Source organism: Pseudoalteromonas sp. S327 (assembly GCF_005886415.1).
GTDB classification, from domain to species: domain Bacteria; phylum Pseudomonadota; class Gammaproteobacteria; order Enterobacterales; family Alteromonadaceae; genus Pseudoalteromonas; species Pseudoalteromonas atlantica.
Map to the genome: position 1 here is coordinate 1 of NZ_PNDP01000016.1, position 57,671 is coordinate 57,671.

The 57,671-nt window shown below is 39.3% G+C and carries 55 protein-coding genes and 1 pseudogene (1 of these 56 running past the window's edge); 40 read left to right on the plus strand and 16 right to left on the minus strand.

Going from position 1 to position 57,671, the window contains the following annotated elements; genetic code table 11:
• From CWB60_RS06065 to CWB60_RS06100, 8 genes are all read left to right on the plus strand, one after another.
• A partial coding sequence (locus CWB60_RS06065) for a hypothetical protein (protein ID WP_212746870.1) occupies positions 1 to 460 on the plus strand: 460 nt, incomplete at its 5' end.
• 86 nt (positions 461 to 546) lie between these two features.
• Positions 547 to 1,521 (plus strand): transposase, encoded by a 975-nt coding sequence (locus tag CWB60_RS06070; RefSeq protein ID WP_138577320.1) that lies wholly within the window; start codon positions 547 to 549, stop codon positions 1,519 to 1,521.
• Between the two features lie 451 nt (positions 1,522 to 1,972).
• Entirely contained in the window at positions 1,973 to 2,932 is a 960-nt protein-coding gene (locus CWB60_RS06075; protein WP_138577318.1) for a phosphotransferase, read from the plus strand.
• Between the two features lie 144 nt (positions 2,933 to 3,076).
• Complete coding sequence (gene upp / locus CWB60_RS06080; RefSeq protein WP_004586497.1) at positions 3,077 to 3,709, plus strand: uracil phosphoribosyltransferase; 633 nt, start codon at positions 3,077 to 3,079, stop codon at positions 3,707 to 3,709.
• Positions 3,710 to 3,718: 9 nt separating this feature from the next.
• A complete protein-coding gene (locus CWB60_RS06085; protein WP_054981874.1) occupies positions 3,719 to 4,957 on the plus strand; it encodes a uracil-xanthine permease family protein in 1,239 nt (412 codons plus the stop codon).
• Between the two features lie 136 nt (positions 4,958 to 5,093).
• On the plus strand, positions 5,094 to 6,839 hold the full coding sequence (locus tag CWB60_RS06090; protein ID WP_138577316.1) for an HAD-IIB family hydrolase: 1,746 nt from the start codon (positions 5,094 to 5,096) through the stop codon (positions 6,837 to 6,839).
• A complete protein-coding gene (locus CWB60_RS06095; RefSeq protein ID WP_029771978.1) occupies positions 6,832 to 8,055 on the plus strand; it encodes a glycosyltransferase family protein in 1,224 nt (407 codons plus the stop codon). The genes CWB60_RS06090 and CWB60_RS06095 overlap by 8 nt, the downstream gene beginning before the upstream one ends.
• Before the next feature lie 24 nt (positions 8,056 to 8,079).
• Positions 8,080 to 9,858, plus strand: a complete 1,779-nt coding sequence (locus CWB60_RS06100) for a sugar phosphorylase (protein ID WP_004586493.1) — start codon at positions 8,080 to 8,082, stop codon at positions 9,856 to 9,858.
• Between the two features lie 105 nt (positions 9,859 to 9,963).
• On the opposite strand, the gene CWB60_RS06105 is transcribed toward CWB60_RS06100, so the two are convergent.
• Entirely contained in the window at positions 9,964 to 12,810 is a 2,847-nt protein-coding gene (locus CWB60_RS06105) for a TonB-dependent receptor domain-containing protein (protein WP_138577314.1), read from the minus strand.
• A gap of 615 nt (positions 12,811 to 13,425) precedes the next feature.
• On the opposite strand from CWB60_RS06105, the gene CWB60_RS06110 reads away from it, so the two are divergent.
• Both CWB60_RS06110 and CWB60_RS06115 read left to right on the plus strand, forming a co-directional pair.
• Complete coding sequence (locus CWB60_RS06110; protein WP_024031804.1) at positions 13,426 to 13,815, plus strand: cytochrome b562; 390 nt, start codon at positions 13,426 to 13,428, stop codon at positions 13,813 to 13,815.
• 199 nt (positions 13,816 to 14,014) lie between these two features.
• On the plus strand, positions 14,015 to 14,401 hold the full coding sequence (locus CWB60_RS06115) for an OsmC family protein (protein ID WP_004586490.1): 387 nt from the start codon (positions 14,015 to 14,017) through the stop codon (positions 14,399 to 14,401).
• A 51-nt stretch (positions 14,402 to 14,452) separates the two neighbouring features.
• Here CWB60_RS06115 and ykgO read toward each other — a convergent pair.
• Together ykgO and CWB60_RS06125 are read right to left on the minus strand one after the other, a co-directional pair.
• Positions 14,453 to 14,587, minus strand: a pseudogene (gene ykgO / locus CWB60_RS06120) (type B 50S ribosomal protein L36).
• The gene (locus tag CWB60_RS06125; protein WP_004586488.1) at positions 14,587 to 14,850 is read right to left on the minus strand and encodes a type B 50S ribosomal protein L31; all 264 of its coding nucleotides are present in this window, start codon (positions 14,848 to 14,850) and stop codon (positions 14,587 to 14,589) included. The pseudogene ykgO and the gene CWB60_RS06125 overlap by 1 nt, the downstream one beginning before the upstream one ends.
• Positions 14,851 to 15,074: 224 nt before the next feature.
• On the opposite strand from CWB60_RS06125, the gene CWB60_RS06130 reads away from it, so the two are divergent.
• Positions 15,075 to 15,341 carry a hypothetical protein gene (locus CWB60_RS06130; RefSeq protein ID WP_024031803.1) on the plus strand — a complete coding sequence of 89 codons (267 nt, stop codon included), beginning with the start codon at positions 15,075 to 15,077 and terminating at the stop codon, positions 15,339 to 15,341.
• A 187-nt stretch (positions 15,342 to 15,528) separates the two neighbouring features.
• On the opposite strand, the gene CWB60_RS06135 is transcribed toward CWB60_RS06130, so the two are convergent.
• Both CWB60_RS06135 and CWB60_RS06140 read right to left on the minus strand, forming a co-directional pair.
• The gene (locus tag CWB60_RS06135) at positions 15,529 to 16,572 is read right to left on the minus strand and encodes a metal-dependent hydrolase (protein ID WP_138577312.1); all 1,044 of its coding nucleotides are present in this window, start codon (positions 16,570 to 16,572) and stop codon (positions 15,529 to 15,531) included.
• Positions 16,573 to 16,820: 248 nt separating this feature from the next.
• Positions 16,821 to 17,708: a LysR family transcriptional regulator gene (locus tag CWB60_RS06140; protein ID WP_138577310.1), complete on the minus strand. Its 888-nt coding sequence runs from the start codon at positions 17,706 to 17,708 to the stop codon at positions 16,821 to 16,823.
• 114 nt (positions 17,709 to 17,822) lie between these two features.
• On the opposite strand from CWB60_RS06140, the gene CWB60_RS06145 reads away from it, so the two are divergent.
• The 3 genes from CWB60_RS06145 to CWB60_RS06155 all read left to right on the plus strand — a co-directional run bounded on the left by CWB60_RS06145 (position 17,823) and on the right by CWB60_RS06155 (position 20,319).
• A complete protein-coding gene (locus CWB60_RS06145) occupies positions 17,823 to 18,995 on the plus strand; it encodes an MFS transporter (protein ID WP_004586485.1) in 1,173 nt (390 codons plus the stop codon).
• Positions 18,996 to 19,150: 155 nt separating this feature from the next.
• Positions 19,151 to 19,966 (plus strand): 2,5-didehydrogluconate reductase DkgB, encoded by an 816-nt coding sequence (gene dkgB / locus CWB60_RS06150; protein ID WP_004586484.1) that lies wholly within the window; start codon positions 19,151 to 19,153, stop codon positions 19,964 to 19,966.
• Positions 19,967 to 20,031: 65 nt separating this feature from the next.
• Positions 20,032 to 20,319, plus strand: coding sequence for a putative quinol monooxygenase (locus CWB60_RS06155; RefSeq protein ID WP_126008963.1), 288 nt, complete (start codon positions 20,032 to 20,034; stop codon positions 20,317 to 20,319).
• Positions 20,320 to 20,436: 117 nt separating this feature from the next.
• Here CWB60_RS06155 and CWB60_RS06160 read toward each other — a convergent pair whose 3' ends face one another.
• Positions 20,437 to 21,090 (minus strand): DUF6058 family natural product biosynthesis protein, encoded by a 654-nt coding sequence (locus CWB60_RS06160; RefSeq protein WP_126008961.1) that lies wholly within the window; start codon positions 21,088 to 21,090, stop codon positions 20,437 to 20,439.
• Positions 21,091 to 21,262: 172 nt separating this feature from the next.
• Here CWB60_RS06160 and dapA point away from each other — a divergent pair, with 172 nt between their 5' ends.
• From dapA to CWB60_RS06265, 21 genes are all read left to right on the plus strand, one after another.
• A complete protein-coding gene (gene dapA, locus CWB60_RS06165) occupies positions 21,263 to 22,180 on the plus strand; it encodes a 4-hydroxy-tetrahydrodipicolinate synthase (protein WP_138577308.1) in 918 nt (305 codons plus the stop codon).
• A gap of 119 nt (positions 22,181 to 22,299) precedes the next feature.
• Positions 22,300 to 22,995, plus strand: coding sequence for a beta-ketoacyl synthase chain length factor (locus CWB60_RS06170; RefSeq protein WP_138577306.1), 696 nt, complete (start codon positions 22,300 to 22,302; stop codon positions 22,993 to 22,995).
• On the plus strand, positions 22,988 to 23,773 hold the full coding sequence (locus CWB60_RS06175) for a lysophospholipid acyltransferase family protein (protein ID WP_029771989.1): 786 nt from the start codon (positions 22,988 to 22,990) through the stop codon (positions 23,771 to 23,773). The genes CWB60_RS06170 and CWB60_RS06175 overlap by 8 nt, the downstream gene beginning before the upstream one ends.
• Positions 23,770 to 24,027 (plus strand): phosphopantetheine-binding protein, encoded by a 258-nt coding sequence (locus CWB60_RS06180; protein WP_004586478.1) that lies wholly within the window; start codon positions 23,770 to 23,772, stop codon positions 24,025 to 24,027. The genes CWB60_RS06175 and CWB60_RS06180 overlap by 4 nt, the downstream gene beginning before the upstream one ends.
• Positions 24,028 to 24,049: 22 nt before the next feature.
• Positions 24,050 to 24,295, plus strand: a complete 246-nt coding sequence (locus CWB60_RS06185) for an acyl carrier protein (RefSeq protein ID WP_004586477.1) — start codon at positions 24,050 to 24,052, stop codon at positions 24,293 to 24,295.
• Between the two features lie 32 nt (positions 24,296 to 24,327).
• Positions 24,328 to 24,864 (plus strand): COG4648 family protein, encoded by a 537-nt coding sequence (locus tag CWB60_RS06190; RefSeq protein ID WP_249318345.1) that lies wholly within the window; start codon positions 24,328 to 24,330, stop codon positions 24,862 to 24,864.
• Positions 24,851 to 26,221 (plus strand): AMP-binding protein, encoded by a 1,371-nt coding sequence (locus CWB60_RS06195; protein ID WP_138577302.1) that lies wholly within the window; start codon positions 24,851 to 24,853, stop codon positions 26,219 to 26,221. The genes CWB60_RS06190 and CWB60_RS06195 overlap by 14 nt, the downstream gene beginning before the upstream one ends.
• The gene (locus CWB60_RS06200; protein WP_138577300.1) at positions 26,205 to 26,570 is read left to right on the plus strand and encodes an ApeI family dehydratase; all 366 of its coding nucleotides are present in this window, start codon (positions 26,205 to 26,207) and stop codon (positions 26,568 to 26,570) included. Before CWB60_RS06195 ends, CWB60_RS06200 begins: the two co-directional genes overlap by 17 nt.
• Entirely contained in the window at positions 26,563 to 27,312 is a 750-nt protein-coding gene (locus tag CWB60_RS06205) for a glycosyltransferase family 2 protein (RefSeq protein WP_004586473.1), read from the plus strand. The genes CWB60_RS06200 and CWB60_RS06205 overlap by 8 nt, the downstream gene beginning before the upstream one ends.
• On the plus strand, positions 27,302 to 28,261 hold the full coding sequence (locus tag CWB60_RS06210) for a lysophospholipid acyltransferase family protein (protein ID WP_138577298.1): 960 nt from the start codon (positions 27,302 to 27,304) through the stop codon (positions 28,259 to 28,261). Before CWB60_RS06205 ends, CWB60_RS06210 begins: the two co-directional genes overlap by 11 nt.
• Positions 28,245 to 29,807, plus strand: a complete 1,563-nt coding sequence (locus CWB60_RS06215; protein ID WP_052242883.1) for an HAL/PAL/TAL family ammonia-lyase — start codon at positions 28,245 to 28,247, stop codon at positions 29,805 to 29,807. Before CWB60_RS06210 ends, CWB60_RS06215 begins: the two co-directional genes overlap by 17 nt.
• Positions 29,800 to 30,228: an acyl-CoA thioesterase gene (locus CWB60_RS06220; protein WP_054981885.1), complete on the plus strand. Its 429-nt coding sequence runs from the start codon at positions 29,800 to 29,802 to the stop codon at positions 30,226 to 30,228. Before CWB60_RS06215 ends, CWB60_RS06220 begins: the two co-directional genes overlap by 8 nt.
• 14 nt (positions 30,229 to 30,242) lie before the next feature.
• Positions 30,243 to 30,764, plus strand: coding sequence for an outer membrane lipoprotein carrier protein LolA (locus tag CWB60_RS06225; RefSeq protein WP_138577296.1), 522 nt, complete (start codon positions 30,243 to 30,245; stop codon positions 30,762 to 30,764).
• Between the two features lie 29 nt (positions 30,765 to 30,793).
• The gene (locus tag CWB60_RS06230; RefSeq protein ID WP_138577294.1) at positions 30,794 to 33,040 is read left to right on the plus strand and encodes an MMPL family transporter; all 2,247 of its coding nucleotides are present in this window, start codon (positions 30,794 to 30,796) and stop codon (positions 33,038 to 33,040) included.
• Positions 33,041 to 33,044: 4 nt separating this feature from the next.
• The gene (locus CWB60_RS06235; RefSeq protein ID WP_138577292.1) at positions 33,045 to 34,283 is read left to right on the plus strand and encodes an NAD(P)/FAD-dependent oxidoreductase; all 1,239 of its coding nucleotides are present in this window, start codon (positions 33,045 to 33,047) and stop codon (positions 34,281 to 34,283) included.
• On the plus strand, positions 34,271 to 34,858 hold the full coding sequence (locus CWB60_RS06240; protein WP_064387204.1) for a DUF3261 domain-containing protein: 588 nt from the start codon (positions 34,271 to 34,273) through the stop codon (positions 34,856 to 34,858). Before CWB60_RS06235 ends, CWB60_RS06240 begins: the two co-directional genes overlap by 13 nt.
• Complete coding sequence (locus tag CWB60_RS06245) at positions 34,858 to 36,027, plus strand: beta-ketoacyl-ACP synthase (RefSeq protein WP_138577290.1); 1,170 nt, start codon at positions 34,858 to 34,860, stop codon at positions 36,025 to 36,027. The genes CWB60_RS06240 and CWB60_RS06245 overlap by 1 nt, the downstream gene beginning before the upstream one ends.
• The gene (locus CWB60_RS06250) at positions 36,020 to 36,475 is read left to right on the plus strand and encodes a hotdog family protein (RefSeq protein WP_138577288.1); all 456 of its coding nucleotides are present in this window, start codon (positions 36,020 to 36,022) and stop codon (positions 36,473 to 36,475) included. Before CWB60_RS06245 ends, CWB60_RS06250 begins: the two co-directional genes overlap by 8 nt.
• On the plus strand, positions 36,472 to 37,197 hold the full coding sequence (gene fabG / locus CWB60_RS06255) for a 3-oxoacyl-ACP reductase FabG (RefSeq protein ID WP_138577286.1): 726 nt from the start codon (positions 36,472 to 36,474) through the stop codon (positions 37,195 to 37,197). The genes CWB60_RS06250 and fabG overlap by 4 nt, the downstream gene beginning before the upstream one ends.
• The gene (locus tag CWB60_RS06260) at positions 37,197 to 38,426 is read left to right on the plus strand and encodes a beta-ketoacyl-ACP synthase (protein ID WP_138577284.1); all 1,230 of its coding nucleotides are present in this window, start codon (positions 37,197 to 37,199) and stop codon (positions 38,424 to 38,426) included. Before fabG ends, CWB60_RS06260 begins: the two co-directional genes overlap by 1 nt.
• Positions 38,427 to 38,516: 90 nt before the next feature.
• Positions 38,517 to 39,818, plus strand: a complete 1,302-nt coding sequence (locus tag CWB60_RS06265) for a DEAD/DEAH box helicase (RefSeq protein WP_004586461.1) — start codon at positions 38,517 to 38,519, stop codon at positions 39,816 to 39,818.
• A 125-nt stretch (positions 39,819 to 39,943) separates the two neighbouring features.
• Here the strand turns inward: CWB60_RS06265 and CWB60_RS06270 are convergent, their stop codons facing one another.
• Positions 39,944 to 41,551: an NAD(P)/FAD-dependent oxidoreductase gene (locus CWB60_RS06270; RefSeq protein WP_138577282.1), complete on the minus strand. Its 1,608-nt coding sequence runs from the start codon at positions 41,549 to 41,551 to the stop codon at positions 39,944 to 39,946.
• A 192-nt stretch (positions 41,552 to 41,743) separates the two neighbouring features.
• On the opposite strand from CWB60_RS06270, the gene fdxA reads away from it, so the two are divergent.
• From fdxA to CWB60_RS06290, 4 genes are all read left to right on the plus strand, one after another.
• Complete coding sequence (fdxA, locus tag CWB60_RS06275) at positions 41,744 to 42,067, plus strand: ferredoxin FdxA (RefSeq protein WP_029774458.1); 324 nt, start codon at positions 41,744 to 41,746, stop codon at positions 42,065 to 42,067.
• Positions 42,068 to 42,207: 140 nt separating this feature from the next.
• Entirely contained in the window at positions 42,208 to 44,454 is a 2,247-nt protein-coding gene (locus tag CWB60_RS06280; RefSeq protein WP_138577280.1) for a carbohydrate binding family 9 domain-containing protein, read from the plus strand.
• A 21-nt stretch (positions 44,455 to 44,475) separates the two neighbouring features.
• Positions 44,476 to 44,934, plus strand: a complete 459-nt coding sequence (locus CWB60_RS06285) for an Sbal_3080 family lipoprotein (protein WP_004586456.1) — start codon at positions 44,476 to 44,478, stop codon at positions 44,932 to 44,934.
• Positions 44,935 to 45,163: 229 nt separating this feature from the next.
• The gene (locus CWB60_RS06290) at positions 45,164 to 47,071 is read left to right on the plus strand and encodes a putative bifunctional diguanylate cyclase/phosphodiesterase (RefSeq protein WP_024031793.1); all 1,908 of its coding nucleotides are present in this window, start codon (positions 45,164 to 45,166) and stop codon (positions 47,069 to 47,071) included.
• A gap of 260 nt (positions 47,072 to 47,331) precedes the next feature.
• On the opposite strand, the gene CWB60_RS06295 is transcribed toward CWB60_RS06290, so the two are convergent.
• From CWB60_RS06295 to CWB60_RS06325, 7 genes are all read right to left on the minus strand, one after another.
• Positions 47,332 to 48,033, minus strand: coding sequence for a TorF family putative porin (locus CWB60_RS06295; RefSeq protein ID WP_138577278.1), 702 nt, complete (start codon positions 48,031 to 48,033; stop codon positions 47,332 to 47,334).
• Positions 48,034 to 48,042: 9 nt separating this feature from the next.
• Positions 48,043 to 49,260: a BCCT family transporter gene (locus CWB60_RS06300; RefSeq protein ID WP_138577276.1), complete on the minus strand. Its 1,218-nt coding sequence runs from the start codon at positions 49,258 to 49,260 to the stop codon at positions 48,043 to 48,045.
• 146 nt (positions 49,261 to 49,406) lie between these two features.
• Entirely contained in the window at positions 49,407 to 51,074 is a 1,668-nt protein-coding gene (betA, locus tag CWB60_RS06305) for a choline dehydrogenase (protein ID WP_138577274.1), read from the minus strand.
• A gap of 10 nt (positions 51,075 to 51,084) precedes the next feature.
• Positions 51,085 to 52,548, minus strand: a complete 1,464-nt coding sequence (betB, locus tag CWB60_RS06310; RefSeq protein ID WP_138577272.1) for a betaine-aldehyde dehydrogenase — start codon at positions 52,546 to 52,548, stop codon at positions 51,085 to 51,087.
• A gap of 1 nt (position 52,549) precedes the next feature.
• Positions 52,550 to 53,125 carry a transcriptional regulator BetI gene (betI, locus tag CWB60_RS06315; protein ID WP_024031790.1) on the minus strand — a complete coding sequence of 192 codons (576 nt, stop codon included), beginning with the start codon at positions 53,123 to 53,125 and terminating at the stop codon, positions 52,550 to 52,552.
• Between the two features lie 414 nt (positions 53,126 to 53,539).
• Positions 53,540 to 53,845 (minus strand): hypothetical protein, encoded by a 306-nt coding sequence (locus tag CWB60_RS06320; RefSeq protein ID WP_138577270.1) that lies wholly within the window; start codon positions 53,843 to 53,845, stop codon positions 53,540 to 53,542.
• Positions 53,845 to 54,102, minus strand: a complete 258-nt coding sequence (locus tag CWB60_RS06325) for a DUF3081 domain-containing protein (RefSeq protein WP_024031788.1) — start codon at positions 54,100 to 54,102, stop codon at positions 53,845 to 53,847. The genes CWB60_RS06320 and CWB60_RS06325 overlap by 1 nt, the downstream gene beginning before the upstream one ends.
• Positions 54,103 to 54,248: 146 nt before the next feature.
• On the opposite strand from CWB60_RS06325, the gene CWB60_RS06330 reads away from it, so the two are divergent.
• On the plus strand, positions 54,249 to 55,529 hold the full coding sequence (locus tag CWB60_RS06330; protein ID WP_138577268.1) for a flavohemoglobin expression-modulating QEGLA motif protein: 1,281 nt from the start codon (positions 54,249 to 54,251) through the stop codon (positions 55,527 to 55,529).
• 159 nt (positions 55,530 to 55,688) lie between these two features.
• On the opposite strand, the gene CWB60_RS06335 is transcribed toward CWB60_RS06330, so the two are convergent.
• Together CWB60_RS06335 and CWB60_RS06340 are read right to left on the minus strand one after the other, a co-directional pair.
• Positions 55,689 to 56,912 carry a type III PLP-dependent enzyme gene (locus CWB60_RS06335; RefSeq protein ID WP_138577266.1) on the minus strand — a complete coding sequence of 408 codons (1,224 nt, stop codon included), beginning with the start codon at positions 56,910 to 56,912 and terminating at the stop codon, positions 55,689 to 55,691.
• Between the two features lie 293 nt (positions 56,913 to 57,205).
• Positions 57,206 to 57,671, minus strand: the 3' portion of a protein-coding gene (locus tag CWB60_RS06340) for a transporter substrate-binding domain-containing protein (RefSeq protein ID WP_138577264.1). It continues 389 nt past the right edge of the window; the window shows 466 of its 855 coding nt (coding positions 390-855); its start codon lies off the right edge, out of view; the stop codon is at positions 57,206 to 57,208.

Sequence of the window (57,671 nt, forward strand, 5' to 3'; positions counted from 1 at the left end):
TGTGGGAGTCATTATGTCTATAAGCCACAAGGATAGTATGAAGATTATTTTAAAGTTTATTGGATTAATTTGGGCTGTTTCATTTTTTTCATTTTTCATCCTTTCTTTCTACTCAGGCACTGGTGGTGAAATACCTCCTATCGCTCAAGAGTATGTAACCAATTTTCAGGACTTATTAGAATCTTTTTTAACCTCCCACTGGTTTGTTATCGTTTTTATAGCTGGTTGGTTTGGTGTCTCTTATACGTTAGGAAAAGAAAGTGGCTGGCAAAATTTAGCTAAAAAGTATGGAAATAATAAATACGATAATCCAGACGAAAATTTCCAAACTGGAAATGGGTATATCGGCAAAACAAGACATAATGGTATTTTGAAAGTTGCAGCAAACAGCAAAGGAGTTTATTTAAGAGTACTTTTTCCTTTTAAGTTTGGTCATAAAAACTTGTTTATTCCTTCGTAAATAAACAAGACACCCATCTTAAATTTTGCACTTAACGCAATTAGAGGCTAGCTTTTGTTTAGTGCAAAAAACAGGCAGAGTGTCTTATGGCAATTGCAAGAAAGCGACAAGTAAGTTTGGTTGATACAAAATACTATCACTGTATTTCACGGTGTGTTCGTCGTGCATTTTTATGTGGCGAAGACCGTTTCACTGGTCAATCTTACGAGCATCGACGAGGATGGGTTGAAGATAAGCTGGGTGAATTAGCTAAGGTATTTTGTATTGATGTGTGCGCTTATGCCGTAATGAGCAATCATACCCATTTAGTACTGTATGTAGATGATAAAAAAGCAAATAGGCTGAATGATAAAGCGATTGTTATTCGCTGGCATAAACTTTGTAAGGGCACATTGTTAACGCAAAAATACATACAAGGCGAGAAGCTAAGTAAAGTTGAACTCATCTTTTTCAATCAAACGGTAAAACAATACCGAGAACGTTTAGCAAGTATCAGCTGGTTTATGCGCCTGTTAAATGAAGATATAGCGCGAAGAGCAAATAAAGAAGATAATTGCACAGGGAGGTTCTGGGAGGGTAGATTCAAATCGCAAGCTTTACTTGATGAAGCCGCAATTGCAGCGTGTATGGCCTATGTAGATTTAAACCCCATTAGAGCCAAGATGGCTAACACGCCAGAAGAGTCAGACCATACCAGCGCTCAAGTACGCTTAATATGCGCAAAAGAAGGCAAGCAGCCAAAACAACTACTTCGCTTTGCAGGTTTGCCACGTCAAATTATGTCTAAAGGGCTGCCGTTTGAGCTTAAATCGTACCTTGAACTTGTTGAGCTAACAGGGCGAGTAATGCGAGAGGGTAAGCACGGGCATATAGATAATATGACCCTTCCTTTGCTAGAAAGGCTTAATATATCATCAGAAAACTGGTTAAAACTCACCACACAATTTACACGCGTATTTCATGGTGCAGTGGGCAGGCCAGCCTCACAAGACGGGTATTGCGAAAACTTAAACCGAAAGCGGCGAGCGAATATCAGTAACTGCGCAAAGTTATTCGCTTAGAGCCTAATCACTTTTGAGCACTCCAACTACATAATGTAGGTTTTTTTGTGGCAGCCATTTGAGCTTTATTTAGCAATACTTCTATTTTAAAACTCAAATTTTTTTGGACAGTTAAAAACATAAATTCATTAGTTAACTTTAACCTTTTGTAATTTAGAAATTAAGGTGGGTGTCACGCTAAAAATTGTGCTATTGAGCACTCCCACTACATAATGTAGGGATTTTTGTGGCTGGCATTTATGCTTTAACTAGTAATACCTCTATTTTAAAACTCAAAATATTTTTGGACAGTTAAAAAACATAAATTCATTAGTTAACTTTAACTTTTTGTAATTCACTTTGTAGAAATTAGGTGGGTGTCAGACTAAGTAAGGGGCTTATGAATGCTATCGTTTTATTAAAAATACCTTCTAATGTTAAACTATAAAAAACTTAATGACTTAATATAGCAATGGCATTTTATCTTCCTCTTTTACAGCCTCATTTTAAACACATTGAAATTGGTAATACGCTAACATCGCTTTGGAGCGGGTGTGGCAGTATTGTCGAGTGCACGCTTGATGCCGAGCCATGTGTTATCAAAGCGATTAAAATACCAAGCTACATAAACCATCCAAAAATTAAACAAAGCGAATTTGCATTAAAGAGAAAGCAGCAGTCTTATAAAGTTGAATATAATTTTTATAGGTTATACAGCGCGTACTTACCGACAAGCGCTAAAAGTATTACCTGTATTAATGCAATTAATGATGGTGACGATTATGCGTTAGTATTTAAAAACTTTACTCAATATGGTTTTGCTCAAGCAAGCTCACAGCATATAAAGGCAATACTAAACTGGTTAGCATTTTTTCATGCCTTTAATTTAAATAAGCCAGCAAAGGGCTTATGGCAACAAGGGAACTATTGGCATTTGAGCACACGGCCAGATGAGTTTAATAAGTTAAAACAAAGCGCTGACAAAAAGTCCGATATTAAAAATGCGGCTCATAAAATTGATAAAACACTGCAAGCATCACCCTACAAAACCTTGATACATGGCGATGCTAAACTTGCCAATTTTGCTGCAAATGAGCAAAGTGAAATACTCGCTTATGACTTTCAGTATGTTGGGGCTGGGGTAGGGATTTGCGATGTAATGTATTTTATGACCAGCTGCTTAAACGACGAGCAATTACATACCTGCGCCGATGAGTATTTACATTACTATTTTAGCCAATTAAAAAATGCGCTTTTAGTGTTTCAACCGCAAATAAATGCCGATGACGTAATTGCAAAGTGGCATGCATTATGGCCATTAGCTTGGGCCGATTTTTATCGTTTTTTAGCGGGTTGGAGCCCAACTCATTTTAAAATAAATAGCTACATGTTGGCGCAAGTAAATTTAACGTTATCAGATAACAACTTATAAACATAAAGCAGTGTGTCGCTTGCATAAATATCAAGCAAATCAATGCATTTTGGCACGATCTATGAAAACTTATTTAAAATTGCAGGTCAAATGACCTTTTTTAATATAAAATACCGCCAATTCTTGTATCAGTAGGTTTTTATCATGTCAATTCACGTAATTTCACACCCTCTAGTTCAACACAAATTAGGCTTAATGCGCGCTCACGGTATAAGTACTAAAAGCTTTCGTGAATTATGCTCTGAGGTAGGTACTTTATTAACCTACGAAGCAACTAAAAACCTACAGTTAGAAGATAACGAAATTACTGGCTGGGACGGCAACAAATTAAAAGTAGAGCACATTAAAGGCAAAAAAATTACTGTTGTGCCTATTTTACGCGCAGGCCTTGGCATGATGGATGGCGTAATGTCATTACTCCCAGCGGCTAAGGTAAGTGTAGTGGGCCTTGAGCGTAACGAAGAAACGCTTGAGCCAGTACCTTACTTTGAAAAGTTAGTAGGCAATATTGATGAGCGCTTAAGCTTAGTTATAGACCCAATGCTTGCAACTGGCGGCTCAATGATTGCTACTATCGATATGCTTAAAAAAGCAGGCTGTAAAGACATTAAAGTAATTGTACTGGTTGCTGCACCTGAGGGCGTTGAAAAAACATTAGCCGCTCACCCTGATATTGAGATTTTTACTGCCTCAGTTGATAGCCATTTAAATGAAAAGGGTTACATTATCCCAGGGCTTGGCGATGCAGGTGACAAAATTTTCGGTACGGTTTACTAAGGTTTAACAGTGCAAAATAATTCTACATTTTCTATAAAAACCATTTTAACCGGCGCCCAAATGTTGTTTGTAGCATTTGGTGCGTTAGTGTTAGTGCCTTTATTAACGGGGCTTGACCCAAGTGTCGCTTTGTTTACAGCGGGTATAGGTACTTTATTATTTCAGGTAGTGACGAAAGGCAAGGTGCCTATATTTTTAGCGTCATCATTTGCGTTTATTGCGCCTATTATTGCCTCAGTACAAATGTGGGGCGTACCAGCCACCATGGGTGGTTTAATGGCAGCGGGCTGTGCTTATATGCTGTTAGCGCTATTGGTTAAATTTAAAGGGGTGGCAACTCTTCATAAAATTTTGCCGCCTGTGGTCGTCGGCCCCGTTATTATGGTGATTGGTTTAGCCCTTGCACCGGTTGCGGTAAATATGGCAATGGGTAAAAGTGGCGACGGCAGTATTGAACTTATTGCTTACGATAAAGCCATTATTATTTCGCTGTTTTCTCTTGTTGTAACACTTATTTTTGCAGTGTGGGGCAAAGGTGTATATAAGCTGATCCCTATATTAGCGGGTGTTATATCGGGTTATGTTTTATCACTGGTAATGGGTGTGGTTGAATTTGGTAGCGTAAATGAAGCGAGCTGGTTGGCTGTACCAAACTTCACATGGCCCGAATTTAAGTGGCAAGCCATTCTCTTTATGGTGCCTGTTGCCATTGCACCTGCTATTGAGCATATTGGCGATATGATGGCTATTAGCCAAGTAACCAATAAAGACTTTTTAAAAAAACCAGGCTTACATCGCACCTTATTTGGTGATGGCTTAGCCACTGCCGCTGCCTCTTTATTTGGTGGTCCGCCAAACACTACTTACTCTGAAGTAACTGGCGCAGTGATGCTGACCAAAAACTTTAACCCTAAAGTAATGATGTGGACTGCTATAATTGCTGTGGTACTGGCCTTTGTGGCAAAAATGGGCGCTGGTTTACAAACAATTCCTGTACCTGTGATGGGCGGCATAATGATTTTGTTATTTGGCTCAATTGCGGTAGTGGGCTTAAATACGTTGGTTAAATCTGGTGATGACTTAACTGCACCCCGTAATTTAAGTATTGTGGCACTTATATTAGTATGCGGTATTGGCGGTATGCACATTGGGGGTAGCCAATTTAGCTTAGAAGGCGTTAGCTTGTGCGCCATTTTAGGTATTGTGCTTAACTTAGTATTGCCAAAAGCCGAACCAGAAACTGATTAATTTTGCACTGTATGTAAAATTTACGCACCAAAATAGCGCATACTAATTGCGCTATTTTTGTAAGTTACTAATAATTAAATAAAAATAATAGTGGTCTAGTACCTGCATTTGTTACTTCATAATATAAGGAGTTACTATGTCAGAGGCCAGTATTGTGGATATAACCCCATTTTTAGCAAAGCACCAATTGCCTTTAAAGTATCAGTACCTTAGTGAGCAATTTTTTATCCCGCTTGCACACGATATTCTAGAATCAAAAAAAAATAACACCCCTATTTTTGTCGCCATAAATGGATGCCAAGGTTCAGGAAAAACCACCCTCGCAGATTTTTTAGTTACTTGGTTTAGTAACAACACGCCGTTTACCAGTGTCGCGCTTTCTATTGATGATTTTTACTTATCTAAAGCACACCGCCAAGGACTTGCCAAAGACGTACACCCATTATTTGCCACCCGTGGTGTGCCTGGCACCCACGATGTAGGGTTAATGAATACCACCATAAGCCGGTTACTTGCAAAGGAGGTTGGCGTGCCTTTGCCTAAATTTGACAAGCATCACGACGATTGCAGCCCCGAGCAAACATGGCAATGTAACAATAAACCCATTGATATTATTATTTTAGAAGGCTGGTGCGTAGGTAGTGAGCCACAACCGTTATTTTCTTTAAGTGAGCCTATAAACGAGTTAGAAACACAGCACGATAAAGAAGGCGTGTGGCGTCGTTGTGTAAACAGTTGCCTAGCAAATGAATACAAAAGTGTGTTTAGTAAAATAGATTACACGGTGATGCTCAAAGCGCCGAGCTTTGAAGATGTATTTAAGTGGCGACAAGAGCAAGAGCAAAAGCTTATTGCCGCTAAGGGCGAGGGCGATGGCACCATGAGTGATGAGCAACTGGTGCACTTTATTTCTCATTTTGAGCGTATTACTCGCGAAAACTTAAACACCCTAAGTGCTAAAGCTAACGCCCTTATAGAGCTTGATAGTAATCGCGATATTAGTGCTATGCACTTAACCAGCGACGATACGCTGCAACCTATTATATTTACCGACTTAGATGGCACGTTACTCGATCACGCCGATTACAACACTAAAAATATCAGTAGCTTGCTGCAAGACTTACAAGCAGCCCACATTCCTGTGGTGTTTAATACGAGTAAAACATTTTGCGAAGTGGTTGAACTTAAAAACGAGCTTAATATTCAACAGCCTTTTATTGTTGAAAATGGCGCGGCTGCTTATTTACCCGTAGATTATTTTGAGCTTAAACCCATTGGCTGCTCGCAAGTAGGGGCGTATTGGTGTTATGCATTTGCATCACCCTTATCTAATTTACTTAGTGATTTAGGCTCCTTAAGCAGCGAATATAAATCGCATTATAAGTTATTTAGTGATTTGTCGAGCGAGCAAATATCATCCCTCACCGGGCTTGATGAAGCGCATGCAAGGCGCGCTCAAACACGCGATTTTTCAGACCCACTTTATTGGCACGGAAGCGATGAATTACTTAATGCGTTTGTAAACGATGTTAAAGCTCTCGGCTACGAAATAAAAATAGGCGGGCGGTTTATACATATTGCTAAAAACACCGATAAAAGCGCTGCACAGCAGTGGTTAGTTAAACAAATTTCACAACATTTTAGAAAGCCTCTCACGGTAATTGCACTAGGTGATAGTGACAACGATAAGCAGATGCTAGAGCAAGCTGATATCGCCATTATCATACATAACCCAAGCAGTAAAAAGCCGGTTAAGTTAACACATAACAAGGCGCGTTATTCCCAATCGCCCGCTCCACTGGGTTGGATTGAAGAAATAACCACATTGCCTTGTATTAGCAGCATTTTAAATACTATTGAGGAGCGAAAATCACATGGCTGATTTTTATCAAAATGGCATCATCACAACCTTACATAACATCGCCGATAGACCGGTAGAAGCGCTTGAAGAAGAGCTAATTAGTTTTAGTAAGCAACGGCCAATGGGGTTAATACTCCCTTCGTTGTTTAGTGAGCTTGAAGGCCCAGCGCTGCAAAACATTGTAAAAGAACTCAGAGAGGTTCCTTATTTATCGCAAATTACCATAGGTTTAGACAGGGCAGACGAGTCACAATACCGCCATGCTTTAGGCTTTTTTAAAGAGCTTAACCAAAACCACAAAGTGCTTTGGAACGATGGTCCTCGTTTGCAAGCGCTTGATAAAGAATTACAAGAGCTAGGCGTTGCACCGCGTGAGCTTGGTAAAGGCAGAAACGTGTGGTATTGCATGGGTTATAAATTGGCCACCTCAGAGGTAGAGTCGATAGCCCTGCACGATTGCGATATTTTAACTTACGACAGAGGTTTGTTAGCGCGCTTAATTTACCCTGTAGCACACCCTCGTTTTAATTATGAATTCTGTAAAGGCTTTTACCCACGTACTGCAAACGGCAAAATTAATGGCCGAGTATCGCGCTTATTAGTAACGCCGTTATTACGCTCGTTCAAAACTATTTTAGGCAATACCGACTACCTTGAGTACATGGATACCTTTAGATACCCGTTAGCAGGGGAGTTTTCGTTTAGACGTGATGTGCTAAACGATATTCGTATTCCGAGTGATTGGGGCCTTGAAATTGGCGTACTAAGTGAAATGTACCGTAATTATTCGCATAATCGCTTATGCCAAGTGGATATTGCTGATAACTACGATCATAAGCATCAGGAACTTTCTCTTGATGACCAAAACGCCGGTTTATCTAAAATGTCGATAGACATAACCAAGGCACTATTTAGAAAATTAGCCACTCAAGGGGTTACTTTTACCAGCGAAACAATTCGTTCTTTAAAAGCAACTTACTACCGTATTGGTTTAGACTTTATAGAAACGTATCATAACGATGCACTGATGAATGGTTTAACCTTAGATGTGCACCAAGAGGAAAAGGCCGTAGAAATGTTTGCCAAAAATGTTATGGAAGCAGGTCAGCACTTTTTAGATAACCCAATGGAAGCGCCATTTGTGCCAAGTTGGAACCGTGTTGTATCGGCCATGCCAGATGTTTTTGAGCGCTTAAGAGAAGCGGTTGATCTTGATAATAAAGAATTTAGTGAATAAATAAAACAATAATAAGGGGCGCGTGTGAATACAGTAAGCGAATTATTTTTACAGCGGGTAGAGCAACATCTACATATTATTTATAAAGATGTTGAACTGCCCTTAAGTATTACAGAGCTGGCTGAGCAGCTTATAACTATAATTTTAGGCGACAGCCCGCTGCGCGACCCTACACCCCATACTAACCGTTGGGACGAGCAAGATATTATATTAATAGCCTATGGCGACTCTATTATTAAGCACGATGAGGGAGACCAAGCTGTTGCAAAACCGGTAGAAGCACCGCTTAAAACCTTGCACCGGTTTATAAAAGAGCAGTGCGATATGCAGCTTAATGCTTTGCATATATTGCCATTTTACCCGTATAGCTCTGATGAAGGCTTTGCGGTAATGAACTACGTGCAAGTAAATGAATCGCTAGGAGATTGGCAAGATATAAAAAATATCGCCAAAGATGTAAAGCTAATGGCAGATTTAGTGATTAATCATTGTTCTAGCCGAAGTGTATGGTTTGAAAACTTTTTAAACGATTTGGACCCCGGCAAAGATTACTTTAAAACGGCAAGTTTAACCGATGATTTATCTAATGTAGTACGCCCGCGTACGTCACCACTATTAAATACGGTAACCACACCAAGCGGCGAAAAACATGTATGGTGTACGTTTAGCCACGACCAAGTTGATTTTGATTTTGGTAACCCGGAAGTTTTAAAAGAATTTATAAGCATTATTCGCCATTATTTAGATAACGGCGTACGTTTGTTTAGGCTAGATGCGGTTGCATTTTTATGGAAGCAGCTCAATACAAATTGCATTAATTTACCGCAAACGCATGAAGCAGTTAGGCTTATTCGCACCCTTATAGAGCATACTGAGCCAAGCGTTGTCATAATTACCGAAACAAACATACCAAACCAAGAAAACCTCTCTTACTTTGGTAACGCCAACGAAGCCCACAGTATTTATAACTTTGCTTTACCGCCCTTATTACTGCATACATTACTCAGTGGAGATAGCACAGCCATTAAGCATTGGATGATGAGTATGCCGCCTGCGCAAAACGGCACCACTTACTTTAACTTTATTGCCTCGCACGATGGCATTGGACTTAGGCCAATAGAAGGCTTGTTACAACCAAGCGAAGTAGCGTCATTGGTGAGTACGTCTATGCAGTTTGGCGGGCGTGTATCAATGCGCACCAGTAACGATGGTACGCACACACCGTATGAACTAAATATTGCACTTTTTGATGCATTACAAGGCACGCATAATGGGCAAGATAAGTTTGGCCTTGAGCGATTTATGTGTGCACACGCCATTATGTTTGCGCTTGAAGGGATCCCTGGGCTTTATATTCATAGCTTGCTTGGCACAACGAACGATTACGAACGCTTTGAAAACTCACAGCATAACCGTGCTATTAACCGTCATCGTTGGCAAGAGTCAAAACTATTATCGGCTTTAGGTGATAAATATAGCCATCATCACAAAGTGTTTAATGGTATTAAGCATTTATTAGGTATTCGAAAAAAACAAAGTGCATTTCATCCTAATGCCACGCAATTTACGCTGCACTTAGCGGGGGGATTATTTGGTTTTTGGCGGCAAAGTATAGACAGGCGCCAAAGTATATTTTGCGTTTATAACATAAGTGATAAACCACAAGTACTTACCCTTGCAGATTTAAACTTAATTAACACCCAGCAGTGGTTTGATTTAGTGGCTAATGAAACAATTACCGAGGATCAACTCACTATAGAGCTAGAGCCATATCAAAGTGTATGGTTAAGTAATATTAAATGAAGTGCAGTAATACCAATTTGCAAAATAGATCACTTAATTAAGCGCATTGGTATAAAAAGGCTCGCAGTGCGAGCCTTTAACTTAATTAATAAACGTTGTTACTAATTATAAGCTGTAGCTTAAGTTAATGTAGCCAAAGCGGCCAATGTTATCGTAACTTGCGCTGTTTTCGCCGGTCCCGCGTGTACCGTACGGAAGTTTACGATTAAATAGGTTATCAACACCTACTTTAACGCCTAAGCCGCTATCGAAGTTGTAACCCACTGTCATATCGGTAATAAAGTATTTACCGTAAGACATTTGGTTACTTGGGTTCGAGTTACTCGCAAGCTCTACATTTGTGTATAAATCAACTTCGCTGATAAAGCGTGTTTCAACCGTTGAATAAAAGTTATCCATTACGTAGCTTACAGATAGGTTAGTCTGCCATTTCGCTTCGCCGGTTGTACCTGCATACTCAATATATGAACTAGGATCATCCTGGAACGGGTAATCTTTGCGTTCAATAAGGTAAGTACCAATTAAACGTGTTTTAAAGCTACCTTCTAGCGCATCAAAGTCATAGCCTAGTTCAAAATCAACACCAGACGCCTTTTGACCAGCTACGTTAAGCACTGAGTTTTGAATCAGCGAAATTTCACCACTGGCATTACGTGTAATTAAATTACAGTACTGATTGTCTATACCTGTTGTGCTATCAACACAGCGGTCAAGTATTTCTTGCGCGTCGATTGTGTCAATTGCATTTTCTAGATCAATTTCCCAGTAATCTATAGTAAGCACAGCGTTTTCTAAAAACTCTGGTTGATAAACAATACCTACCGTTGTACTTGTAGACTCTTCACCTTTAACATCACGGTTACCGCTTGTTAAGCCATCTAAAGAGGCTGAGTCGTAACCTGAGTTAAAGTCACTTGCAACACCTAATGCAGCACAGTTTGCGGTGCGTGTTGCTGCATTTGATAAATTAGCTATGTTTTCAGCGCGGCACGGGTCTTCTACATTGTAGAAAGTTTGGCTTGCTGCACCAAATACTTCACTTATGTTAGGCGCACGAAGTGCTGCAGATTGCGTTACACGCACACGTAGTTCATCGTTAACAGTCCAATCAAGGCCTAGTTTCCAGCTAGTTGCTTCGCCAATTGTGCTGTAATCAGCATGACGTACTGCGGTATCAAATACTAAATCTTGAATAAGCGGTAAGTCAGTTAAAATAGGCATAGTTGCTTCAAAAAATACTTCACGCACATTAAACGAGCCTTTATCTTCGCCTAAAGCGTTAAAAAATGTACCTTCTGCGTTATCAGGCTCTTTTGTTTCGCTTTCTTCTTTACGGTATTCAGCACCAAACGCAACACCTACATAACCTGCTGGTAATTCAAATATAGCGCCATTGGCAAGTGAACCAGAAACCACGGTTTGCTTAATAGTTGACGTACCTACAGAGACCGTATTTATGTAATCAATCGCTTGCTGAGATGGTGCGCCAAAACCCATAATGTTTACCGGTACACAGCCATCAGCTTGTGCAGCAGCGCTGCGACATACGATGTTGCCATCTGCATCTTCAACGGCATCAAGGGCATTAAAGTAGTTGGCTAAAATCATATTAGCGCCATTTTCGCGCTCTAAGTCAGTTTGACCATACACAACTGATGTATCTAATTCCCAGTCTTCAAACACAGTCCCTTTTAAGCCTGTAACAAAACGCGTTGTTTCACGTGTATTATTTTCAACGCGGCGGCCAAGGTCACTCATCATGCGGTTAACCATGATTGAATCAACGCCTTCCTCTTGCATACGCGCTTTGATATCTGGGTCTAGGTAAGGGTTATCAATTTTAATGCTGTTGTCGCTGTCAAAAAAGAAAAACGCAGGTTGACCTATGCTTTCGCCTTGGCTATTTACGTATTTTGCATCAAAGTAGACGTTTAAATCGTCGGTAACATCGTAGTTAACTTTAAAGTTTACGTTGTAACGCTCAAACTCAGGTTGTATTTCTTCAAATTGGCCTAGGTTAAAAAAGTCACATTCTGCACATGAATATGGATCTGCGTTATTGCCTATGTATAAGTCACGAGCACTGCTATCCGGGTTAAAGCTATTAATAAATTTACTTGGATCTTCAAGTGCATAAACACCTGCATCATTGATGGCGAAATAACCCGCATTAGGTGTTAAAATTTTATCAGGAAAGTCAGCACTATTTTTGTTCTCATCCGTTTGGGCTTGGTTAGGTAAGCTGCTAAAAGATGTGCTAGTCCAAGGGTGGTCAAGTGCATTTAATGAATCTTGGCCTGAGTACTCAATAGCAAAAGCGGCATTACCACGGTCGTTATCAAAATTAGAGCCGTACGAGAACGTTGCTTTTTCGTTGTTGTAGCTGTTTAAATCGGCAAAACCACGGGTAACGCTAAAATCCATACCTTCAATGTTGTCTTTTAATATAAAGTTGACAACACCTGTAACCGCATCAGCACCGTATACAGCTGATGCACCACCAGTAATAATTTCTACTCGCTCAACCCAGACGCTCGGAATAGTATTTGTATCAACAGCTTGAGAGCCCGCTGAGCTAGATACGTGGCGCTTACCGTTTACAAGTACTAAGGTACGGTCGGTACCCATGTTACGTAAATCAAGAATGTTTAAACCAGCAGTACCAATAAAGCGGCCTGAGTTAGCCATTGAATATGTATTGCCAAGTGCTGGTAAGTTGTTTAGTGCTTCACCAATGTTTACAGCGCCAGTATTAATTAGCTGCTCGCCGCTTATAACTGTTACTGGTGCCGGTGCAATAGCGCCTTCACGTAAAATACGCGAACCCGTTACTTCAACGCGTTCAATTTTTGTCGCTTGCTCATCTTGTGCAAGTACAGAATTACTCGCTGTTGCAGCAGCAGTAATCAATGCACATTTAATGCTAGTAGAAAGTAAATTATGACGTTTCATGTGTTTCCCAAAGGAGATTTTATAATAATTAAATACATTATCTTTTAGCTAAATACACAGTGCATTTAGCCTAAGCCCTATAACTTTTGTTATAGGGCCGGCGATTATTGCATGCGTATTATTTTATTAAAAGCAACTAAAATAAGCCTAAATCACTAACATGAAATAAGTTACAGGTGAGTTGTTGTTAAATTAACAACAAAGCGAGGTGATGTTAGGAGTATAAGTTTTATGGGTGTTTACGGTTTGTTTATTAATTGCTGTCAATTAATTTACATTGGAATTGTATTGGTAATATTAAAGAGTTTATTTTGAGCGCCATTGATTTGATAATGGCTTAAATATAACCATTGAGTGTATTTTAACCTTTAAATGGGGTGCTCTAATTATAGGCGAATTTGTAAGGTTTATGTATTTAATTTAACTTGTTAAATGAGTCAACTTTTGAGAAATAGTAAGAATAAAAATTAAATTTGAAAATTTTTCACTATAAAACTTGCAGTATCACAATTTTTGTAAAGCCCCTTTACAGTTATCTAGCATCCTATGCACCTTGAGTTACTTTATTACGTAAACTTGATACACTTATACTGTTTTTTATAAATAGGTTTTACCATGAAGTTTTTAGTTTTAATTTTTACTTTTGTATTTAGTACTGCGGCCATTTCAGAGCAAGAAGTTGATCTCGAAGTTAATATGAAAAATACAGGCCTTGCTTATAAAAATGCGGTGCAAGCAGTAGGTATAGGTGGCTTTAATACCGCCATAGATAAGTTTATTACTTTGGTTGAAACCAGTAAAAAAGCGACCTTTCATAAAGAAGCACAAATGTCGCTACAAGGGCTAGATAAAGTTATTGCGCAAGCAAAGTTGGCAAAAAAATTAGCGAATGAGCGCGGGCTTGATGCAGCAAAGCCAGCCCTTAAAAATATAGATGATTTACGCAAGAAGTATCATGAGTTGCACGAGCCTCCGGGTTTTTTTGACTTATTGTTTGGTAATTAACCTCAGCTTTTTTGTAAATTAATGTCGAGCAGTTATTTCAGCGCTACATATGCTAACTTTTTCGCAGTAGCGCATTATTGATGCGCAGATTTGTGATGTTTTAATAAAATGTATAGCTGCAGATTAAGTAGTTTGAATGCTCATTTTTCAATATTTAGTAAAGCTCTTATTTAGGGTGCAGATTAATTAAGGAATAGTAATGGAAATTTCAGTGTCATTGTTAGAGGGTCAAAAACAAAGTGCAAAATTTGGCGACCTTGAAGTAATAAGCGATCAAAGTATTAATGCTGGTGGCGGTGCCGAGCACCCAGAACCGTTTGACTACTTTTTAGTAAGCATGGTGCTATGTGCTGGGTTTTATGCACGTAAATTTTGTGAGCAACGCGATATCTCTACACAAGGGATGACGCTTACGCAAAATAATGAAAACGTAGATGAAGAAGGTAAAAAATTATTTTCTATCGAAATTAATTTACCAGATGGCTTTCCTCAAAAATATAAAAAAGCACTTATTGCTGCGGTTAATACGTGTACTGTTAAAAAAGTGATTCAGGCCCAACCTGAGTTTTCTGTAGTTGTTAAATAAAAAATACGGGTAAACATGGTTCGTTTACCCGTATACTTCACGGAATTAGTGTTATTTTTTCTTCATTCCTTGTACTGCTTTAAAACGTGGATTGTCTTTACATATTACAAAAACACGTCCTTTTCGCTTCACTATTTGACATCCTGGTCATTGCTTAGCGCTTTTAAGCGAGCTTAATACTTTCATTACTCACCTTTTTTGGCAGTAGATAAGTTTTTAAAGCGACGGTTAAACTGCGCGACACGGCCGTCACTAGCCACCGTTTTTTGCTTACCAGTGTAAAATGGGTGCGAGTCGCTAGACACATCAATAGGCACATACGGATACGTTTTCCCTTCAAGCTCAATAGTGCGGTCTGTTTTAATGGTTGAGCCAATAATGAAGTAGCTATCGGCAGCTGTATCGTGAAAAGCAACCACGTTGTAATCTGGATGGATATTAGGTTTCATAATACGCCTCAAGTTGTTATGTGATAATATAACTATAGGTTATCGCGTTTACGGCATTTGTGCAAATGATTTTTACTCTCATTTACTGGTATTTTTGCTGGCTAATTGCGCAAACAATTCAAAAAATAACCACTTAAACCAAAAATACTGGCTATTAGTTTTTAGGCTGTTATAACTATATAAAAAGTGTTAACAAGAAAATTTTTACGGTTTAGAGGTAAGCTATGAGCGACGCAGCACAACAAGAACAAATAGACCAAGGGGTGATGGAAACCCTTAGAGAGCGCGATCACACAGTCTTATCTGAGCAAATTAATCCAATAGACTGTACACACAACGATATTATTGAGCTATTAGCACAATATATGGCGTTAAGTGAGCAAGATAACGACGAACTATTTGACGATTGGTTTGATAATCTAAATAAAGAACAGCACACTGTTTTAAAAGTGTTTGAGGTATACCGAGGCCAATACGAGCACCAAAATTAATACTTAGGCGCAGGTGAAACGCTCACTTAGCTGCGCCTTATTAATTAACCACCAACCTGAGCTTTGGATAATAAATCTATTTCAAGCTGCTAATTTGTTTTGTTTCACTTAAAATTTTAGCTAGCGAAAGCAAACTTAAATATTTTAACGCCAGCTCAGATTAATGAATGCAATTATAATCAGAGTGTTAAGGCATTTTCATACAGTTTTTGTCTGCATAGGACGGGGCTAAACTGACATCAGGGTTCCAAATTCTACCCCACACTTTACTTAGGCTACTTAAATTTGAGCGCTGATTTAGTTTTTCAAAGTTGCTTACCTGCACTCCTTTGTTAGTTTTTTCTCCAACTGCAAAATTAAATACGTAATAACACTCCATGCCCATACGTAAGTCGGATAAAACAATTTTATTTTGCTGCTCTTTCACGCTATAAAAACCTTTAGTAAACCACTGCAAACGTTTTATGCCCCATTCATTTTTAATATCGTTTAGCAAAGCGGGGCTTGTGTTATAGCGGTTTATTGTAACCTCTTCAGGGGAGTCAAATACCGAGGCATAACTTATGTAATATTGCCCATCAGACATCGCTACAACTCGCCATAGCAAGGTCGTAAGTGGGGCGGGGGTGCTTACATAGTTATTAATGTGTATGTGTTTATGTGCAAACGCGGCGTCTATTTTATTGTTAATTATTACTTTTAAAATAAGAGAGCTACATAAATAAAGGCTACTGAGCACAAGCATAGCGGCGTTAATTTTATAAATGCGCGGTGTATGTATTTTAGGTATTAAAGTGCACAGAAAGGCCAACAATAACGGCAGGGTGTACAGGGGATCAATTATAAATATATTTGAAATAGCAAAAGGGTGCTCGCTAAGCGGCCATATTAATTGCGTACCATATACTGTAAAGCTATCAAGTAATGCATGGGTCGATAAACATAAAAATACCAGCCAAAACCAGCGCGCTTTATGTATTTGCATGCCGGAGTGTATTTTTAAAATAAGCCAAACAATAAGGGGGCTAATTAATAAGTGCACAATAAACGAATGGCTAAAACCGCGATGATAAGTAAATGCCTCCACTGGCCCGCCATAAGGAATAAAAACATCTAAGTCGGGTAAAGTACCTAAAGCAGCACCCCATAAAGCGGCTTTTCGGCCAATTTTATTACCTAATACGGCGTAACCTACTGCGCTACCTAAAACTACCTGCGTTAACGAGTCCATTTTATTCCTTTTTATTTAGGGTGTTAGTTATGCTGCCCTTGGGCTCAAAACCAATCCACAATAATACTTAATCATATTGCGGGGCTAAACGTGTCGCTACCTGCGTTAAAAAATTTTCATTTACGACTGCATGGATGCAGAAGCAATTGCTGAGAACAACGAAATAGCCAATTTTTTGCCTAGCTAGCAAAACGTTTTTCCAGCCACAATATAGATTACTTAATTAAACGTTTGGTATAAAACGTCACTTACAATTTCAGCAGTGGTTTTATAAAGTCTAAAAAGGCCATTATACGCGACGATACAGCACTGTTTTTGTAATACACCGCTTGCACAATTTCGCGGTTGTTTGGCGTGCTGATACTCCCTGGCAGTATTTCTATTAGCTTGCCTGATTTTAAATCATCACCAATCATAAAGTGCGAAAGCAGCGCCACCCCTTGGTTTGCCAAGCATAGTTGGCGTACAGTTTCGCCGCTACTTGCGGTTAGGCCAAAATTTAAAGCTGTGGGCGATTTTAGCGGCCAGTTATTAAGTTTGGGCGAGTCGGTAAAGCCAATGAGTTTATGCTGAGTTAAGTCGCTGGTGTGCGAAATAGTCGGTGTATGTTTAAGGTAACTAGGGCTTGCAACTAAATGCAATTTACTTACGCCGAGCTTTTTTGCATGTAGGTTGGAGTCTTTTAACTCGCCTATACGAATTGCTAAGTCGGTTTTATGTTCGAGCAAATCTATAATGCTGTCGTGGGAGGTTATATCGAGCGTAATGTGGGGATATTGCGTATTAAATTCAGCAATTAAAGGTACCAATTGGTGCAGTACAAAGGGGCTTGCTGCATCAATACGTAATTTTCCACTAGGGGCTTGTTTTAAAAGCTTTATTGCTTCTTCGCCGGTTTGTAAGGTGTTTAAGCCATCGCGAGCATATTTAATAAAGGTATGGCCCTCTTCGGTTAGCTCTAATCGGCGAGTGGTCCTATTTAGTAATGTACATTGTAACGTGTTTTCAAGGCGAGACACGGCCCGCGATACTTTTGCAACTTGCTGATCAAGCAAATTAGCTGCTGCTGAAAAACTTCCGCTATCTACTACCGTTAAAAACATTTCTAAGTCTTCGGTTTTTGCATGCTGAGCCATACGTGAGCACCTTACTTTTGCATTAATTACAAAAGTATTTTGTCACTAATGCTATTTTTTGCAAACACATTTTTAGTCAAACTGTAAGTCTTAACTAATAATGAGGATTTAATTATGCCATTGGCTTTGTGGGCGCTCACCTTAAGCGCATTTGCAATAGGAACAACCGAGTTCGTAATAGTGGGATTAGTGCCTACTATTGCAAACGATTTAGGCGTAAGCCTACCTTCAGCCGGTTTGCTAGTTAGTTTATATGCAGTAGGGGTTGCCATTGGTGCACCAGTACTGACCGCACTAACTGGGCGTTGGAACCGTAAAATTGTACTAATAAGCTTAATGGGCTTATTTGTTTTAGGTAACTTACTTGCATGGCAAGCGCCTAGTTACGAAACATTAATACTAGCGCGTATTTTAACAGGCTTGGCTCACGGGGTGTTTTTCTCAATTGGCTCAATGATTGCCACAAGCTTAGTAAGTAAAGATAAAGAAGCCAGTGCTATTGCTATTATGTTTACCGGACTTACTGTAGCGCTAGTGACGGGTGTGCCACTAGGCACTTGGATTGGCCAACACTTTGGCTGGCGAGCAACGTTTTTAGTGGTGTCGGTACTGGGTTTAATCGCTTTAATTGGCAGCGCTATTTTAGTACCAAAAAACTTAAAACAGTCTATTCCGGCAACGTTTAAAGAGCAGCTTCAGGTTATTGTTAAGCCGCGATTATTACTCGTATATTTAATGACAATTTTAGGTTACGGCGGCACGTTCACTGCGTTTACTTACTTAGCACCTATTTTAGAGCAAGAAACAGGTTTTGCTCCTTCAGCGATTGGTTTAATTATGCTGGTTTACGGTGTATCGGTAGCCATTGGTAATATTTGGGGCGGAAAACTGGCTGATAAACGCGGCCCAATTAGCGCACTGAGTATTATATTTAGTGCGCTGACAATTATTTTATTGGCTTTTACTTTTACGATGGAGTCAAAAGTAGCGGCCGTACTGACTATTTTAGTATGGGGTGCATTTGCGTTTGGTAACGTACCGGGTTTACAGCTTTATGTCGTAAAGCAGGCGCAAAAGCATACTCCTAATGCGGTAGATGTCGCATCGGGCTTAAACATAGCAGCGTTTAATATTGGTATCGCACTGGGCTCAATTATTGGTGGCAGTGTAGTAGAGGGTATGTCACTTCAAGATACCGCTTGGATTGGCGCAGCAATTTGTGCTCTAGCATTAGTAGTAACTCGTTACAGTGGCATGCTTGATAAGCGAGAAGTGAAACAAGCATAAAGTATTCTGTTAAGGTTGAAACTTAAATTTATGACCTCATTACCTGTATTGAGGTCATAAATTTTTAGGTGACAACACAAAAGAAGTAAAAGGTGTATTTCGTAAAACTTTAAACAGTTTGTATTTTTAACCGATTATTTTATAAGGATAGAGCCATGACACAACGTGTAATAGAAATGCCAGATTTAGGCATGGGAACATTCCGTTTAGAAGGCGATACCGCCTACAATTCAGTAAAAATGGCGTTAGAAGTGGGGTTTCGTCATATTGATACTGCGCAAATTTATGGTAACGAAGAGCAAGTAGGCCAAGCCATAAAAGATAGTAACATTCCGCGCAGCGAAATATTTTTAACCACCAAAGTGTGGAACAATAAGCTTAACAAAACTGACTTTATTGCCAGCGTTGAAAAGTCACTTGAGAAATTACAAGTAGACTCTGTCGATCTACTGCTTATTCATTGGCCAGCGCCTTCAAATGATGAACCAATGAGTGAGTACCTAACGGAGCTTTTAAAAGCTAAGCAGCTTGGTTTAACAAAACATATTGGCGTATCTAATTTTACTATTGCCAACTTAAACGAAGCAATGCAAACACTTGATTCGCGTGAAATATTTACTAACCAAGTTGAGGTGCATCCGTATTTAACCAATACTAAGCTACGCGCTTTCTGTGCCCAGCACGACATTCACGTTACAGCGTATATGCCATTTGTAGTTGGTAAAGTACTTAAAGATCAAACTATTATTGATATTGCTAATAAGCATGAGGCATCGCCAGCGCAAGTAGTTATTGCATGGATTAATGCCAACGGCATGACCACCATTCCATCGTCAACTAAGCGTAAAAACTTAGAAGATAACTTTAATGACCATGTTAAATTAGACGCTGAAGACATTGCTCGTATTGACGGACTTGATTGTGGCGACCGCCAAGCTACGCCTGATTTTGCGCCGCAGTGGGATCAGTAATAAAATACGCAAAACAACATTAGGTGTAGCAAAGCTGCACCTTTATTTTTTTAAAAGGACTCCGTATGTTAACGGTAATTGCCACTATAGCGAGCAAAAATATCGACGCAGAGGTTGTTTTAACTGCGCTCGAAAATCTGCAAAAGTATTCACGTCAAGAAGTGGGTTGTTTGCGTTACGAGTTGTCGGTTAAACGTGACTCAGACAAAACCGAGTACCTTGTAAGTGAGCAGTGGGCGTCGCAAGAACACTTTGAAGCTCATAAACAAGAGCCTCACTACAAAGCATTTGGTACCCAAGTTACCGGGCTTGTAACAAGCAGTAATATTGATGTGTACAACACCATCGGCTAGTAAAAAGCACTCTTAATATTAGTTAATGAGTAAAATACAGTGGCGGCGTAAACTTACATCGCCATTTGCGTTACTTAGTCTTTTAAATACCCACCTCGTATTAAAACCTCAGCCATTTTATTTAATCGATAAATCGTACTTTAAAATAAGTGCATCTATGTAACGGGCACGTAATGTGTGTTGTTTTTCGTGATCGGCACCGTGGCCTAATGCTTTATTGAGTAATTTCATCGCGGGGTGAAGCTGCGTACGCTCTTGTTGGTTTAAACTCCCTTTAGTGCGCAATTCAGTAATATCGTCTACCAGCAAGCGGCCTATATCCACACATACTATTTCGTCAATTAAACCGTTTTGTGTCAGTACGCCGTATTTGCTGCATAAAAACTGTTGCCACACTTGCTGTAAATGCTCGTCTATTTCGCAGCCAAATAATTCTTCATCAAAACTAAAGCCTTGCTGGGCAAGTTTACTCAGGCTTGCCGTGTACTGCTGCGCAAAGTAATTAAAGGCATTACTAGAGGATTCTATTTTTTGTTTTATTAGCCCTTGCCCCCAATTTACACAGCCGCGCGGGTAATAGTCATCGTACTCTTCACATTCATACAAACCAGAGTACGAGCTGCAACTTAATTGGCTTTTTATGCAATAACTTGGTTTAGGAAAAATACTTTGCTGCTGCCATGTATCTAGTTGCTCGGCATCAATATTTAAAGCATGGCAAAGCTCATCGGTGTTATAAAAATGAGTGGCTAAGTAGTCAGATAAACGCATAATGGCTCGCTTAAAGTTAAAAACACAAACACTGTTTAAATGTACAGTATTTGTATTTTGTATTATCAAACTAAATAACACAAGCCATTTTACGTTTATTATTCGCTTAGGCCTGCAAAAATGCTTGCAAGTATGTTACAAATAGCGCAAGTTTTATAAATAATGAATTTTTATGCGCACCCTAGAACAAATTAAACAAGCAAGCTTAATTACCGCCATTAAAACCCCATACTTAGCGAATGGTGAAATAGATTTAGCAAAGTACGATGAACTCGTTGAAATACAAATTGCAGCGGGTGTAGATGGCATTGTGGTTGGTGGTACAACCGGCGAAGGCCAGCTAATGAACTGGGAAGAGCATTTAATGCTTATCGCGCACAGTGCAAATAAATATGGCGATAAGCTGGTAATTGTAGGGAATACGGGTAGCAATAATACCCGCGAAGCTATTAAAGCCACTAAGTATGGCTTTGCAAGTGGTATGCATGCCGCGCTGCAAATTAACCCATATTATGGCCGCACTTCTATTGCTGGTGTTAACGAGCACTTTAAACGTGTACTGGATATTGGCCCTGCGTTTATTTACAACGTAGCAGGGCGCACAGGGCAAGATTTAACCCCTGATATTATTGAGCCATTAGCAAAACACCCTAATTTAATTGGTGTAAAAGAATGTGGTGGTAACGAGCGTATTGCTCATTACGAACAGCAAGGCATTGCGTGTTGGTCAGGTAACGATGACGAAGCACACGATGCACGTCACACGCACAATGCACACGGTGTTATATCGGTCACATCTAATCTTATACCAGGGTTGTTCCGCCAGTTAATGGATACTAAAAATGATGCGTTAAATACCTCATTACAACCTTTAATGAACTGGCTATTCTGCGAGCCAAACCCGATTGCAATAAACACCGCAATGATGATGACAGGCGCGGTAAATCCCGTATTTAGATTACCGTATGTGCCACTGAGCGATGAGCAACAAGCACAAGGCGAGGCCTTAATAAACGAGCTTAACGTTGATGATATTGTGGGCAATAAAGCTAAGAGTATAAAACAAAGTGATATTGCTTTGCTTTCTTAGGTTATATGAGCCAGCGCTGAACAGTTAGTAAGTGCTGGCATTTATTTAATGAATATTTTACTTTTATTGCTAATATCGGTAAAATTCTCGCCCCCTTACTTACTAAATAACGTTTATTTGTGAAATTTGTTGTTGAACAACTCGCTACATGGATTAAGCCTGAACAGCGACAAAGCCCCTATGAAAATTGGTACGACTCATCACCAATTACATTAAGTTGGGTACCTGCAATGCAGCGCAGAAGAATGACACCATTTGTAAAAATGGTTTTACATACTGCGCACCAGGTTACAAATGATAAAGGGTATGAAAACATGCCTGTTATTTTTTCATCACGCCATGGCGATTTCCATAAAACAGCTAATTTATTAGGAGAGCTTGGTGAGAAACAACCTCTATCTCCGACAGGCTTTGGTTTAAGTGTGCACAACGCTGCGATTGGTATGTATAGCATTATTAGCGGTAACACCCAACCTATGAACGCTATCGCAGCGGGTAAGGATAGCTTTGCTTGCGCTTTGATTGAAGCATATATAAAGTTGGTTGAGTATAAACAACCACATATATTACTTGTGCATACAGATGAGTCACTCCCAGAGCCGTACACAACATTTGTTGATGAGGCACAAATAACACATTCTATTGCGTTAGTTATACGTTTAGCTACAGAAAAAGAAGCTCATTTTAGTTTAACTAAACAAGCCACTAACAATAGCGAACAAACAACTACTCCTTTAAGTTTAGAGCTTGCTAAAGCAATGTTTAACAAACAAAGCGCCAGTGCTAATGGTTGGTTGTTAACACACTATGCTTAATACAATAATAAGAGTAATAGGCCTTGTTTGGCGCATTATAGCCACTGGCCTTTGTTTTAGTGTATTTGGTTTGGGTGGGCTATTTTTAGCCTTACTACTATTCCCCGTTCAACGTTTATTTCAACGCTGTCCTGTAAAGCAAAAAGAAGATGCGCGTACGGTAGTGCATTATAGCTTTAAATTTTTTGTCGCTTTAATGCATTATACTGGCGCTATCCGTTTTCATATTAAAGATAAAGCCCATTTAGCTAATTTGAAAGGCGAGCTTGTTTTGGCTAATCACCCATCACTTATTGATGTTGTGGTACTTATATCGGTTATTAAAAATGTTGATTGCGTTGTAAAAGCACACCTTTTTAAAAACCCTTTTATGCGTGGTGTGATAAAAAGTACAGGTTATATAAGCAATGAAGACCCGCAAGAATTATTAAAAGAATGCGAGCAAACACTAAAAAGAGGGAATAACTTAATTGTTTTTCCTGAGGGAACACGTTCAGTACCTCATAATTCGCTTAAATTTAAAAGAGGGGCTGCAAATATAGCCCTTAGATGTCATGCCCCTATAACCACCGTATTGATTAAAATGAAACCTAATACGTTAACTAAAGGGACGCCTTGGTACAAAGTAGCCCCATACCAAGCGCATTTTTCTATGCAACTAGCACCACATTCTTTCAAAAGCGATATTATTTATACAAGCGACGTACCTGCAATACAGTCCCGCCAGCTTACGAAAGGCTTACAACAATACTTTACAAAAGAGCTTAGCTATATATGAGTGAATTAAAACAACAAATTAAACAATTGATTATTTCGAGCCTAGATCTTGAAGATATGACCACTGCCGATATAAAAGACGACGAGCCTTTATTTGTAGATGGTTTAGGGCTAGATAGCATTGATGCGCTAGAGCTCGGGCTTGCTATCAAAAAAGAATTTGACGTAAAAATTGATGCAAATTCAGAACAAACTAAAGCGCATTTTGCGAGTGTTAACTCTTTAGCGCAATTTATAGAACAATCACGTACTTAATTAACACACACTAGGAATAATAATGAAAACCGCTGCTGAAATTTATGATGTATTACACGGCATTTTAGAAAATGAATTTGAAATAGATGCTGAAGATATCTCTTTAGAAGCTAACCTGTACGAAGATTTAGACTTAGACAGTATTGACGCTGTAGATTTAGTTGTTAAGTTACGTGAAATTACAGGTAAGAAAATTGAGCCTGACGCATTTAAACAAGTTCGCACTGTGCAAGATGTTGTATCTGAAATAGAAAAGCTCGTTAAATAAGCATGTTTAAGGCATTTTTAACAGCGTTAATAATGATTTTTTTAACCTGTTACCCTTTCATTGTTTATATAGGGCTGACACGTTTCAACAGTTATTTACTCACTATGATTTTATTAACACTGTTAATAATAAGGCTTTGGTTAAGCAAGCCTTTATTAGCTAAAATGCCATGGATAAAGCCAGCCTCATTACTTGGAATTTTAGCTATTGGCTTATCTAAAACGATGGGCAGTGATTTTGGTATTCGGCTTTATCCGGTTATTGTAAATACTGTTATGTTTTTTGTTTTTGCTTACTCGCTTTATAAAGGTCCAAGTATCATAGAAACGTTTGCACGTATCACTGAGCCAAAGCTTGATAAAAGAGCCATTTCGTACACTAAAAATGTAACTAAAATATGGTGCGTTTTTTTTGTTTTTAACGCCAGTATAGCGTTATACACTAGTGTGTTTACAAGTCTTGATGTGTGGGCATTTTATAACGGTTTTATTGCATACATTATTATGGGTGTTTTATTTGCAGTAGAGTGGTTAGTAAGGAAAAAAGTAAAAAGGAATGCAGGTGTTTAATACTTTAGATAACGCAAGCATAAATATTCGATTTAATCATAATGGCTCAGCGTTATCTGAGCGTCAATTTGTTAATGATATTAATCAAGTTTTGGCTAAAATTCCGCAATCGCCTACTAAAGCATCGGCAGTGCTTTTCAACAGTAGTAGCTATGATTTTGCTGTAAACCTTTTTGCATTGGCGCATAAAGGCTGGACTATAATTTTACCGCCTAATGGTCAAAGCGAAACACTCAATGCGCTTTTAGAGCAAACCCCTTACTATTTGGGCGATAGTGATTTGGTCGAGCATGCGACTACGCCATTTGAAAATATTGGTAATTTAACAACTACACCTAACTACACACCGTTCAATAAAATTGCTTGGCCGAGTGAAGGTAACCTTGTTTTTTATACTTCTGGCTCTTCAGGTCAAGCTAAGCCTATTTTTAAATCGTGGCGAGTGCTTAATAAAGAGATAAAAACGCTCAACAGTACGTTTGCTTTAAAACGTAACCCTGTATTTATTGCCAGTGTTTCGCATCAGCATATTTACGGTTTGTTATTTAGAGTGTTATGGCCGCTTAGCAATAACCACATAATTGATACAGACTTGCTTAACTACCCCGAGCATATTGCTACTAAACTTAAAACAATTACACAGGCCGTGTTTATATCCAGTCCGGCACAGCTAAAGCGGCTGCATCAAGATAACGTTTTAATAGAAGAAAAGTCACATTTACAGTGGGTTTTCTCATCCGGTGGGCCGCTTCAAAATGAAGACGCTGTCACTTTAAATAAACAGCTAAATAAACCCATTACTCAAGTATTTGGCAGCACCGAAACTGGCGGAATTGCATATCGTCAGGTTGTGTCTTTAGAGAACGTTAGTCATTGGCAGCCATTTTTAGGGATCACATTACACAGTACCTCTGAACAACGATTAGTGTTGAATTCGCCTTTAGTTGAGCAAACAAACTATTTATTAGATGACCGAGGTACATTATTTCAAAATGGCCAATTTGAATTACTAGGTCGTTTTGACCGTATTATAAAGCTTGAAGAAAAACGCTTAAGCCTTGACGAACTAGAGCTACATTTATGCAAAAGTGAGTGGGTACAGGAAGCTAAAGTAATAACGCTAAATGGGAAACGTTTAGTATTAGGCGCTGTTATAGTGCTTACACATAAAGGACAAGCATATTTAAACGCCAATGGAAAGTTAGCGACTAATACGCTTTTAAAAACACATACATTGAATCGTTTTGAAGGGATCTGTACGCCTAAAAAATGGCGTTTTCTAAATCAATTACCCTACAACACGCAAGCTAAAATAAATTTAAAAGTATTGGAGTCTCTTTTTGTCAAAGCTGATTAACACAAAGCCTGAACTTGTTAACTGTGTATCGTCAACACAGAGTCATTGCCTAACGCTTTTTATACCGCCAAGTTTAGATTATTTTAAAGGTCACTTTAGTCAAGGCCCTATTTTAGCAGGTGTAGTGCAGCTCGATTGGGCCGTAAATGCCATGCGAAAATACTTTAATGTTAAACGTGAAGTAAAAGATATTGAAGTGCTTAAGTTTCAGGTTGTTATTACCCCTGGTCTAACAATTAAATTAACTGTTGAAGAAAAGCCTGGCGGTAAGTATGGCTTTTCGTATCAATCAGATAAAGGCCAACACGCCTCAGGGCGTATAGTGTTTAAAAGTGATACAGATGAATAATTTTTGTATTGTTATACCTAATTTTAATCATGTAAGTGTTATTGATGAAGTACTTGCAACGTTAACTGAGTATACGCTGCCAATAATAATGGTTGATGATGCCAGTAGTGTGCAGGCTAAATCTCTTTTTGCTACTCTTGAGAAAAAATATGCCCACCTCACTCTTATATCGCATGAGCAAAATGAAGGCAAAGGCGGTGCGGTACAAACAGGATTGCGCTGCGCGTATGAGCAAGGTTATAGCCATGCAATACAAGTAGATGCAGATGGGCAACATAATTTATCAGATATCAAAAAGTTGATTGAGCTTTCAAACACACACCCACAGGCATTAATTAGTTGTTGCCCAGTGTATGATGAATCGGTTCCCAAGCACCGTTACTTAGCACGTTATTTGACCCATGTGTGGGTATGGATAGAAACGCTCAGCTTTAAAATTGTGGACTCAATGTGTGGTTTTAGAGTCTACCCTTTAAATGTGACTAATAAGCTTATAAGTGAGGTTAATCTCGGTAAGCGTATGGACTTTGATCCAGAAATACTGGTTAGGTTATATTGGCGCAACGTTCCATTTGTTTTTTTACCAAGCCAGGTTATTTACCCAGAAAATGGCTTGTCACACTTCCAGCCACTCCAAGATAATGTGCGTATTTCGTGGTTACATACGCGTTTATTTTTTGGCATGCTGCTTCGTTCACCTGTTTTACTATGGCATAAATATAAGAGACGTTATGGCCGTTAAACATTGGTCTAAAATGCAAGAGCGAGGTAACTTTTTAGGTATACAAATATTACTATTTGCCCATAAAGTACTTGGTCGTAAAGGGCTGTGGGTTATTTTGTTCCCGGTTGTTTGCTATTTGTTTATTACCGGTAAAGTTGCACGCGCGGCTTCTAAGCAGTTTTTAGTCCAAGTTAATAATTACAATAATGTTGAGCGTAAAGTAACTTTTAAACAACAGCTTATGCATTTTTGTAGTTTTGCCGATAGCGCCCTTGATAAAATTGATGGTTGGCTCGGTCGAATTTCAAAAAAGGATATCCAATATACTAATGAACAGCTGTTTATTGATTTAAATGAGAAACAGCAAGGGGCCATTTTTATTGGCTCTCACTTGGGTAACCTTGAGGTATGTAGAGCACTGAGCCAGCATCGCAGCAGTAAAAAAATTAATGTGCTTGTATTTACTCATCACGCTGTTGAATTTAATAAAATGCTTAAAAAAATTAACCCTGCGGTGTCGGTTAACTTAATTCAAGTGAGCGATATGGGGCCTGATCTAGCTATTTTATTAAAAGATAAAGTAGAGCAGGGTGAAATAGTCGTTATTGTTGGTGATAGAACAAGCGCTACAACGGGTGAGCGATCAACACGTGTTGAGTTTTTAGGTAAGCCAGCATCTTTTTCTCAAGGGCCTTTTATATTAGCTGCATTATTAGATTGCCCCGTTTACTTTTTATTTTGCTTAAAAGATAAAAAAACAAAAAAGTATCATGTGATTTTTGAACATTATAGCCAAACATTAAAAATACCCCGCTCACAAAGGCAAGGTCTATTAACCACTGTAATTACAGATTTTTCTGCACGTTTAGGCTTTTATGCCGCGCGGTATCCTTATCAGTGGTTTAATTTTTATGATTTTTGGCAAAACGATCAGCAAGTAGAACGCAGCAATGCAAAGGAGAAGTAGAGTGTCAGCTCAGGAAGTACAGCTTTTTGGAAACCAACAACTTTCTATTGAAGATATTGTTAATATTGCACATCAAAATACTCAGGTGCAATTAAGTGGCTGCGAGCAATTTAGCGCAAAGATTGATAGCGCGCTTAGCTTTTTAGACTCTCTACTCAAAGAAGATGGTGTGATTTATGGGGTAACTACAGGCTATGGTGACTCAGTTACGGTTCCTGTACCACTTAACTTAGTTGATGAGCTACCATTACATTTAACGCGCTTTCATGGTTGTGGACTAGGCGATGTGTTTAATAAAGTACAAGGGCGTGCAATTTTAGCTACGCGCTTAGCATCACTTTCACAAGGCTATTCTGGCGTAAGCTGGGAAATGCTGAATCTTCTCAAAGACTATTTAAACCTTGATATAGTACCTGTTATTCCTCAAGAAGGTTCGGTAGGCGCTAGCGGTGATTTAACCCCACTGTCGTATGTAGCAGGTGCTATGGTTGGTGAACGTGATGTTTTTTACAAAGATAAAATACTTAACAGCGCGCAGGTAATGCAAGCGGCTGGTTTAAAGCCTTTAACGCTTCGCCCAAAAGAGGGGCTTGCAGTTATGAATGGTACAGCTGTGATGACCGCACTGGCTTGTTTAGCGTTTGATAGAGCTAATTATTTAGCAAAACTTGCAAGTAGGATTACTGCATTGTCTAGCCTTGCTCTTAAAGGTAATAGTCATCATTTTGATGAAATTTTATTCTCTGTTAAGCCTCATCCTGGGCAGCAACAAGTTGCTAAATGGATACGAGATGATTTAAACCATCATGACCATCCTCGTAACGCTGATAGACTGCAAGATAGGTACTCTATTCGCTGTGCACCGCATGTTATTGGTGTATTGCAAGATAGTTTGCCATTTTTCAGGCAGATGATAGAAAACGAGCTTAACTCTGCAAACGATAACCCTATTATTGATGGCGAGGGTGAGCATGTACTTCATGGTGGCCATTTTTATGGCGGCCACATTGCAATGGCAATGGATAGTATGAAAACGGCGATTGCAAATCTGGCAGATTTAGCCGACAGGCAAATCGCTTCATTGGTCGATACTAAATTTAATAATGGATTACCATCAAATTTATCAGACAGTGAGGCTGAACGTCGTTACATAAATCATGGCTTTAAAGCCGTGCAAATAGGCGCCAGTGCCTATACTGCTGAAGCGCTTAAGTTAACGATGCCTGCAAGTGTATTTTCTCGCTCTACTGAGTGCCATAATCAAGATAAAGTAAGTATGGGGACTATTGCCTCACGTGATTGTTTGCGTATTTTACAGCTTACAGAGCAGGTTATTGCAAGTACGTTACTAGCAAGTATTCAAGGGGTGAGGCTGCGTATTAAACAAGGCGAACTTGAATTTTCAAGTTTAACTGCAGATATGCAAGCGATGTATACTGACATAACTCATTATTTCGAAAACCTAACTGAAGATAGGCCAATGGAAGCGGTACTTAGACAAACCATTAGTTATATTCAAGAAAAACGTTGGGCTTTATATGAATAGTAAAGGTGCTTTGCTAACTCATGAAGTGGAAATTGAAATTCCATTTCATGACTGCGATCCGATGAATGTTGTATGGCATGGTAATTACCCTCGCTACTTAGAGGTGGCTCGCTGTGAGTTACTGCGATTATTTGATTACGACTATCCTCAAATGATGGAGTCGGGTTATGCGTGGCCAATAGTGGATATGCAAATTAAGTACGTGGCATCCGCCATATTTACCCAAAAAATTAAAGTGACCGCGCATTTAAAAGAGTTCGAAAACCGATTAAAAATTGATTATATAATTACAGATGCCATAACGAATAAGCGTATTACTAAAGCGACTACCACTCAAGTTGCTGTTGAGATATCGACTAAAGAAATGCAGTTTGCCTCACCAGCGGTGATAGTTGATAAGCTTGCAAAAATACTTAGCTAATATTGGATGATGCTATGAATTATTTAAAAAATTGTGTGTTTGTTAGTTGTCTTTATTTTGTTTTTTTTAGTGCCAGTTTATTAGCTGCTACGACAGTTTCGGGTGAATTTAAGCAATTAAAACATTTTGCCGGCTTCTCTAAACCATTCATCTCTAAAGGGGAGTTTACACTTGAAGGGGAAAAGCTGCTTTGGTATGTAAAAACACCAGTGCAAAGTACATTACTAATCGAGAATGGCCAAGTATTTGTGAAAAATAAAGAGGGTGAGCTTACTCCTCAGCCTGGCAGCGAGCAGTTTGTAGGCTTATTAACTGACTTACTCGGATTAGATATGAGAGCCTTATATGCGCGGTTTGATGTAACAAATCAAACAGGCTGTTTATTATTAAAGCCAAAAGATACGCTATTAAAACAGCTGTTTAGCCATTTTATTCTTTGTGAAAATAACCAGCGTGTACAAAGTATAACCTTAAATGAGCACTCGGGTAGCAACACAGTAATAGAGTTTTCTTATGCAAATACACCTAATAATTAATAAGTGTAAGTAACCTTCGGAAAAGTGACGTGATTAAACGTATTAGTGTACTTATTACATGGTTTGGTTTTTTAGCTGTTTTACTTTGTGCTGCTTTGTATATCACTAAGCCTGTATTAAATGCTGATATGTTTAGTTTATTACCAAAATCACATTCTCAATTGGCGTACGGCGAAGAGGTCTTTTTTAAAAAAAATGCAAACCGTATTATGTTTTCATTTACTGGTGATGGTAAAAACTTAGCACATGACGAGCTTAAATCATGGCTGTTAAAACGTGATATAAAAAATAGCTTTGAACTGCCAAGCATTGTGCAGTTATCTTCAGTGTTCTCTGCGTATCAACATGCGCTGCTCAGCGACAATTATAAAAATAGTATGGTTGATAAAGCACAGTTTGAGTCATTTTACCTTACTCAATTAAATCAATTAGGAAACCCTTTTGTAAGTGCCACCCTAAAAGCCGATATTAGTTTAAGTCTTGCTGCATTTATAGGCGATAATTTAAAACAAAGTCAGTTATTCTCTTTAAAAAATGAGCGGTTAACGCGCCGTCTAAATCATACTGATTATGCTGTTATATTGGCTACCATTCCTAACAATAGCCTCCCAATTGATGAGTCTATTAAGCTTGCGAGCAGCATTAAAAATAAGCTTGAAAGTTTAAATGATACGTACCCACAGACCACTATTCGCTATTCAGGTGCTCTTTTTCATACAGCTGAAAACGCTCAGCAAGCTAAGTATGAAATGAGCTTATTTGGTGGCCTTAGTGTAATCGCATTACTTTTAATGGTGTTTTGGGTATTTAGGCAAGTCAGTAGCATTTTGCTTGCAAGCTTAACCGTACTTAGTGCACTGGCTGGTGGTGCTACGGCCATGGTATTTGTGTTTAATTCGATTCATTTGTTAACACTAGTTTTTGCTGTAACCATAATTGGTATAGCTATTGATTATGCATTTCATGCGATGACTGATTTAGCGTATGGCAACAGTTTTTACCAAAGTAGTGGGTTAAGTAAAGGCACAAAAACAGCTTTGCTTTTATCTTTTATTACAACAGGCCTCGGCTATAGCTGTTTATTAGGTGCGCCAATTTCACTTTTATCGCAAGTAGCAGTGTTTGTAATTGCTGGGCTTGCGAGCGCCTGGTTATTCACATTAATTATATTACCTATCTGGCAATCTAAGCTTGTACTCTCTGAGCGAAGTTTGATTAAAAGTCAGCAGTTATTAGGTTTAATGGTGCGCTTTAACCGTTGTAAGCAATCGGTTTTACTCGTATTGGGGCTGGTGTTAATGTTTTTGTTTTACCTTAAACCGGTTTCATTTAACAACGATGTACGTTTACTAAATGCAAGCCCACAGCAACTAATACTTAATGAGCAAAAGCATTTAACTTTATTGGGACAGTTAGATGCCCACATTGTATTTTTATTTGCATCAAATGCTGAACAACTACTGCAAAAGCAAGAGCAACTAATAGATGATTTAAAGCGTATTAACCCACATCTTAAACACAATGCTATTAAGCGTTGGTTACCTAGTAAGCGCACGCAAAAAAATAATTTAGCGCTCTTTAACGGAGCTGTTAAAAACGATGTGTTAATTATCACTGAAAAATATACAGGGATAAAAGTTGAGTCAGCTAACACAGAACTTTTGAGTTACGACGCTTTAGCAAATAGTCATTTTTCAGCACTTTTAAATGCACAAATGTTTGTTGAGCCTAATAAGGCTGTTACTTGGTTTTCTGTATCGGGAATATCCACGCACGCGTTAACTTCTAGCGTTAATGCTTATGAAGATGCGTTTATATATAACAAGCCTGAGCAAATCAGTAGCCTACTTGAAAACTACAGCCAGTATTTATTGCTTACATTGGGCGTGGCCATTGTTATTTGCTTTGTTTTATTTAGCTATAAATTTGGCCTTCGGATTGGCACTGTGCAGGTGATAACATTAAGTGCCAGCCTATTGACTATGCTTTGGGTATGTAATGCAGCGCAAGGAAGTATCTCAATTTTTAATCTGCTAGGTGGCTTACTCATTATTGGCCTAGCCATAGATTATTTAGTGTTTTACCAAATTAACAACTTAACGGCGGTAAATGTATTGGCCATTAGCTTGTCGGCCGCCTCTTCGATGTGTGTGTTTGGTATGCTCGCCTTTTCAGATACCCCCGCCATTTTTAGTTTTGGCCTTACTGTTATGGTAGGGATTTTAGCCGTATATATTTTATCTCCATTAAGTGTATTAAAGTCTCAAAAGGAATAATAATTTGAACAACCTTGAGCAGTATGATGTTGTGGTTATAGGAGCAGGGCCTTCAGGTGCACTTGTAAGTAGCTTATTAGTACAAAAAGGCTGGAAAGTGCTGGTGCTAGAGCAACAAGTATTTCCTCGTTTTTCAATTGGCGAAAGCTTATTACCTCAATGTATGGAGTATTTAGCTGATGCTGGGCTAGTTAACACAATACATGAACATGCAGATGAGCTTGGCTTTCAATTTAAAGATGGTGCTGCGTTTCATCGTAATGGCCAAAATACAGCTATAAATTTTACTGAAAAATTTAGCCCAGGCCCGGGTACTACTTTTCAAGTTAAACGGGCTAATTTTGATAAGCTGATTGCTGATAGAGCGCAGCATCAAGGCGTTGAAATTCGCTATCAGCATAGTGTTATTGGTTTTACTGATGAAGCTGCTAGTGCGACGCTGCAAGTGCAAAATAATAAAAAACAAACGTATGACGTAAGGGCTAAGTTTGTACTTGATGCGAGCGGTTTCGGCCGAGTTTTACCAAAACTTTTAAATTTAGAAAAACCTTCTACTTTTCCTGTGCGTAGTGCTTATTTCAGTCACTTTAATGATGGCATTACTGACGAGATGTTTGATAGAAATAAAATTTTAATAACCGTTCACCCTAAATTTAATGATGTTTGGTATTGGCTCATCCCCTTTAGTGATGGCACGTCCAGCATTGGGGTTGTTGCAAAGCAAGCACGCTTTAATGAGAGTAGTGAAGCTGACACCTTAAAACAGTTTATAGAGCAAGACCCTTACTTAAAAAAACTTTTAGCTAATCGCGTACCTATAACACAGGCGCGTAGCATTAGTGGTTACTCTGCTAATGTATGTACGCTACATGGAAAACATTTTGCTTTACTAGGCAATGCGGGTGAATTTTTAGATCCGGTGTTTTCATCTGGGGTGACTATTGCTTTAAAGTCTGCACACTTAATTGCCCCCTTTATTGATGATTATTTAAATGGAGAAGTGATTGATTTTGAGGAATGTTACGCCGAGCCATTGCAGGCAGGAGTTGATTGTTTTAAAACCTTTGTTAAAGGTTGGTACGATACCCGATTTCAAGACGTTATTTTTTATTCAGAGCAAAACTCGCAGGTTCGTGAAATGATCAGTGCTATTTTAGCGGGTTACGCATGGGATAAAAATAATCCATTTGTTGCTCAAAGTGAGCGTCGTTTAAATGTATTAGCGCAGCTATGTCAAAATTAATCCCAGTTATTGAGGCTCATATCAGACACTTTTTAAAATGTACTTTTATAGCTTTAGTGTGTGTTTGCATAACAGCATGTAGTAGCACATATAAAAGCAGTGAGCGTGTTGATATTTCTGCAGCCACTACACTTGATATTTCGCATGTGCCTGTACAAATGTTTGATCAAAATTGGCAGCATGTTTTATATATTCAAAACAATGAGAAAGAGCATACATTATTAGCACAATTAGAAATAAACAAGCAGGGTACTATCAACTTATTGTTGATGACTACACAAGGCTTACCTATTTTAAAGCTTGAAAAACTAAATAACCAACCACCTAATGTTACTAAAATGATAGTCGGTGTTGATTTAGACCCAGCTTATATATTGGCAGATATTGCCTTAGTGCATTGGCCTGTATTATTTCTTAATGAGAAAATATCTGGGGCGATTATAAAGCAGATAGCCACACAAAGGCGTGTAGTAAAAAATAACCGCTCGATTATTACAATAAATTATAGCGATAATAAAACAGTACTAAATAATAGTGAGCGACATTATCAAATTACATTTGAGAAGGTAAACTAGTGACTTTTTGGTTAAATGATTTAGGCATTGTAAGTGCAATGGGCAAAGGCGTTGAAGATACAATTATTAGCCTAAATAACTTACAAAATAATGAAGCCCCACAGCTTTTAAAGACAAAAGATTTAAGCACAGAGGGTTTGCCATTTTATGTTGGGCACGTGGACTGCGTTCCTCTAAATCAAAAGCACCGTATTGATACGCTAATTGATATAGCCCTTGAGCAAATATCCCCAACACTTAAGCGTTTTTCACATATTGATAAATCACGAATTGCTGTTGTGGTAGGTACAAGTACATCTGGGGTGCATGATGGCGAACAAGCTCGAGCTGAACACGACAGTTCAGGTGTGTGGCCAAGTGACTTTTTATATGCTGATCAAGAACTTGCTACTCCTTCACATTACATAGCCGAAAAAGTAGGGGCGTTAGGTCCTTGTTATAGTATTTCAACGGCATGTACCTCAAGTGCTAAAGCTCTCATTAGCGCAAAAGCTTTAATAACTGCTGATTTAGCAGACGTTGTAATTTGTGGTGGCGTAGACAGCCTTTGCAAACTTACCATTAATGGATTTAATGCCTTGGCATCAATGAGCACTGGAATGTGTAAGCCTTTTTGCGATGACAGAGATGGTATTAATATTGGTGAGGGTGCTGCGTTATTTGTCATGAGTAAAGAAGCACCGTTAGAAAATGGCGTCATGTTTTTAGGTGGTGGGGAAAGCTCTGATGCTCATCACATTTCGGCGCCAGACCCTAGCGGTAATGGTGCAAAATCGGCAATGAAAGCAGCTCTGGCCGTTGCTGACTTATTACCTAGTGATATTGACTATATAAATGCACACGGCACAGCAACAATTAAAAATGACGAAATGGAAGCCCTTGCAATTAATAGTGTGTTTGGCAACAATACACCGCTGAGCTCCAGTAAGTACTTAACTGGGCACACTTTAGGTGCAGCTGGTGCAATTGAAGCAGGTATTTGTTGGCTGTTGCTCAGAGGGAGAGGAAATATTACTTTGCCTTTTAATAAATGCACACACAGAAATAAGCTGGCAGATGTTAACGTTATTGAGCAAGCTAGCACGGTTAAATTAAATTACTGTCTATCTAACTCATTTGCGTTTGGTGGTAATAATGCCAGTTTGATTTTAGGTACTCATAATGAATAATTATTCTATAGAGCAGGTTGTACCCCACGATGCTCCTATGATCTTAATAGATCAGTTAGTTGAATACAGCGATGAAAGTGCAACCTGCTCTGTGACTATTACACCCCAAAGCCCTTTTTATAATGAGCAAATTGAGGGAGTGCCAAGTTATATAGGTGTTGAATATATGGCCCAGTCTATAGCTGCCTATGCTGGAGCATTAGCTAACGATATTAATGAAGCGGTTAAAATTGGCTTTTTGATCGGCACGCGAAAATATAAAACACATCAGGCCATGTTTTATAAAAACAGCACCTTAACTATTTATGTTCACAAGCTTTACCAAGAAGAATCTGGTTTAAGTGTGTTTGAATGCCAAATAAGTGAAAATAAAAAAATACTGTGTGATGCAAAAATAAATGTATTTCAGCCAGAAGAACCGCTGGAATTTATAAGAGAAAACCAATGAATAAAAGAATTTTAGTGACCGGCTCTAGCCGGGGTATAGGTAAGGCTATTGCACTTAAACTTGCAGCTCAAGGCTATGACATTACTGTTCATTGCAGAACTGGTTTAGAGCAAGCTCAGCAAACATGTGCAGAAATACACGCACTTGGACAAAGCACTACACTACTACAATTTGACGTATGCGATAGAGCAGCGGCAAAGCAACAAATTGAGCAAGATATTACAAACAATGGTGCTTACTATGGTGTGGTGTGTAATGCGGGCATTACCAAGGATATGGCTTTTCCGGCAATGCAGGGCGATGATTGGGATAGCGTAATTAGAACTGGGTTAGATGGCTTTTATAATGTTGTGCACCCAACAGTTATGCCCATGGTACAAACTCGTAAAGGTGGGCGCATTATTACTATGGCTTCAGTGTCGGGTATTGCGGGCAACAGAGGGCAAGTAAATTACAGCGCAGCGAAAGCAGGTATTATTGGCGCTACCAAAGCCCTATCGCTGGAACTAGCTAAGCGAAAAATTACTGTAAATTGTGTAGCGCCTGGTTTAATTGAAACAGCAATGACGGATGAGCTTCCGGTTGCTGAAATGATGAAAATGATTCCACTTAAACGTATGGGAACAGTGAACGAAGTGGCTGGTACAGTTGCATTTTTAATGTCTGATGATGCTGCTTACATCACTCGCCAAGTTATTTCGGTTAACGGCGGGATGGTTTAATGAAACGTGTTGTTGTTACAGGGATGTCGGTTATAACCGCATTGGGCGATGATTGGGATGAATTTAAAAGCGCCTTGATTAAAGGTGAAAATGCAGTTGTAACAATGCTTGAATGGGATAAAGCTGATGGGCTTAATACACGCTTAGCTGCCCCTGTCACCCATTTTGAAAAACCTAACCATTATAAACGTAAGCAAATACGCTCAATGGGGCGAGTGGCACTTATGTCCACACGTGCAACTGAGCGTGCGCTTGAGCAAGCTGATTTACTTGAACATAAAAGTCTTACAGATGGCTCTACCGGTGTAGCATATGGCTCATCCACCGGCTCAACACCGCCGCTTCTCGCATTTGCAAATATGTTGGAAAGTGGCTCAATGTCTGGAGTCACAGCTACAAGCTATATTCAAATGATGGCACATACAGCACCAGTAAATGTAGGCGTATTTTTTGGCTTAAAAGGACGAGTGATCACTACAAGTTCGGCATGTACGTCTGGCTCGCAGGGTATTGGCTACGCCTATGAGGCAATTAAATTTGGTCGTCAAAAAATAATGGTAGCAGGGGGGGCAGAAGAACTTTGTATTACCGAAGCAGCTGTATTTGATACGCTGTATGCTACAAGTATTAAAAATGACACCCCTAAAAATACGCCTCGCCCATTTGATAAAAACCGTGATGGCTTGGTTATAGGAGAAGGTGCCGGTACTTTAATACTTGAAGAGTATGAGCATGCTAAAGCTAGAGGGGCAAATATATTGGCTGAGGTTGTCGGTTTTGGCTGTAACTCTGATGGACAACATGTTACTCAACCATCTTCAGATACCATGCAAATAGCCATTGAAATGGCATTGCAAGATGCCAATTTATCACCTGATAAAGTAGGTTATGTCAATGCGCATGGTACCTCAACCGATAGAGGTGATATTGCTGAGTCTCATGCCACTTTTAATGCGCTGGGAGTTAAACCTATTAGCTCTTTAAAAAGCTATTTAGGGCATACTTTAGGGGCGTGTGGTGCAATAGAAGCATGGGCTACTATTAATATGATGAGCGATAATTGGTTTGCACCTACAATAAATTTAACCGATATAGATAATGATTGCGCTGAGCTTGATTATATTAAGACACAAGGGCGAGAAATTAACACCGATTATGTCATGAGTAATAACTTTGCATTTGGTGGGATTAATACATCTCTTATTTTTAAACGGTATAAGCAAGATTAATCAAGTTTATAAACACTAATCACTAACTGTTGACTCATTTTTGCTGTATAATTTGCGACCCTTGATAAATGTGGCCGCAGGTTATACAGCATGAATTTTAAATCTTTTAGTTTTTCCCCTGAACTTATTCAGGCGTTAGACGAACTTAATTACCACACCCTTACGCCCATTCAGCGTTCAGCTATTCCGGCTGTTCGTAAAGGTAAAGACGTTTTAGCAAGTGCCCAAACAGGCACAGGTAAAACGGCTGCGTTTGCTTTACCTATCATCCAAAAATTAACTGAATCTGAGCTAAGCACAAGCAATGCTCCGCACGCGTTAGTGCTTGCGCCAACTCGTGAGCTTGCAGAGCAAATAGCAAATAACTTTAAAGCCTATGCAAAACATACCGCTTTAAAAGTAGTGAGTCTATTTGGCGGTGTTAATACCGCAGGCCAAGCAAATGCACTTAAAGACGGCGTAGATGTTGTAGTTGCAACTCCAGGGCGTTTACTTGATCATATTCGTTTAGGTAATTTAAGCCTAGCAAGCGTTAAACACTTAGTACTTGATGAAGCTGATCGTATGCTTGATATGGGCTTTATTGAAGATATGCAAAGTGTTATTAAAAGTTGTGACGAGCAGCGCCAAATTTTACTTTTCTCAGCCACTTTTCCAGCGGCTATTAAGCAGTTTGCAGCAAAAGTATTAAAACAGCCTGAAATTGTTCGCGTAGATCAAACCAATAGTACTGCAAGTACGGTACAGCATGTTGTGTACCCAGTTGAAGAGCGCCGTAAACAAGAGCTGCTTTCTGAGCTGATTGGTAAAAAGAACTGGCAACAAGTACTTGTGTTTGTAAACATGAAAGAAACGGCGGACGAGCTGGTTAAAGAGCTTAACCTTGATGGTATTCCTGCCACTGTATGTCATGGTGATAAATCGCAAGGTAACCGCCGACGCGCACTTCGTGAATTTAAAGAAGGCAAAGTACGTGTTTTAGTGGCTACCGAAGTTGCAGCGCGTGGTATTGATATTGAAGGCCTACCACGAGTAATTAATATTGATTTACCATGGCTTGCAGAAGATTACGTACACCGCATTGGCCGTACAGGTCGTGCTGGTAATCAAGGCCAAGCTATTTCGTTTGTAAGCCGCGAAGAAGAAAACACCTTGTTTGAGATAGAGTCGTTAATTGGCCAAAAAATCAAGCGTGTTTACTTAGAGGGTTATGAAGTAAGTAGCCGTGAAGTACTTATTGATAAAATAGGTAAAAAACCAGCGCATTTACGTCGTAGCCGTACTAATAAGCCAACAGGCCAAGCAACAGGCGAAGCACGTGCGGTAAATCGCTCACGTATTTCAAATGTGCGTAAAAGCTTAAAAGGCGCCAAGCTTACCCTTAAAAAGTAAGCTTACAAAGTGTAGCGCTTTTAAAAACCTGAGGTTTACTCAGGTTTTTTTGTGCCTCAATTTAGCTCAAGGTATAAACAAAAAAACCTCACTAAGTGAGGTTTTTGATTAATAACTTAAAAGGGTTAAGCGTTTTCTAACATTGAGAGTGCAACGGCTTCAGCCGCTTTAATACCATCAATACCTGCAGATAAAATACCACCTGCGTAACCTGCGCCTTCACCCGCTGGGTATAAACCTTTAGTATTTATGCTTTGGAAGCTTTTATCGCGCTTGATACTAATAGGTGATGATGTACGGGTTTCTACCCCTGTTAATAAACCGTCGTTTGTAGAAAAACCACGAATTTGCTTATTAAAGGCTGGAATGGCTTCGCGTATTGCATCGATAGCAAACTGCGGAAGTACATTTGCTAAATCGGTGAGTTTTATTCCTGGTGTAAACGATGGTTGTACATCACCTAAATCGCCCGATGCTTTTCCTTTTAAAAAGTCGCCAATTAACTGTGCTGGTGCATCGTAGTTGCTACCGCCTAATGCATAGGCTTGCTCTTCTAGTTTACGTTGCAAATCAATGCCGGCAAGCGGGTGACCAGGGAAGTCTTTTTCAGGTGTAATACCTACTACAATGGCACTATTTGCATTGCGCTCACTACGAGAGTATTGGCTCATACCGTTTGTTACTACGCGGCCTTCTTCAGAGGTGGCGGCTACAACAGTCCCTCCTGGGCACATACAAAAGCTGTAAACTGTGCGGCCATTATCACAATGGTGAACGAGTTTATAATCAGCAGAGCCTAAAATGGGGTTACCCGCGTTAGGCCCAAAACGACACTCATCAATCATCGATTGCTTGTGCTCGATTCTAAAGCCCACAGAAAACGGTTTTGCTTCTACGTAAATGCCTTTATCGTGAATCATTTTAAAGGTATCACGGGCGCTATGTCCGACAGCAAGTACTACATGGCGGGTATTGAGCTTTTCACCGTTTGAAAGCGTTAAGCCAGTTACTTGTCCATCATCTATATGAATGTCGTCTACGCGGGTACTAAAGCGGATTTCGCCGCCAAGTTCAATAATACGTGCGCGCATTTTTTCAATCATGGTAACAAGTTTAAACGTACCAATGTGTGGCTTACTTACATATAAAATTTCATCTGGTGCGCCGGCTTCTACAAATTCGGTGATAACTTTACGCCCGTAATGTTTTGGATCTTTTACTTGGCTGTATAGTTTACCGTCTGAAAATGTACCTGCGCCACCCTCGCCAAACTGCACATTAGACTCTGTATTAAGGGTACGTTTACGCCAAAAGCCAAAGGTGTCTTTGGTACGTTCGCGTACTTCTTTACCGCGCTCTAAAATAATAGGGTTAAAACCCATTTGAGCCAGCACTAAGCCCGCAAATAATCCACACGGGCCAAAGCCAATTACTATAGGTCTCTCAGTAAGGTTAGCGGGGGCGTGGGCAACAAATTTGTATGAGGTATCAGGGGCGGGTTTTACGTGCTGATCTTTTGCAAATGCGTTTAACAGCGCTTCTTCGTTATCTACTTCAATATCGAGGGTATAAATAAGTAAAATAGCCGTTTTTTTACGTGCATCGTACCCACGTTTAAACACATTGTAGCTGTGTAGCTGCGCTGGCTGTATTTTTAGTTTATCAACTATGGCTTGGCCTATAGCGTCCTCATTATGATCAAGCGGCAGCTTTATTTCGGTTAAACGTATCATTGTTATCTCTTTTAGGTGTCTTAGCGGTAATAGTATCCGCTCACAATAAGAAGTGTAGGGCACGTAATGGCTATACATTAAGGGCGCATATATTACGTTAAATTGACCGCAGATGGCACATATTTATTGTGTTTTTAATGGGGTTGGGTATGATCCTCGCTTTAGATAATTAATTACTAGGTTTAAACTATTATGGCGTTTGTGGTCACCGAAAACTGTATTAAGTGTAAATACACAGATTGTGTGGCAGTGTGCCCTGCAGATGCCTTTTACGAAGGCCCTAACTTTTTAGCAATAAGCCCTATTGATTGCATAGATTGTGGATTATGCGTACCAGAGTGCCCAGCTGAAGCAATTTACCAAGAAGACGAGCTGCCGGAAGACCAAAAAGAGTTTACCGAGCTTAATGCTGAGCTTGCATTGGTGTGGCCACGCATTGTTGAGGTAAAACCAGCGCCTGCTGATGCCGATAGTTGGAATGGTGTGGCTAATAAGCTTAAATTAATTGAAACCTAGCTTTTAAATTAAGCCTTTAATATTAATTAGTTAAAAAAGCTATTGTTTTTAGTATCAAACTATTAACAAATGTACTGACTTAAATTACACTTCAAAAATAAGTTTACCTTTTAAGGGTAAACACGTCTAAATGGATGTTTATGCAGTACTTAATAATTATAAAAAAACAATGCAGTGCTTTATTCCCCTTCTTATTAGCACTTTTATTTTCTAACCACCTTTATGCCAGTGAAAAACAGCAGCATTCTCTTGTACATATAAATGCAGATATTACTGTAGATGGCGTACTTGATGAGCCCCACTGGAAAAATGCCACTTTAGTTCCTATAGCATTTCAAGATGAGCCTAACGAAAAGGGCACCCCACCGGTTAAAACCGATGCTTACATGTATGAAGATGGCAGCCACTTATATGTTGCTTTTGTAGCCGAAGATCCACAGCCGAGCGAAATAACAGCGTCACTACGTGATAGAGATACGCTTTGGCAAGATGATACGGTTATTTTAATTATTGACACTTTTAACGACGAACGTTCAGCTTACGAATTTTATGTAAATCCATTGGGTGCGCAAGGTGATACGCGAATGAGTGACACCGATGGCTGGCAATCAGACCCGTCTTGGGATGCAATATGGGATAGCGCAGGGCAAATTACCGACCAAGGGTTTGTGGTTGAAATGCGTATACCTTTTAAAGCGCTAAGATTTCCTGAAAATAAAACAGATTTAACATGGGGCTTTGCCCTTATGCGAAATTACCAACGTGATGTACTGTATCAGCTTTCAAATATGGGGTTTGACCGAGATATAAAATGCAGTTTATGTCAGTTTGATAAATTAAATGGTTTTAAAAATATAAAAGCCAGCAAAAATCTGCAACTAACGCCCACACTTACGGCGCTCAGAAATGATTCAAAACCTACCTTGCCAGGGCAGTGGGATAATGGTGATATAGACACCGAAGCTGGCCTTGATTTACGCTGGGGGGTTACACAAGATGCGGTAATTAATGCCACTATAAACCCAGATTTTTCGCAAATAGAAAGTGATGCGTTAGCCCTTGATGTAAATACCACGTACTCAATTTATTATGCAGAAAAACGACCATTTTTTTTAGATGGCGCATCCTACTTTAAAAGCAGTTTATTTGAACTATTGTACACCCGCACTATTGCAGAGCCTGAAGTAGGGGCAAAATTAACAGGTAAAACAGGGCAACATAGCTATGCATTTATGTATGCCGATGACAATAATAGCAATATTTTATTGCCAACAAATCAAGGCTCTGGTTTTGCAATTTTAGAGGATAAAACCCATGCAGCAGCGGCGCGTTATCAATACGATATTGGCCAACAAGGCACTATAGGGCTAAGTACGACTCACCGCGAAAGCGATGATTACTATAATACGGTGCTTTCTGTCGATGGCAGCTATTGGTTTAATCAATCAGATCTACTGACCTACCAGGTAGCTACAACAGATTCTAAAAACTCTGATTTTTTAACAAGTAACTATAACTTATCTAAAACTCAATCTGATGAAGCGTACGCTATAGAGTTTACCCGTGATAAACGTGACTACAATTTGTTTGCTAGCTACGAAAATATAGGTAAAGACTATCGTACTGACTTAGGTTATCAAGAAAAAGTAGATTATGAGAACGTAGGCTTTGGGGGCGGACAAACCTGGTATGCAGATGAATCTGGCTTATTAACGTCATGGTCTTATGAGGCTGATTGGGATAAAACATGGGCGCAAAATGGCGACCTACTTGAAGAAGAATACCAAGGGTTTATAACATTAAAAGGGCAAAAGCAGTCTATTTTTGAAATTGGCTTACTGCATCGTTATGAAAACTATAATGATGCTTTTTATAACCAAAATATTGGCTTTGTTTATACGGGCTTTAAACCTAAAAATAATATATGGCTTTCGTTTTATGGTGAGTATGGCAGCCGCATTGATTACGCCAATGAGCAAATTGGCGATTCGTATGCAACGCAAACACAAGTTACGTGGGATATAAACGATCATTGGCAAGTAGACGCTACGCATAACTACAGCGTTTTAGATAACCCTCAAGGGGAGCGAGTTTATACCGCTAACTTATTAGATTTTAGGCTTTATTATAAATTTAGCATGCGCGCTATGCTTAAGCTTATCTTGCAATTTGAAGACATTGATAGAAATAAAGACGCCTACTACTACCAAGTTAGCCACATTAATAAAGACTATGGCAGCCAATTAGTTTACTCGTACAAAATTAATGCTCAAACATTATTTTATTTAGGCTACTCAGATAAAAGCTATCAAGACGATTCCCTAAAACACGTTGAAAGAGATCAACGCACATTTTTTACAAAAGTTAGCTATGCATGGCAACTTTAAATAACCATTAAAAGGATGAATATGAAAACAATAAAAATAACTATCGCAGCTGCAATGGTAGCAACCCTAGCGGGTTGTGCTGCTAAGCAAGATATAACTCGCTTTGACACTGTGAAACCAGAAGTAGTATGTATAGCTGAACATAAGGCAGTTAAAGAAGGCGTTGTCACAGCAATGGAAGAAGGGTTTGCAAAACATAACGTCAAAACACGTGTAATTGCTGCTAACTATGTATTGAAACATCAGGAGTATCAAACTGAATTACCTAATGCTGACATCGCAGGGTGTAATGCCGTTGCTTATTACGTGGCTAACTGGCATTGGGATTTAGCGTTGTACATGTCATACGCGAATATTTGGGTTACAGACGCTCAAACCAATAAAAAAATTGCGCAAGCATCTTATCGCACCGGCGGTGGTTTGGATAAGTTTATAGACGCGAAAGAAAAAATTATCGAACTAATCGATGGTATGTATTAAATACTTGTAATATTAGTTTTTTCAAACATTTTAAGCTTAAGGTTTATTTTTATTCATCACACTCTATAATTAGTTAATTATTAAGCATTAATTTATTCTTTTTGAGTACAGTTCTAAAAATTTTAATGAATAAGGACTGTGCTATGGCTTGCTTAGTACTAAAAACAGGCGATATAATCGTCTTTTAGTAACGGGTTTATAGGATAAGTAATTTAGATGGATTTTGTTGATGAATAAATTTAAACCCTTAGGCGGCATTTTTTTTGTATTTATCTTGTTTTGCTTTTGTTTAAACATCGAACTAACAAACCAGATTAACCGCATTAATTTATTCAATCCTGATATAGATTTGCGCCACTTTGATATTGTAGATACAACGCTCGAAATGGCGCCTTGGTATAACCCTATGCTCAATGGGCACTATTTAATACACCAGCCTTCTGCCGATTTTTTGTTAGTTAAAACTACCGACACGGAATTTATCGCTGCAAACGCAACAAAGCTTATTTTAATGACGTTAACGTCGCCAATAAACTTTATATTGGTGTGTATGGTATTGTTTGTTGGCTTTACAATTATTCGTAAAGAGCGTAAAAAAATCTCTTATCAGCATCAAATTGCACAACTGAATAACAACGCTAATCAATTGCTTGTAGCCTTTAACCTACAACCGCAACACGACAACCCGTCAGGGCTGGGTAATTTAAGCCAGTCAATAAACAATTTAAATACCCATGTTGCTAATTATTTAAAGCAAACACAAACAAGTATCTGCCAAGATAAGCTAACTTTGCTCATTGACCGCCATGCTTATATTGAGCATATAGATAGGCAAATAAATTTTACTGACGAAGAGCAGCTTAAATGCGCCTTATTGTTTATTGACTTAGATGGCTTTAAACAGGTAAATGACTCGTTTGGCCACAGCTTTGGTGATGAAATTTTGGTGCAGGTTGCTACGCGCCTAGCTAACGTATTACGCCATCATAAATTAAGTAATATTAACGAGGCGAATCAGTTAGAGCAAAATTTATCACGTTTAGGCGGTGACGAATTTTCAATTTTTATTGAGTCGGTAGATACCGATAATAAAGTAGTCGATATTGCTAAGCACGTACTCAGTGAACTTGAAAAAGACTTTGTACTGGGTAATAAAATAATAAAAATTAGCGCCAGTATTGGTATAGCGGCGTACCCAGAGAGCGCATCAACACCACAAGCATTATTGCAATTGGCCGATGTGGCAATGTACCGTGCAAAAAGCGATGGTAAAGGCATTTTTAAAGTGTACTCCCCAGAGATGGGTAATAAAATGCGCCGCTATCACTATTTATTAGAAGAGCTGCGTTTGGCGGTTGCGTGTAAAGACTTTTACTTATCTTTTCAACCTATCGTGCATGTAGAAGATTGCATGATAGATTATTTTGAAGCGCTTACACGCTGGGATCACCCTATAGAAGGGATGATTTCACCGGCGGAGTTTATACCTATTGCCGAAGAGTCTAACCTTATTTTAGAGCTCGGCGATTGGATTATGCATGAGTCGTGTAGGCAAATGGCGGCATGGCATAATGCCGGTATGCGCAAAGTGAAAATTTCGGTTAATGTATCGGGTGTGCAACTAAAACACCGCTCAGTGTACGATTGGATAATGAAAAACCTAAAAAACACAGGGCTGCCATCGCATTCTTTAATGCTAGAAATAACAGAGTCTACGTTTATTAAAGCCAGTAAAAGTATGATTGAAGAGCTTGAGCGGCTTCGTGCAGAAGGTGTGACAATTGCTATTGACGATTTTGGTACCGGCTTTAGTTCATTAAGTACATTGGCTGATTTGCCCATTGATGTAATAAAAATAGATCGCTCGTTTATCTCTCAAGCCGATAAAAGTCCAAAGTACAATGACATCCTGAATACGATTAGCGAATTAGGTCAAAAGTTAGGACTTAAAATAGTGGCAGAGGGCGTAGAAGAAATCGAGCAGTTTGAACTTGTAAAACGCATGGGAGTAAGCTCTGTACAAGGCTATTTGGTTAGTCGCCCTCAATCATCTATAAATGTGGGTAACAAAGTTTTACGTAAAAATACCGCTAACTTATCTGCAGCGGGTACCAGCGCGTGGGAAATAGAAAGTTAGAGCCTGTTTATTATAGGTAATTTAATAGCTTATGTAGGGTTTTTGGCCCATGCTATGGTATTAAATTGCCCCTACCGATAGCGATTAACTTGAGCATTCACTGGCGCAGCTATTTAGGCCACGAAATGTTAAACCCTATATTGTGCTTAATTGCCCCTAAATAAAACTAAGTTCTTTAGGGCTAGAGCCTTAAAATTTAGTAAAAAAAATGCCACTTTTAAAAGTGGCATTTTTGTTTGTAGAATCTAACAACTACAATTTTATAAATCGAATGTGCGTGATATAGCAAGTACTATACGCTCATCAGCGTAATCGTAATCTAGGCTTGTGTCTTCAGCAGCAATCTCAATACCAAAGTCTTCGTAGCTAGTTTGATACGCTAGGCGGTAATGTTTGTATGATTTCTTTTGGTTTACATCCCATGCCCATTTTTCGCCATCAAGCGAATTAGAAATATCAAAGCTTGCACGAATGGCATGATTCGGGGCAATTTCAAAGGTGTGGGCAATCATAGAAATAACATGGCCAGCACCTGTACCAAAGTAATCCCAGCTATACCAAAAGTTTAGCTCTGTTTGACCATACTCACTTGCATAGCCAAATTTTGTGTAGGCTTCGGCGTAGTTACCATCGCTGTTATTACCTTGGTATGTGTAATAAGCAATACCGTAATCAGCGCTAACTGTGTCAGTTAATTGCACGTATTTACCTAGGTAGGCATCAAGTTCAAAATCAGTGTCATCACCAAAATCTACATTAGATGCCCATGCACCCGCATACACACCGCTGTCGAACGCGTAATCAAGGCTTGCTTGAATTGCAGGGTCGTTATCAGTTTGTGTTACACCGTTAAAAGTATAGTCAGATGCTGCTGTAATGGTTGTTGACCAGTTAGCTGACACCGTAGTTGATAAAAGTGCGAAAGGTAGCGCTACGGCTAGTTGTTTTAGTTTGTTATTCATTGTTGATCCCTAATGTACAGTTTCTATTTTTGTGTAATCTATTTTGTTTGCTTTTGGCGAACTGTCTATATTGTTAACCGTTTTAAATTTGCTGTAGCCAATAAACGCAGCACAGCCAAAAAACAGTGCAATTACTAACGCGCCAACCCATTGAATTTGTAAAAACTCAAGCTTAAACAATAGGGTTAGTAACGAAAGGGCAACAATATTGAGTATCATATAGTTCATTTTACCTAAACGTTTAACCGTTAAGTTAAGGTTATCTGTGTATAAGCGTATTAATGAATCAAGCGAATTAATAACAAACACTATCCCAACAAATACCATGGCAAAGTTTTTAATACCCGCTGTTGAAATACCCATTTCGTGGTAGTGATAAAGTACGCTAAACCAAATCGCAATCGGAATAGATGGAAATATCAGCATTGCACCTAATACTTGGTATGTTTTAAGGCCGCCTACAAAACGAGACGTAAATTGGCCAATCATAATGCTCCACGCAAACCACCAAAATAGATAAAATTCATGGTAGTCATTAAGCGGTAAAACAAACTGATTTATATTGGCAAAGTAAGTAGCAATTTCAGCAAGGTTATTGGTAAATGCCGACATTTCGCTGTCTCCAACGACAAAGGCACCTACCCACATAAAGGCAATTAATGCGATAAATAACCACGTTGTAGAAATACTTAAAAAGCGCACGTATTTAATATCTGTACTTGAGTACACAGCAAAGCAAATAGCTGCAAATACAATAAAGTAGAAGGTAGGTATAACGCTCGAACCATCGCCTAGCTCTGGTAAGTACCACGGCAAGTTAGAAAGCAGTAGGTAAGCTGTAAAGGCACATGTGCCAATAATAACCACGTTATTAATGAATTTAACCCATGAAATTTCGAAAAATTTAACTTTGGGCTCTATTACACAGAAATAAAAGCACGTAAGAAAGTAAAATCCCCAGATCAAGAATCCCCAGTAGCCAAACTCAATAGCCAGTGGGTTTGCAAACGCGTATTCTGGGCTTGCTTTTATGTCTGCATAACCTGCAAATTCGGTTAATGGAAACATGATTAGGCCAACGTCTAGGCCTGAGGTAAATAAGATTGCGATAAAGGTAAACGTTCTCACTGGTGTTACGCCTACTACGCGTACGTTACCCCATTTAAATAAAATAGTGATAACTGCAAGTAGCGTAAATATAATGCCAGCACTAAGCCATATAGTCATTATCGCCCTCCCAAAATGAATAAAAGTAACTCATAAGTTCTCCGTTTTTGTTTTATTGCTTGCATAAACACCGCGTAACCAATTTACGCCGTGAGCCACTGCAAGTTGAACGTGCCCTACATAGTGTTAGGCACGTTATGGCTTAATTAAATCTCGCTATTACGTTGCGTTGTTTGCCAATTACTGCTCATGGCAACGTCCACAGATGCTTGCGGTAACGGTGTTTTACCTAAAATTAGATCAGCTGCTTTTTCTGCAACCATAATTGTAGGGGCATTTAAGTTACCATTTGGCACCGTTGGGAAGATTGAGGAGTCAACAACACGTAGCCCTTCAATACCGTGAACCTGAGTATTAGAATTAACCACGGCCATGTCATCTTCGCCCATTTTGCAAGAACAAGACGGGTGATAGGCACTTTCTACTGCTTGGCGTACAAAGGCATCTATTTCTTCGTCGGTTTGAATGTGCTTACCTGGTTGAATTTCTTCATCGCGGTAGTCATCAAATGCGCTTTGCTCAATAATGTCGCGAGTTAGGCGCACACACGCTCTAAAGCCTTCAATATCGTCTTTATGCTGCAAGTAGTTAAATAAAATTTTCGGCGGTTGCTCAGGATTAGCTGATTGAATAGCCACACTACCACGGCTTTTAGGTTTGTTATGACCTACATGCACCTGAAAACCATGACCCGCAAATGCACTGCGCCCATCGTAGCGCATCGCCGCTGGTAAAAAGTGGTACTGAATATCTGGCCATTCAACGTCTGGTTTTGAGCGAATAAACGCACACGACTCAAAGTGGTTTGTTGCACCTAAGCCTTTTCGGGTCAGCAGCCATTTAGCGCCAATTAAGCCTTTTGAAATAAGACCTAATTTACCGTTTAAGGTAATAGGTTGTTTACACTTGTACTGAAAGTAAAACTCAAGATGATCTTGTAAGTTTTGACCTACGCCTGGTAAGTGATGCTTTACCTCAACACCGGCTTCTTCAAGTATGGCTTTATCGCCAATACCCGAAAGCTGTAAAATATGGGGTGAGCCAATTGGACCTGCACTTAATACAACGTCTTTAGTCGCATGCGCCGTTTTAAGAGTGCCATTTACTGTGTACTCAATGCCTGTGGCTTTTTTGCCTTCTAAAATCACTTTTTGTGCTAAAGCACCTGTAATAACTGTTAGGTTACTACGTGATTTTACTGGGTCTAAATACTCGCGCGAGGCCGAACTGCGCACACCGTCTTTAACAGTCATGTGCATCGGGCCAAAGCCTTCTTGCTGAGCTGCGTTGTAGTCGTCTGTGTGTGCATACCCTGCTTCTACACCTGCTTTTATAAAGGTGGTGTAAAGCGGGTTTTGCATTTCGTTACCGTTATTAACGCCAAGCGGGCCTGTGCCACCACGGTGCGCATTTTCACCTAAATAAAAGCTTTCTGCTTTTTTAAAGTAAGGTAAGCACGACTGATAATCCCAGCCGTTAGCACCGTGTTGCTGCCACTCGTCAAAATCTTTCGCGTGGCCGCGAACATATACCATGCCATTAATTGATGACGAACCGCCTAACACTTTACCGCGTGGGCAGTGCATTTCTCGGTTATCTAAATACGGCTCTGGCTGAGTGTGAAATTGCCATGCGTATTTATCTGTATTCATAGGAATAGAGAGCGCAGTTGGCATTTTTATAAATATACTTTTATCGCTACCACCGGTTTCTAACAATAGCACTTTATTGTTTGTATCTTCAGATAAGCGATTTGCAAGTACACAACCTGCAGAACCGGCGCCAACAATAATATAGTCGTAAGTGTTACTCATAGTTGCCACCTTAAAACGGGCTTTCTATGTCGGCCATGCCCACATAAATAGACTTAGTTTGCGTGTAATGATCAAGCGTTTCTATGCCATTTTCACGGCCAATACCTGATTGCTTGTAACCACCAACAGGCATTTCAGCAGGTGAATTACCGTAAGCATTAATCCAACAAATACCGGCTTCTAATTGGTGAATAACACGGTGCGCACGTTTAATATCGCTAGTAAATACGCCTGCAGCTAAGCCAAGGTGTGTACCATTTGCACGGGCGACAACATCGTCTTCGTCTTCAAAAACAAGCACGCTCATAACTGGGCCAAAAATTTCTTCTTTCACAATAGTCATGTCATCGTTGCAATCGGTAAATACCGTAGGTGCTACAAAGTAGCCATTAGGCGCGGATTCAGGAGAAAGAGTTGTACCGCCAGTAAGTAGTGTTGCACCTTCGGCTAAGCCACTTTCTATGTAGCTCATTACCAATTCTTGATGCTTTTTAGAAATTAATGCACCAAAGTTAGTATTTAAATCTTGTGGGTCGCCGGCAATAATATTTTGCTCAGTACGTGTTTTAAGCTCATTAATAAATTGTTGATATACATTTTTATGAACATAAATACGGGTACAGTTAGTACAAATTTCGCCTTGCGTATAAAAGTTACCTAGCATGGCAGCACTGACTGCTTGCTCAATATTGGCATCTTCAAACACTAATAAAGGTGATTTACCACCTAATTCCATTGTTACATCTTTTAATGTACCAGCAGCGCTTGCCACTACTTTTTTACCTGTGCCTACTTCACCAGTGAACGACACTTTGTCTATTTCACTGTGAGAGGTTAACCACTGACCTACATCACCTGCACCTTGCACAACGTTAAATACGCCGGCAGGTACGCCTGCTTCAACAAAAACTTCAGCTAGTTTAATAGCACCTAAAGGGGTTTCTTCAGAAGGTTTAAAAATAAACGCATTACCTGCAGCAAGGGCAGGGCCCGATTTCCAACATGCAATTTGCAGCGGGTAGTTCCATGCACCAATACCAGCACAAATGCCTAGTGGCTCTTTGCGGGTATAGTAAAAGTCTTCGCCAACCATTTGCTGCTGGCCAACTTGCGCTGGTGCTAGGCCTGCAAAGTATTCAATTACATCTGCGCCTGTTTCTATATCAACGCAGTTAGCTTCTTGCATTGGTTTACCTGTATCAAGCACTTCAACTAAGGCAAGCTCATCATTACGCTCACGCAATAAAGCAACCGCTTTTAATAAAATACGGCTACGTTCTATTGGGCTCATTTTTGACCATTGAGCAAAGCCTTGTTTTGCACTTTCGATAGCCGCGTTTTGAATAAATTCGTCGGCAACTTCTACCGAGTAAATAACTTCATCTGTGGCTGGGTTTTTTACATCAAAAGTTTCACCACTTTGGTTTGCAAGGAAGTGGCCGTTAATAAAGTTTTGATAGACAGGTGTAGTCACGCTAGGCTCCATATTGCTTGATGAGTGAATGTACATAGCTTTTTGCTAATGTTTCACTGTGTTTAAATTGGTTTTCGTCAGATTGACTTAATACTGCTCTTAACCATAGGCCATCAATCATGGCGGCGCTAAGTTCTGCAGCTTGTTTTGCTTGCTTTACGGGCATTAGTTGCTTAAAAGAAAATGCTAAATTACTTTGCAAGCGATTACTGTTTACATTTTGCAGCCTGTGCAGCTCTTGATCGTGCATTGACTGCGCCCAAAAACTTAACCACGTTCGCGTGGTGTCATTGCGCTGTTGAACAAGTGCAAAGTTGGCCTCAACAATAAACATCAAACGCTCAATTGCGCTGGTGGTTGGCTCAACTTTTTCAATTAATTCATTTTTTAAATTCGATAACAAATACCTAACGGTTGCCTCTATTAACCCCTGCTTGCCACCAAAGTAATGGCTAATAATGCCAGATGATAAACCCGCATTTTTACTGATGGTGTTAATGGTTGTTCCTTGCAAACCGCGCTGTGCAACTGACTCAATGGTCGCGTCAATTAGCTGCTGACGCCTGACAGGTTCCATTCCGACTTTAGGCATAATTTTTATTAATTGAACGTTCAATAAAGATAAGCTTAATGTAATAGCTCTAACAATTCAAGGCGCAAGTAAACAAGCAGATACCAAGATGTAGATGGATTATTAATAAAAACGGGTTAAATTGTAGTAGTGCTATATGCAGGTCTTTATTAATAAAATTACTTATATTCAGTGAGTTATGTTTCTATTTTTAAATGGTAAAAATAGTAAGGATTTGTTTACGGGGTATGAGTAATAAAAAAGATAAATATTCGTTAGAATGGTAATAGTTAGAGTACGAAGGGTATTTTAAATAAGCAAACGAAACCATTTTACATGTTTAATTAGTGTACTAATTAAAAAAGTAGCAGTGTGTATTGGTTATAAGAGGAGGTGTTAAGGTTAAAAAAGGCGTGCAAATTAGGCGCTATTAATAACGCCTTTAAATAATAGCGGGTAGCGTCTAAGGCGATTACCTATGTAATCATCGGCTAAGATTTGTTGGCATATAAAATTAGCATCGTTACTGGCCTCAAACACCCAGTCAAAGCGTTCAATAGCCAGTAAAAAACCGCGTTTAAGGTGAGTCTGTTCGCGGTATTCATTTAGGTTTCGACGGATTATCTCCAGCTTTTCTGGGTGCGCTTGCAGCTCAGTAATTACCTGGTTTATAAACGAGGTGGTTTGCTTGTTTGTGGTGCGTTTACGAATGCGTCTTGGCTGCATTATTCCTCATTAGCAATGTTGTATAGTTTTTTTAAAAAGTCGTCTTTATGTTTGTCATGCTCATAATCTAGGTGATAAGCATTATGAAACCCAAAGCGCAATAATACGCCGCTACCTTCTAAGTAAATAGTGTAGCCGTCAATGTCAGAGTAAGCCGTAACACCTTGATAATGTTTACCAATATCATTTTGTTTACCGCGCTGCTGAATACGTTCGTATACAGAGAGGATCTGCTTGTTATCGAGTTCGTTTTTCATCATTAACCCTTTATTGTTTAAAGCTATTACGTTTTATATATGAGGGTCGATCACCGTAAAAACAATGCCTAATAAGCGCTAAAATAATCTTGCTATTAACTGGTTTTACCTTATTCTCAAGCCTCATTTTTTGTTGAGCTTACATTATGATAGACAAGGCTTTACTCCTTAAAACTCGCGAACTGTCAGAGCAATTAATTGCTTTACAAACACCCATTAGAATACTCGATGCCATTAACTGGGATAAACAAATCAAAGAGACGTTTTTTAGTCAAAAGTGCCAAAAAAACCCGCTAATCGATAGCGCCTATTACCAGCAACGAGATTTAGGATTTGTCCCCAGCGAATTACGCCAAGCGTTTTCTAACTTGCACCGCAATATTATTAACCAGTTAGGTCAGCTAAATCCTATTTCTCAATACATGGGTAAAATGTGTAGCGAGTATAAAACGGTGCTCAGTATGCTTGAGTATAGAGGAACGCCTGAGTTTCATGATTTGTCGGTAGAGCTTTTTGGTCACCCAAAAGATTTATTTCATGCAGGTGAACCTTCACTGTTCGAACTTGCCAATATGTTAGAAAAACCACTGCAAAACTTATTAATAGCCGATATTTTGCCTGATGATCCTAAAAATATTAATGCAAGTGATGCCGTGCGTATTTTATCTGAGCAAGTGAATAGCAGTATGGCGGGTATTAATGTAGAGGTTATGCTCAGCGATGGGATTGTCAGTGATGCTGCTGCAGGTGCAAATAACATTAAGCTAAATCAAGATGTTAAATTCTCCCAGCGTGAGCTCGATATTTTAGAAGTGCACGAAGGGTGGATACACGTAGGTACAACGCAAAACGGGCTAGCTCAGCCTTATTTAACCTGTTTAAGTAAAGGGACGCCAAGCTCAACAGTGACTCAAGAAGGCTTAGCTGTTTTAACAGAAATAATTACCCTTAAATCAACGCCTAGGCGTTTATCAAAGTTAGTAAATCGTATTCAAGCAATTACTAAAGTGATTGATGGCGCAGAGTTTGTTGATATATACCGTGACTACTTAGCGCAAGGGCTTCCAAAAGATGAAAGCTATACGTTAGCACAACGTGTTTTCAGGGGCAGCACGGCAACAGGCTTACCTTTTACTAAGGATATTGCTTACATTAAAGGATTTGTGCTGGTATATAACTTAATTCGTGTTGCTATACAGCTTGGGCGCATTGATCAGCTGCCATTATTGTTGGTCGGAAAAATATCGATTGATGATTTTAGACTTATATCGCAATTACATAGCTTAGGTGTAATAGAAAGTCCAAAATTTGTACCACCACATTTTAAAGATTTACGAGGTTTAGCAACGTGGCTAAGCTTTGGCAGATTTATAGGCGACTTATCGTTTGAACAGTTAGAAAACGACTATAAACCATTATTTTTGTAATAAGTAGCGCAGGTTGCTTTTATTAGAGCCTGCTCTGTTGAGCAAAAAGGTAAACAAGCCCCAGTTATTTAACGCAATAAAAAAACGCAGTTGGAATGAGCAACTGCGTTGAAATGTATAGGTACAAGCCAGCGTACCTATAGCGAGGAACTTATTTTCTTAACCTGTTAATACTTGGCTGTGCATTTGCTCGTTTAATACAACGACCTCAGCACGTTTAAAAAAGTTAAAGTCGGTTGCTGTAGCAAGTGTGTAGGCACCCATCATACGGCTAATAATTAAATCGCCATTGTTTAGTTTTGGCAGCATAATTGAATCACTTATTACATCTATACTGTCGCATGTTGGGCCCGCAAGTACCGACTCAAAACGCTCGCCATCTTGTTTTGCACTATCGATAGGGTAGGCTGCTTCATCAAACATTAAACCGCTAAAAGAGCCATAAACGCCATCATCTAAGTAGTACCATGTTTTACCTTCGCGCGTGGCTTGTCCCATTATAGAGGCAACACTGGTTACACTACTTGCTACAATAAAACGGCCAGGTTCAGCAATAATTTGCATTGTTTCTGGTAATTGTGCCAACGCGATATTAATAGGCGCACAAAATACATCAATTGGTAGCACATCTGCGCTGTACGGCACAGGAAACCCACCACCAATATCGAGTGTACTAAGTGCTGGTAAGCCTAACTCAGCCACCTGTTTAACCACTTTTGCAGATGCATTTATCGCTTCAACGTATTTAGTTGGGTTAGGTGATTGCGAGCCAACATGAAACGATAACCCTTTAATACGAATACCAAGTTGCTGGGCAAGGCTAATAATGTCGATTGCCGCCTCTGGGCTGCAGCCAAACTTTTTAGATAAATCAGCAAATGCATCTTTATTACGAAAGCTTAAACGCACTAAAATTTCGGCTTGATCTTTATAGGCAATAAACTTTTCAAGCTCGTTAATGTTATCCACCACAAACACTGTACAGCCGTAGGCAAGTGCGTCGCGAATGTCACTGTCGCGCTTTATTGGGTGCGTATGAATTGTACGCTCGCTTGGTACGCCTTGGCTTGCTACTAAGTCAACTTCGCCACTGGTTGCTAAATCAAAGCTTGCGCCTTCATCTAACAAAGTGCGCACGACAGCAGCATGCGGTAAAGGCTTTAAAGCAAAATGTAACACAACGCCAGGCAGTGCATGTTTAAGTGCACGGTATTGACGGCGTATAGCGTCGCAGTCAAGCACCATTAGAGGTGCGCCATATTGTGAAGCAAGTTGTTCAATGTGGGCAATACTCGGTTGCGCGCAATCAATTGCTTGATTTGCAGCAACCGCTGCTGCAGGTACTTTAGTTACGGTGTCTTGTAGTTGTGTTGATAAAGCCATTTTATTTTCCGAGTCAATTAAGCAACTGCTCGGGTATGGTGTATCCACGAGTCAGTTGAGTGAGATCAATAGTGCAAACGCACAGTCAAATTCACTCTTGGATAGTTGCTCTATCGCCTTGCTACAAACGGGGTTTGTAATGTACTCGGATTGGCTATCATCAAGAAGCGGCGAGATAATAATGTAGGTTTTTATCCAGCGCAATAAAAATTTTAAATAAATTCAAAATAATTTATTTGTTATTAAAATCATTGACTTATGTTGATTTGTTGAGTTTATCTTGACGATTGATTTTACTCATCAGAGGTTAAGTATACGTGCTCTTGAGAGTAAGCAAGCATCATAGCGCTGGATGTATCAGCACTATAGGCTTGTTGTAAACTTTTTTGTAAGCGCTCGTAAATTTCGGGGGTGTTCATTAAAATATTGATGGTTTTTATTACTTTTTCGCCAAGCTCTGACTTACTACATGCAAAGTAGCCATTAACAAATTCTGGAAATTCAGCTATTTCACGACTATCTATTTGTTTTAGTTGCTCACTGGTGAGTGCACCAAGTACGTTAACCTCGTAATCGACAATCATGTCTATTCTATTATGGATGAGAAGTTGAGGTAGTTGAGAGCTGGTATCTTCTGAGCTTATCGCTGCAATTTGCTCATTATACTTTGTTAAAACAGGCTCAAGTTTTTGGTAACTCGTTCCTGAGTCTACGGCAAGGGTAAAGTTTTTTTCTAGTAGTTGAGCAACGGAGACTCGT

Bases quoted from the DNA above. Each gene is read 5' to 3' on its own strand.
- CWB60_RS06070 (WP_138577320.1), top strand. From the start codon at position 547: ATGGCAATTGCAAGAAAGCGACAAGTAAGTTTGGTTGATACAAAATAC.
- CWB60_RS06075 (WP_138577318.1), top strand. From the start codon at position 1,973: ATGGCATTTTATCTTCCTCTTTTACAGCCTCATTTTAAACACATTGAA.
- upp (WP_004586497.1), top strand. From the start codon at position 3,077: ATGTCAATTCACGTAATTTCACACCCTCTAGTTCAACACAAATTAGGC.
- CWB60_RS06090 (WP_138577316.1), top strand. From the start codon at position 5,094: ATGTCAGAGGCCAGTATTGTGGATATAACCCCATTTTTAGCAAAGCAC.
- CWB60_RS06095 (WP_029771978.1), top strand. From the start codon at position 6,832: ATGGCTGATTTTTATCAAAATGGCATCATCACAACCTTACATAACATC.
- CWB60_RS06105 (WP_138577314.1), bottom strand. From the start codon at position 12,810: ATGAAACGTCATAATTTACTTTCTACTAGCATTAAATGTGCATTGATT.
- CWB60_RS06110 (WP_024031804.1), top strand. From the start codon at position 13,426: ATGAAGTTTTTAGTTTTAATTTTTACTTTTGTATTTAGTACTGCGGCC.
- CWB60_RS06115 (WP_004586490.1), top strand. From the start codon at position 14,015: ATGGAAATTTCAGTGTCATTGTTAGAGGGTCAAAAACAAAGTGCAAAA.
- CWB60_RS06125 (WP_004586488.1), bottom strand. From the start codon at position 14,850: ATGAAACCTAATATCCATCCAGATTACAACGTGGTTGCTTTTCACGAT.
- CWB60_RS06130 (WP_024031803.1), top strand. From the start codon at position 15,075: ATGAGCGACGCAGCACAACAAGAACAAATAGACCAAGGGGTGATGGAA.
- CWB60_RS06135 (WP_138577312.1), bottom strand. From the start codon at position 16,572: ATGGACTCGTTAACGCAGGTAGTTTTAGGTAGCGCAGTAGGTTACGCC.
- CWB60_RS06140 (WP_138577310.1), bottom strand. From the start codon at position 17,708: ATGGCTCAGCATGCAAAAACCGAAGACTTAGAAATGTTTTTAACGGTA.
- CWB60_RS06145 (WP_004586485.1), top strand. From the start codon at position 17,823: ATGCCATTGGCTTTGTGGGCGCTCACCTTAAGCGCATTTGCAATAGGA.
- dkgB (WP_004586484.1), top strand. From the start codon at position 19,151: ATGACACAACGTGTAATAGAAATGCCAGATTTAGGCATGGGAACATTC.
- CWB60_RS06155 (WP_126008963.1), top strand. From the start codon at position 20,032: ATGTTAACGGTAATTGCCACTATAGCGAGCAAAAATATCGACGCAGAG.
- CWB60_RS06160 (WP_126008961.1), bottom strand. From the start codon at position 21,090: ATGCGTTTATCTGACTACTTAGCCACTCATTTTTATAACACCGATGAG.
- dapA (WP_138577308.1), top strand. From the start codon at position 21,263: ATGCGCACCCTAGAACAAATTAAACAAGCAAGCTTAATTACCGCCATT.
- CWB60_RS06175 (WP_029771989.1), top strand. From the start codon at position 22,988: ATGCTTAATACAATAATAAGAGTAATAGGCCTTGTTTGGCGCATTATA.
- CWB60_RS06180 (WP_004586478.1), top strand. From the start codon at position 23,770: ATGAGTGAATTAAAACAACAAATTAAACAATTGATTATTTCGAGCCTA.
- CWB60_RS06185 (WP_004586477.1), top strand. From the start codon at position 24,050: ATGAAAACCGCTGCTGAAATTTATGATGTATTACACGGCATTTTAGAA.
- CWB60_RS06190 (WP_249318345.1), top strand. From the start codon at position 24,328: ATGATTTTTTTAACCTGTTACCCTTTCATTGTTTATATAGGGCTGACA.
- CWB60_RS06195 (WP_138577302.1), top strand. From the start codon at position 24,851: ATGCAGGTGTTTAATACTTTAGATAACGCAAGCATAAATATTCGATTT.
- CWB60_RS06205 (WP_004586473.1), top strand. From the start codon at position 26,563: ATGAATAATTTTTGTATTGTTATACCTAATTTTAATCATGTAAGTGTT.
- CWB60_RS06210 (WP_138577298.1), top strand. From the start codon at position 27,302: ATGGCCGTTAAACATTGGTCTAAAATGCAAGAGCGAGGTAACTTTTTA.
- CWB60_RS06215 (WP_052242883.1), top strand. From the start codon at position 28,245: ATGCAAAGGAGAAGTAGAGTGTCAGCTCAGGAAGTACAGCTTTTTGGA.
- CWB60_RS06220 (WP_054981885.1), top strand. From the start codon at position 29,800: ATGAATAGTAAAGGTGCTTTGCTAACTCATGAAGTGGAAATTGAAATT.
- CWB60_RS06225 (WP_138577296.1), top strand. From the start codon at position 30,243: ATGAATTATTTAAAAAATTGTGTGTTTGTTAGTTGTCTTTATTTTGTT.
- CWB60_RS06240 (WP_064387204.1), top strand. From the start codon at position 34,271: ATGTCAAAATTAATCCCAGTTATTGAGGCTCATATCAGACACTTTTTA.
- CWB60_RS06250 (WP_138577288.1), top strand. From the start codon at position 36,020: ATGAATAATTATTCTATAGAGCAGGTTGTACCCCACGATGCTCCTATG.
- fabG (WP_138577286.1), top strand. From the start codon at position 36,472: ATGAATAAAAGAATTTTAGTGACCGGCTCTAGCCGGGGTATAGGTAAG.
- CWB60_RS06260 (WP_138577284.1), top strand. From the start codon at position 37,197: ATGAAACGTGTTGTTGTTACAGGGATGTCGGTTATAACCGCATTGGGC.
- CWB60_RS06265 (WP_004586461.1), top strand. From the start codon at position 38,517: ATGAATTTTAAATCTTTTAGTTTTTCCCCTGAACTTATTCAGGCGTTA.
- CWB60_RS06270 (WP_138577282.1), bottom strand. From the start codon at position 41,551: ATGATACGTTTAACCGAAATAAAGCTGCCGCTTGATCATAATGAGGAC.
- fdxA (WP_029774458.1), top strand. From the start codon at position 41,744: ATGGCGTTTGTGGTCACCGAAAACTGTATTAAGTGTAAATACACAGAT.
- CWB60_RS06280 (WP_138577280.1), top strand. From the start codon at position 42,208: ATGCAGTACTTAATAATTATAAAAAAACAATGCAGTGCTTTATTCCCC.
- CWB60_RS06285 (WP_004586456.1), top strand. From the start codon at position 44,476: ATGAAAACAATAAAAATAACTATCGCAGCTGCAATGGTAGCAACCCTA.
- CWB60_RS06290 (WP_024031793.1), top strand. From the start codon at position 45,164: ATGAATAAATTTAAACCCTTAGGCGGCATTTTTTTTGTATTTATCTTG.
- CWB60_RS06295 (WP_138577278.1), bottom strand. From the start codon at position 48,033: ATGAATAACAAACTAAAACAACTAGCCGTAGCGCTACCTTTCGCACTT.
- CWB60_RS06300 (WP_138577276.1), bottom strand. From the start codon at position 49,260: ATGACTATATGGCTTAGTGCTGGCATTATATTTACGCTACTTGCAGTT.
- betA (WP_138577274.1), bottom strand. From the start codon at position 51,074: ATGAGTAACACTTACGACTATATTATTGTTGGCGCCGGTTCTGCAGGT.
- betI (WP_024031790.1), bottom strand. From the start codon at position 53,125: ATGGAACCTGTCAGGCGTCAGCAGCTAATTGACGCGACCATTGAGTCA.
- CWB60_RS06320 (WP_138577270.1), bottom strand. From the start codon at position 53,845: ATGCAGCCAAGACGCATTCGTAAACGCACCACAAACAAGCAAACCACC.
- CWB60_RS06325 (WP_024031788.1), bottom strand. From the start codon at position 54,102: ATGAAAAACGAACTCGATAACAAGCAGATCCTCTCTGTATACGAACGT.
- CWB60_RS06330 (WP_138577268.1), top strand. From the start codon at position 54,249: ATGATAGACAAGGCTTTACTCCTTAAAACTCGCGAACTGTCAGAGCAA.
- CWB60_RS06335 (WP_138577266.1), bottom strand. From the start codon at position 56,912: ATGGCTTTATCAACACAACTACAAGACACCGTAACTAAAGTACCTGCA.